General features: G+C 44.9%; 54 protein-coding genes. 28 read left to right on the forward strand and 26 right to left on the reverse strand.

Going from position 1 to position 45951, the window contains the following annotated elements; genetic code table 11:
- Nucleotides 1–297 precede the first annotated feature (297 nt).
- Together QUB39_RS25170 and argB are read right to left on the reverse strand one after the other, a co-directional pair.
- Nucleotides 298–540 (reverse strand): DUF4926 domain-containing protein, encoded by a 243-nt coding sequence (locus QUB39_RS25170; protein WP_333053451.1) that lies wholly within the window; start codon nt 538–540, stop codon nt 298–300.
- Between the two features lie 184 nt (nt 541–724).
- Nucleotides 725–1636, reverse strand: coding sequence for an acetylglutamate kinase (argB, locus tag QUB39_RS25175; RefSeq protein ID WP_333053450.1), 912 nt, complete (start codon nt 1634–1636; stop codon nt 725–727).
- 246 nt (nt 1637–1882) lie between these two features.
- Between argB and QUB39_RS25180 the strand changes: the two genes are divergently transcribed.
- A complete protein-coding gene (locus QUB39_RS25180) occupies nt 1883–2674 on the forward strand; it encodes an HAD family hydrolase (protein WP_333053449.1) in 792 nt (263 codons plus the stop codon).
- 196 nt (nt 2675–2870) lie between these two features.
- On the opposite strand, the gene mreD is transcribed toward QUB39_RS25180, so the two are convergent.
- The 3 genes from mreD to QUB39_RS25195 form a co-directional block, all read right to left on the reverse strand.
- Nucleotides 2871–3437, reverse strand: coding sequence for a rod shape-determining protein MreD (gene mreD / locus QUB39_RS25185; protein ID WP_333053448.1), 567 nt, complete (start codon nt 3435–3437; stop codon nt 2871–2873).
- Nucleotides 3434–4240: a rod shape-determining protein MreC gene (gene mreC / locus QUB39_RS25190; RefSeq protein WP_333053446.1), complete on the reverse strand. Its 807-nt coding sequence runs from the start codon at nt 4238–4240 to the stop codon at nt 3434–3436. The genes mreD and mreC overlap by 4 nt, the downstream gene beginning before the upstream one ends.
- An 87-nt stretch (nt 4241–4327) precedes the next feature.
- Nucleotides 4328–5335, reverse strand: coding sequence for a rod shape-determining protein (locus QUB39_RS25195; RefSeq protein ID WP_333053445.1), 1008 nt, complete (start codon nt 5333–5335; stop codon nt 4328–4330).
- A 330-nt stretch (nt 5336–5665) separates the two neighbouring features.
- Between QUB39_RS25195 and QUB39_RS25200 the strand changes: the two genes are divergently transcribed.
- The 3 genes from QUB39_RS25200 to QUB39_RS25210 all read left to right on the forward strand — a co-directional run bounded on the left by QUB39_RS25200 (nt 5666) and on the right by QUB39_RS25210 (nt 7138).
- Complete coding sequence (locus tag QUB39_RS25200) at nt 5666–6025, forward strand: single-stranded DNA-binding protein (RefSeq protein WP_190663675.1); 360 nt, start codon at nt 5666–5668, stop codon at nt 6023–6025.
- Nucleotides 6026–6072: 47 nt separating this feature from the next.
- Nucleotides 6073–6594, forward strand: coding sequence for a tetratricopeptide repeat protein (locus QUB39_RS25205; protein ID WP_333211668.1), 522 nt, complete (start codon nt 6073–6075; stop codon nt 6592–6594).
- A gap of 178 nt (nt 6595–6772) precedes the next feature.
- Nucleotides 6773–7138 (forward strand): hypothetical protein, encoded by a 366-nt coding sequence (locus QUB39_RS25210; RefSeq protein WP_333053442.1) that lies wholly within the window; start codon nt 6773–6775, stop codon nt 7136–7138.
- Here QUB39_RS25210 and tnpA read toward each other — a convergent pair.
- Nucleotides 7135–7533, reverse strand: a complete 399-nt coding sequence (tnpA, locus tag QUB39_RS25215; protein WP_333053441.1) for an IS200/IS605 family transposase — start codon at nt 7531–7533, stop codon at nt 7135–7137. The genes QUB39_RS25210 and tnpA overlap by 4 nt on opposite strands.
- Nucleotides 7534–7585: 52 nt before the next feature.
- Here tnpA and QUB39_RS25220 point away from each other — a divergent pair, with 52 nt between their 5' ends.
- The 8 genes from QUB39_RS25220 (at nt 7586) to QUB39_RS25255 (ending at nt 15151) form a co-directional block, all read left to right on the forward strand.
- Complete coding sequence (locus QUB39_RS25220) at nt 7586–8773, forward strand: transposase (protein WP_333053440.1); 1188 nt, start codon at nt 7586–7588, stop codon at nt 8771–8773.
- Nucleotides 8774–8848: 75 nt separating this feature from the next.
- Complete coding sequence (locus QUB39_RS25225) at nt 8849–9055, forward strand: hypothetical protein (RefSeq protein WP_333053439.1); 207 nt, start codon at nt 8849–8851, stop codon at nt 9053–9055.
- Nucleotides 9056–9059: 4 nt separating this feature from the next.
- Nucleotides 9060–9263 (forward strand): hypothetical protein, encoded by a 204-nt coding sequence (locus tag QUB39_RS25230; RefSeq protein ID WP_333053438.1) that lies wholly within the window; start codon nt 9060–9062, stop codon nt 9261–9263.
- 138 nt (nt 9264–9401) lie between these two features.
- Entirely contained in the window at nt 9402–10706 is a 1305-nt protein-coding gene (locus tag QUB39_RS25235) for a metallopeptidase TldD-related protein (RefSeq protein ID WP_333211672.1), read from the forward strand.
- A gap of 213 nt (nt 10707–10919) precedes the next feature.
- The gene (locus QUB39_RS25240) at nt 10920–11744 is read left to right on the forward strand and encodes a DUF3153 domain-containing protein (protein ID WP_333053436.1); all 825 of its coding nucleotides are present in this window, start codon (nt 10920–10922) and stop codon (nt 11742–11744) included.
- A gap of 199 nt (nt 11745–11943) precedes the next feature.
- Nucleotides 11944–12333: a LapA family protein gene (locus QUB39_RS25245; protein WP_333211675.1), complete on the forward strand. Its 390-nt coding sequence runs from the start codon at nt 11944–11946 to the stop codon at nt 12331–12333.
- 87 nt (nt 12334–12420) lie between these two features.
- Entirely contained in the window at nt 12421–13236 is an 816-nt protein-coding gene (locus QUB39_RS25250) for a segregation/condensation protein A (RefSeq protein WP_333053434.1), read from the forward strand.
- A 751-nt stretch (nt 13237–13987) separates the two neighbouring features.
- Nucleotides 13988–15151: an NDP-sugar synthase gene (locus QUB39_RS25255; RefSeq protein ID WP_333053433.1), complete on the forward strand. Its 1164-nt coding sequence runs from the start codon at nt 13988–13990 to the stop codon at nt 15149–15151.
- A 392-nt stretch (nt 15152–15543) separates the two neighbouring features.
- Here QUB39_RS25255 and speA read toward each other — a convergent pair whose 3' ends face one another.
- The 3 genes from speA to QUB39_RS25270 all read right to left on the reverse strand — a co-directional run bounded on the left by speA (nt 15544) and on the right by QUB39_RS25270 (nt 19768).
- Nucleotides 15544–17553, reverse strand: a complete 2010-nt coding sequence (speA, locus tag QUB39_RS25260; RefSeq protein ID WP_333053432.1) for a biosynthetic arginine decarboxylase — start codon at nt 17551–17553, stop codon at nt 15544–15546.
- A 310-nt stretch (nt 17554–17863) separates the two neighbouring features.
- Nucleotides 17864–19015 (reverse strand): helix-turn-helix domain-containing protein, encoded by a 1152-nt coding sequence (locus QUB39_RS25265; protein WP_333053431.1) that lies wholly within the window; start codon nt 19013–19015, stop codon nt 17864–17866.
- A gap of 162 nt (nt 19016–19177) precedes the next feature.
- Nucleotides 19178–19768, reverse strand: a complete 591-nt coding sequence (locus QUB39_RS25270; protein ID WP_333053430.1) for a DUF3611 family protein — start codon at nt 19766–19768, stop codon at nt 19178–19180.
- A gap of 167 nt (nt 19769–19935) precedes the next feature.
- Here QUB39_RS25270 and QUB39_RS25275 point away from each other — a divergent pair, with 167 nt between their 5' ends.
- From QUB39_RS25275 to QUB39_RS25285, 3 genes are all read left to right on the forward strand, one after another.
- Nucleotides 19936–20106, forward strand: coding sequence for a hypothetical protein (locus QUB39_RS25275; RefSeq protein ID WP_172186391.1), 171 nt, complete (start codon nt 19936–19938; stop codon nt 20104–20106).
- A 763-nt stretch (nt 20107–20869) separates the two neighbouring features.
- Nucleotides 20870–21163: a hypothetical protein gene (locus tag QUB39_RS25280; protein ID WP_333053429.1), complete on the forward strand. Its 294-nt coding sequence runs from the start codon at nt 20870–20872 to the stop codon at nt 21161–21163.
- A gap of 103 nt (nt 21164–21266) precedes the next feature.
- Nucleotides 21267–21695, forward strand: coding sequence for a heavy metal-responsive transcriptional regulator (locus QUB39_RS25285; protein ID WP_333053428.1), 429 nt, complete (start codon nt 21267–21269; stop codon nt 21693–21695).
- A 444-nt stretch (nt 21696–22139) separates the two neighbouring features.
- On the opposite strand, the gene QUB39_RS25290 is transcribed toward QUB39_RS25285, so the two are convergent.
- The 8 genes from QUB39_RS25290 to QUB39_RS25325 all read right to left on the reverse strand — a co-directional run bounded on the left by QUB39_RS25290 (nt 22140) and on the right by QUB39_RS25325 (nt 26721).
- Nucleotides 22140–23063 carry a fused MFS/spermidine synthase gene (locus tag QUB39_RS25290; RefSeq protein WP_333053427.1) on the reverse strand — a complete coding sequence of 308 codons (924 nt, stop codon included), beginning with the start codon at nt 23061–23063 and terminating at the stop codon, nt 22140–22142.
- Nucleotides 23064–24278: 1215 nt separating this feature from the next.
- Entirely contained in the window at nt 24279–24668 is a 390-nt protein-coding gene (locus QUB39_RS25295) for a type II toxin-antitoxin system VapC family toxin (protein ID WP_333211680.1), read from the reverse strand.
- Nucleotides 24665–25003: a hypothetical protein gene (locus tag QUB39_RS25300; protein WP_333053425.1), complete on the reverse strand. Its 339-nt coding sequence runs from the start codon at nt 25001–25003 to the stop codon at nt 24665–24667. The genes QUB39_RS25295 and QUB39_RS25300 overlap by 4 nt, the downstream gene beginning before the upstream one ends.
- 165 nt (nt 25004–25168) lie before the next feature.
- Nucleotides 25169–25537 (reverse strand): DUF5615 family PIN-like protein, encoded by a 369-nt coding sequence (locus tag QUB39_RS25305; RefSeq protein WP_333053424.1) that lies wholly within the window; start codon nt 25535–25537, stop codon nt 25169–25171.
- On the reverse strand, nt 25537–25761 hold the full coding sequence (locus tag QUB39_RS25310) for a DUF433 domain-containing protein (RefSeq protein WP_190742266.1): 225 nt from the start codon (nt 25759–25761) through the stop codon (nt 25537–25539). The genes QUB39_RS25305 and QUB39_RS25310 overlap by 1 nt, the downstream gene beginning before the upstream one ends.
- Nucleotides 25762–25935: 174 nt before the next feature.
- Nucleotides 25936–26322: a hypothetical protein gene (locus tag QUB39_RS25315; protein ID WP_333053423.1), complete on the reverse strand. Its 387-nt coding sequence runs from the start codon at nt 26320–26322 to the stop codon at nt 25936–25938.
- A gap of 10 nt (nt 26323–26332) precedes the next feature.
- The gene (locus QUB39_RS25320) at nt 26333–26509 is read right to left on the reverse strand and encodes a hypothetical protein (protein ID WP_190738037.1); all 177 of its coding nucleotides are present in this window, start codon (nt 26507–26509) and stop codon (nt 26333–26335) included.
- Complete coding sequence (locus QUB39_RS25325) at nt 26506–26721, reverse strand: hypothetical protein (protein ID WP_333053422.1); 216 nt, start codon at nt 26719–26721, stop codon at nt 26506–26508. The genes QUB39_RS25320 and QUB39_RS25325 overlap by 4 nt, the downstream gene beginning before the upstream one ends.
- Nucleotides 26722–26809: 88 nt before the next feature.
- Here QUB39_RS25325 and QUB39_RS25330 point away from each other — a divergent pair, with 88 nt between their 5' ends.
- The 4 genes from QUB39_RS25330 (at nt 26810) to QUB39_RS25345 (ending at nt 27709) form a co-directional block, all read left to right on the forward strand.
- Nucleotides 26810–26977 (forward strand): hypothetical protein, encoded by a 168-nt coding sequence (locus QUB39_RS25330; protein WP_333053421.1) that lies wholly within the window; start codon nt 26810–26812, stop codon nt 26975–26977.
- A 103-nt stretch (nt 26978–27080) separates the two neighbouring features.
- A complete protein-coding gene (locus QUB39_RS25335; RefSeq protein ID WP_333053420.1) occupies nt 27081–27338 on the forward strand; it encodes a hypothetical protein in 258 nt (85 codons plus the stop codon).
- On the forward strand, nt 27328–27555 hold the full coding sequence (locus QUB39_RS25340; protein ID WP_333144411.1) for a hypothetical protein: 228 nt from the start codon (nt 27328–27330) through the stop codon (nt 27553–27555). Before QUB39_RS25335 ends, QUB39_RS25340 begins: the two co-directional genes overlap by 11 nt.
- Before the next feature lie 28 nt (nt 27556–27583).
- A complete protein-coding gene (locus QUB39_RS25345) occupies nt 27584–27709 on the forward strand; it encodes a hypothetical protein (RefSeq protein ID WP_333211684.1) in 126 nt (41 codons plus the stop codon).
- Here QUB39_RS25345 and QUB39_RS25350 read toward each other — a convergent pair.
- Both QUB39_RS25350 and QUB39_RS25355 read right to left on the reverse strand, forming a co-directional pair.
- Nucleotides 27702–30086: a dynamin family protein gene (locus tag QUB39_RS25350; protein WP_333211686.1), complete on the reverse strand. Its 2385-nt coding sequence runs from the start codon at nt 30084–30086 to the stop codon at nt 27702–27704. The genes QUB39_RS25345 and QUB39_RS25350 overlap by 8 nt on opposite strands.
- Before the next feature lie 299 nt (nt 30087–30385).
- A complete protein-coding gene (locus tag QUB39_RS25355; protein WP_333053417.1) occupies nt 30386–30601 on the reverse strand; it encodes a hypothetical protein in 216 nt (71 codons plus the stop codon).
- Nucleotides 30602–30827: 226 nt separating this feature from the next.
- On the opposite strand from QUB39_RS25355, the gene QUB39_RS25360 reads away from it, so the two are divergent.
- Nucleotides 30828–31331: a DNA-binding response regulator gene (locus tag QUB39_RS25360; protein WP_333211688.1), complete on the forward strand. Its 504-nt coding sequence runs from the start codon at nt 30828–30830 to the stop codon at nt 31329–31331.
- Here QUB39_RS25360 and QUB39_RS25365 read toward each other — a convergent pair.
- Nucleotides 31328–31498: a hypothetical protein gene (locus tag QUB39_RS25365; RefSeq protein WP_333211690.1), complete on the reverse strand. Its 171-nt coding sequence runs from the start codon at nt 31496–31498 to the stop codon at nt 31328–31330. The two genes, QUB39_RS25360 and QUB39_RS25365, sit on opposite strands and share 4 nt — an antisense overlap.
- A 4-nt stretch (nt 31499–31502) precedes the next feature.
- On the opposite strand from QUB39_RS25365, the gene QUB39_RS25370 reads away from it, so the two are divergent.
- Nucleotides 31503–33290, forward strand: coding sequence for a cellulose-binding protein (locus QUB39_RS25370; protein ID WP_333211692.1), 1788 nt, complete (start codon nt 31503–31505; stop codon nt 33288–33290).
- A gap of 17 nt (nt 33291–33307) precedes the next feature.
- On the opposite strand, the gene QUB39_RS25375 is transcribed toward QUB39_RS25370, so the two are convergent.
- From QUB39_RS25375 to msrA, 4 genes are all read right to left on the reverse strand, one after another.
- The gene (locus QUB39_RS25375) at nt 33308–33889 is read right to left on the reverse strand and encodes a DUF948 domain-containing protein (RefSeq protein ID WP_333053413.1); all 582 of its coding nucleotides are present in this window, start codon (nt 33887–33889) and stop codon (nt 33308–33310) included.
- Between the two features lie 37 nt (nt 33890–33926).
- Nucleotides 33927–34268 carry a YtxH domain-containing protein gene (locus QUB39_RS25380; RefSeq protein ID WP_333053412.1) on the reverse strand — a complete coding sequence of 114 codons (342 nt, stop codon included), beginning with the start codon at nt 34266–34268 and terminating at the stop codon, nt 33927–33929.
- 121 nt (nt 34269–34389) lie between these two features.
- Nucleotides 34390–34713 (reverse strand): hypothetical protein, encoded by a 324-nt coding sequence (locus QUB39_RS25385; RefSeq protein ID WP_333053411.1) that lies wholly within the window; start codon nt 34711–34713, stop codon nt 34390–34392.
- A gap of 129 nt (nt 34714–34842) precedes the next feature.
- The gene (msrA, locus tag QUB39_RS25390) at nt 34843–35496 is read right to left on the reverse strand and encodes a peptide-methionine (S)-S-oxide reductase MsrA (protein WP_333053410.1); all 654 of its coding nucleotides are present in this window, start codon (nt 35494–35496) and stop codon (nt 34843–34845) included.
- 316 nt (nt 35497–35812) lie between these two features.
- Between msrA and QUB39_RS25395 the strand changes: the two genes are divergently transcribed.
- Both QUB39_RS25395 and QUB39_RS25400 read left to right on the forward strand, forming a co-directional pair.
- Entirely contained in the window at nt 35813–35950 is a 138-nt protein-coding gene (locus tag QUB39_RS25395; protein ID WP_333053409.1) for a hypothetical protein, read from the forward strand.
- 914 nt (nt 35951–36864) lie between these two features.
- Nucleotides 36865–37881: a hypothetical protein gene (locus tag QUB39_RS25400; protein WP_333053408.1), complete on the forward strand. Its 1017-nt coding sequence runs from the start codon at nt 36865–36867 to the stop codon at nt 37879–37881.
- 387 nt (nt 37882–38268) lie between these two features.
- Here the strand turns inward: QUB39_RS25400 and serS are convergent, their stop codons facing one another.
- A complete protein-coding gene (gene serS, locus QUB39_RS25405) occupies nt 38269–39549 on the reverse strand; it encodes a serine--tRNA ligase (RefSeq protein ID WP_333053407.1) in 1281 nt (426 codons plus the stop codon).
- Nucleotides 39550–40089: 540 nt separating this feature from the next.
- Here serS and QUB39_RS25410 point away from each other — a divergent pair.
- Both QUB39_RS25410 and QUB39_RS25415 read left to right on the forward strand, forming a co-directional pair.
- Complete coding sequence (locus QUB39_RS25410) at nt 40090–41265, forward strand: glycosyltransferase family 4 protein (RefSeq protein WP_333053406.1); 1176 nt, start codon at nt 40090–40092, stop codon at nt 41263–41265.
- Nucleotides 41266–41371: 106 nt separating this feature from the next.
- Entirely contained in the window at nt 41372–41752 is a 381-nt protein-coding gene (locus tag QUB39_RS25415) for a hypothetical protein (protein ID WP_333053405.1), read from the forward strand.
- A gap of 135 nt (nt 41753–41887) precedes the next feature.
- On the opposite strand, the gene QUB39_RS25420 is transcribed toward QUB39_RS25415, so the two are convergent.
- Nucleotides 41888–42136: a chlororespiratory reduction protein 7 gene (locus QUB39_RS25420; RefSeq protein WP_333211696.1), complete on the reverse strand. Its 249-nt coding sequence runs from the start codon at nt 42134–42136 to the stop codon at nt 41888–41890.
- Between the two features lie 298 nt (nt 42137–42434).
- On the opposite strand from QUB39_RS25420, the gene sir reads away from it, so the two are divergent.
- The 3 genes from sir (at nt 42435) to QUB39_RS25435 (ending at nt 45793) form a co-directional block, all read left to right on the forward strand.
- Nucleotides 42435–44426, forward strand: coding sequence for a sulfite reductase, ferredoxin dependent (sir, locus tag QUB39_RS25425; RefSeq protein ID WP_333053403.1), 1992 nt, complete (start codon nt 42435–42437; stop codon nt 44424–44426).
- A 240-nt stretch (nt 44427–44666) separates the two neighbouring features.
- Nucleotides 44667–45482 carry an RsmE family RNA methyltransferase gene (locus tag QUB39_RS25430; protein ID WP_333053402.1) on the forward strand — a complete coding sequence of 272 codons (816 nt, stop codon included), beginning with the start codon at nt 44667–44669 and terminating at the stop codon, nt 45480–45482.
- An 80-nt stretch (nt 45483–45562) separates the two neighbouring features.
- Complete coding sequence (locus QUB39_RS25435) at nt 45563–45793, forward strand: hypothetical protein (RefSeq protein ID WP_333053401.1); 231 nt, start codon at nt 45563–45565, stop codon at nt 45791–45793.
- Nucleotides 45794–45951 lie beyond the last annotated feature (158 nt).

Consider the following 45951-nt stretch of genomic DNA (forward strand, 5'->3'; position numbering starts at 1 on the left):
TTACTTAAATGGCTTAATTGGTAGACCGCCAAAAACTGCACAAGTATAAATACTTATTGCAAAAGTGACATGCTCCCCGACTTTTTCCCGTAGCAATGGCTAGTTTTTCTTGCAATTCTTCAATTATTTTTTGCAGCCCCATTACCAGTTATACCAGTTCAGCTTGGCTCAACTGCTCGATTTGGATTTTTTCTTTCTGTCTGGTGGCTGCGGGCTTTTTCATTCGTTTATTTTACCAGCTTTTGATACTTAAGTCTTTTTTGACCTGAATCCTTACCTTCTATTGTCCTCACATTACTAAGCAACTGCAAGTTCATATTGCAGAACAAAAATTTCATCAGCTTTCAACATAGCCATAGCATATTCACTCCCTTGACTATCAGCAAACTCCACTAAATACTGACATTCCTTTCCCGTATCATACACTTCAACAATAGTTCCCACAAGTCCAACTGGTAAACTAGAAATAGATGCGTATTCTGGTTCCACTAGCGCTAATCGCGTATTGGCAATCGGCTTGAGAATCGCAACAGAATCCAAAACTCTAAAGTGTTTGATCGTAGTTTAAGAAAAGCTGAAATCCAACAACGGTTAGAAGTAGTTGAAGTAATTTCCTAGAAGTACCTTCTCAAGGTTTTTAGGGGCAGGTTTAGTTAGGATATACGCGATCGCAGCGAGTTTACCCATTTCACGCACCCGCCCTCCCCACGCTAGGATTTACCCCTTACTTAGGCCTTAAGTTCGCGCTGCTAAACTCAGAAGCCACAATCATCGACCCAATCCCCGCATCGGTAAATATTTCTTGCAGCAAAGCATGAGGAATTCGACCATCAATAATGTGAGCACCCTTCACACCCTGAGCCAAACTCCGCACACAACAGTTAACTTTGGGAATCATGCCCCCAGACACAACTCCCGACTCAACCAACTGTCTCGCTTCCTGAATATCTAACTTAGCAATCAGACTCTCTGGTTTGTGATAATCCTCTAAAATGCCCGCAGTATCTGTCATCAAAATCAACTTTTCCGCTCCCAAACCAGCGGCAATTTCCCCAGCTACCGTGTCAGCATTAATGTTGTAAGATTGACCGTTTTCATCGGCGGCCACGCTCGACACCACCGGAATATATCCGCTGTTCACCAAAGATTCCAAAATCTGGATTTTCACGCCGCTGACTTCACCCACAAACCCAATTCCTTCCCGCCCATCTGGACGAGCTTGAATCAGGTTGGCATCCTTGCCGCACAATCCCACTGCTTTGCCGCCGGCTTGGTTGATTAACGAAACAATTTCCTTATTTACTTTACCCACCAAAACCATTTCTACAACTTCCATTGTCGCCGCATCAGTCACCCGCAAACCATCCTTAAATTGCGGCTCAATTCCTAATTTTTCGAGCCAAATATTAATTTCCGGGCCGCCGCCGTGAACCACAACCGGACGCATCCCCACGCAAGCTAGCAGCACAATATCCCGAACCACCTTGTCTTTGAGATTGCTATCTTTCATCGCCGCACCGCCATATTTGACAACTATGGTGCGACCGGCAAAGTGTTGAATGTAAGGCAGTGCTTCGGACAGCACCTCTACTCGATTAGTGTCCGAATTCCTAACAAAATCGCTTTGTTTGAGCATGGGTAAATTACAGAAGACTAAAAACTTAATTCTAAACTTTAATGGCTAAAGCACATATTAACAGCCACAAAAATCACTTTTTCTCTGAATTTTATCGACGCGCAGGCTCGATCGCCCTTATTGATCCCAATCTTCAAAAAATTCATAGGTTTTTTTAATAAAAGCATTAAAATTTATGTATTATAACTTATACATTTTTTGCTACAGTCAAGAAATGTATAACTCCCTAGATTTACTTAACGTTTTATGTTAACTGCTGTCGCCCAAGACTCGGAAAACCTTCAGTACAACCTACCATCAGAGGCTGACTCGTCCCCCCGGATGACGGTATTTTGCGATTTAGACGGGCCCATAGTCGATGTTTCCGATCGCTACTATGCCACCTATCAACAGGGATTGGCCGATACTCAAGCAGCTTATCTCGATCGGGGAATCAACCTCAACCTTCAAATCCTCAGCAAACAGCAATTTTGGCAAATGAAGCAAAACCGCGTGCCCGATGCTGAAATAGCCAAAAGTTCCGGCTTGTCGGGAGAAGAAATTAACGTTTTTTTAGGATGCGTCAGTCAAATTGTCAATCAGCCAGACTTGTTGCACTTAGATCGCATCCAGCCGGGAGTGCAATGGGCGATCGGACTTCTGCACTCCCGCGGCGTGCGGCTGATTTTAGTCACCCTGCGGCCGAGAAATCAAGCCGTTCAACTGTTACAAAATTACGGTTTAGCCAGACTGTTTACCAGCATTCGCGGAACTCAGATGGCGGATGCGGCCTATCACAACTATACAGCCTTAAAAACTGAATTGTTGGCTGAAGTGGCACAAGAATTTGAGTCATCGCTGGGTTCGGCTTGGATGATCGGAGATACAGAAGCAGACATCCTCGCAGGAAAAGCATTGGGAATACCTACAATTGCCGTTACCTGCGGAATTCGCAGCCGCTATCAACTGCAAAAGCACCAGCCTAATTTCATTCTCAGCGATTTGATTATTGCCGTTCATCACTTATTAGGTTCGGCGCAACAAGTAATAGTAGAATGACTACAGTTAACGAATGACTAATGACTGTTGACTGTTAACGGTTAACTGTTAACGAATGACTAATGACTGTTGACTGTTGACTGTTAACGAATGACTAATGACTGTTAACGAATGACTAATGACTAATGACTGATGACTAATGACTAATGACTGATGACTGATGACTGATGACTAATGACTAATGACTGATGACTGACTAAGATTTTTCTAAATTCCTGGTCATTTCCCACAAGCGATTGAGCGGAAAATAAATCACCGGAGCCCAAAGACTGCTAAGAATAGCAGAACACAAAGCCACTCGCTGGTGATAGCTCCAAATTTCCAGTAAAGCCCGATCGCCCATAGAAAAAAATTGCAGTCCCATCACCGTTTCCGCTACCACCGCCATCCCAAACACAATTAACGCGATCGGAATCGGATCTCTCTCAACAATATCTACCGGAATCGACCAGGTTTTCTGCAAAACAACTGTTAAGACTCCTACAACAACTAGACTGACAGCGTGGCTGGGATGAGGAGCCGTCATCGCATCTTGAAGGAACCCCAAAACCAAGCCCATGCTAGCGGCTCCCCAAACTGTACGTTTCCGCTTAATACTCCAAGCTACCAACCAAATTAACAGCCAGTTAGGCCCAATTCCCAACAATTCCATTCCCGGCATCCGAGTGGGCAATATCAGTATGCACAGCATCACAGATAGAAATGTAACTGCGAAGTTAAGAAATGGGCGCGATCGCGAAGACATCCGAGATAAAGCTTTCATTGTTGCTGTGCTCCCTCAGATGGTGCAGAAGATTGACTCTGCGAATCCTTCGGTTCGGCTTGCTTAGAGTGGGGGTAAACCACCGCCCACTCCAGAGCATTCATCGGTGCAGAAAACTCAACCACAGCCTCTGGAGCCGGAGTTTTATTCATATCCACCGAAACCACTTTTCCCACCGGCAAACCAGGAGGGAACAACTGACTGTAAGAAGAAGTTGAAACCACATCCCCAGGCTTGACATTGGGAACATTCTCAAAAAACTCCATCACCGCCTGATTTCCGCCTTTCCCGCGCATAAAACCCATGTGACGACTGCGGGTAATTCCCACACCCAATTGACTCGTAGCGTCGCTGACTAACAGCACCAAGCTAGTATTAGGAGTAACGCTGACTACTCTGCCTACTAAACCGCCGGGACTCATCACAGTAAAATCTGTTTTAATGCCATCATTACTGCCGCGCCCCAAGGTTACTTGCTGCCACCAGTGGTCGGCGCTGCGACCAACAATAGGAGCTACAATCCCTTTAGGTTTCTTAGCAGAAACGTAACCTAAAAGCTCTTTTAGCTTTTGATTTTGAGTCTCTGCTTCTAATAGTTGGGCTTGCAATTCTTGAGTTCGCGCCGAGATGAGTTCCTCTTGTCCAGAGCCGTTGGCGTGAAACGGACGAGTCACCCAATTGTAAACTTCAAATACTGCCGCACCTTGTGTTTGTCGAACTCCCCAAGCGGCAGTTACAGCTAAACCTAAAAGAGCTATTTGCAGCCGCAGATCCCACCACTTTCGGAATGTATTTTTTAGCATAATTTCACTAATCTAAAATTGTTAAGTCAGGATTTTAGATTTGAGATTGCAGCCGTATTTCTAAATCCACAATCCCAAATTTGTTAACTACATATTACGCGACGACTGCCCGCTGAAAACCCGTTCCAACTGTTTGTTTTCCAATACTCTACCAGTTCCCAAAACCACGCAGCACAGCGGATCGGCGGCCACGTGAGTGACAATTCCTGTTTCGTGACTGATCAGAGTATCTAAACCTTTCATCAGCGCGCCACCACCAGCCAGCATAATTCCCCTGTCAATAATATCTGCCGCTAATTCCGGCGGGGTGCGTTCCAATGTACGCTTGACAGCTTCCACAATTACTGAAAGCGGTTCCGACATACTTTCGCGAATTTCTGGGCCCTTGATAGTAACAGTTCGCGGCAAACCCGACAGTAAGTGCAAGCCCCGCACTTCCATCATTACATCGTCATCCTCTGGAGTTGGATATGCAGAACCAACCTGAATCTTAATTTCTTCAGCAGTGCGTTCGCCGATGACCAAATTGTGAACTTTTTTCATGTATTGGACGATCGCCTCATTGAGTTCGTCGCCGGCTACCCGCACAGACTCACTGATCACCGTACCTTGCAAACTCAAAACCGCAACTTCCGTAGTACCTCCGCCTATATCTATAATCATATTGCCAGTCGCCTCAGCAACAGGCAGTCCAGCCCCGATCGCCGCCGCGATGGGTTCATCAATTAACCGTACTTCTCTAGCACCAGCCTGAGTCGCCGCCTCAATGACAGCACGCCTCTCAACTCCCGTGACACCGCTGGGGATGCCAATAATTATCCGCGGCGAAACTAAGCTTCGGCCTTCGTGAACCCTGCGGATAAAAGTCTTGAGCATTAGTTCGGCCGTATCGAAGTCTGCAATTACCCCGTCGCGAAGCGGGCGCAGTGCTATGACATTCCCTGGCGTGCGGCCGAGCATTTTTTTAGCTTCTTCTCCAACAGCCAGCGGTATTTTTAACTCTTGGTCGATCGCCACTACAGAAGGTTCCTGCAGAACAATACCTTTGCCCGATACATAAACGAGCGTGTTAGCAGTACCGAGGTCGATACCCATATCTCTAGATAACGAAAATCGATTGAGAAGACCCACTGATTCGTACCCCCCCCAAAAACTAAAATACTATTGTGTGCAATAATGTTGTTACAAAAGTGTAACCGAGGTGGATTCTATTACGTTTTTCATCCTGAGTCTAGTCAGAAATGTACATTGTCGAGCTCAGGTTGAGCGCAGACTTGCCAATCATCCACCATCAATATGTTCTCCTAACTGGGTGTACAATCAGGATGAAGCCTCACAAGCGCTGTTCCAAGTTCAGTTTGGAGGCTAAGGCGCGTGTGGACTGTTTAACTACATCACCGATCGACCACATTCCCAAAAAAGTTTATGAGTCTTAATGTTGTAACTTTAGTAGGCCGCGTCGGCGGCGACCCGGACGTAAAGTATTTTGAGTCGGGTACAGTTAAGTGTAGTTTGACGCTGGCAGTGAACCGCAGAACTAAGAACAGCGATCAACCAGACTGGTTCAATCTGGAAATCTGGGGCAAAACAGCGCAGATTGCTGCTGACTACGTTCGCAAAGGCTCTCTAATTGGCGTAACAGGCTCTTTAAAGTTCGATCGCTGGCAAGACCGCAATACCGGTTCAAATCGCTCGAAGCCTGTAATTAAGGTAGACCATTTAGACTTGCTGGGTTCCAAACGCGACAACGAGTCGGGTATGTCGCAACACAACAGCGAATTCTAGCGTTTGGGGAATTTGGGAAGTAATATTTGTGAATTGGGTGGGTGCTCGTGACTTCAGAAAAGTTAGAAATTGTTCAAACTGAGTACCAAGCTGGGCAAGTAGCTTTTGAGAGTGGCCGGTATGCTCAAGCTGTGCAGAGTTTAGAAACAGCTACCGGTTTAGTCGATCGAAATTCCCGGTTGGGCGGCGAGGTGCAGATGTGGCTAGTGACAGCCTACGAAGCCTCTGGCAATACAGAAAGGGCGATCGAGCTTTGCCGCAAGCTCACCCGCCATCCCCGCCAAGAAACCCGCCAGCAAGCAAAGCGCTTGCTGTTCATTCTCGAAGCTCCCAAACTCACTATCCCTCCTGAATGGATGGTGAAAATCCCTGATTTGGCAGCTTTAGATGAAAATCAATCAATCAGTTTTCAATCCAATCCGAACGCTGATATCAAGTACGCTAAACCCAAGCCAGTCGTACCAGAGCCTGTAGATTTGAGTCAGGTTAATACGAAAGATAATAGGTTTATCTGGGTGGCGTTAATTGCGATCGGGCTAATTTTAGGCGGATTATTTCTTAGTTATTAATCATTTGTTTAATTTCATATGCGGTCGATTACCCAATATGGTAGGGGCGGGTTCACCAACAATACTCGCCAATAATTGACAATCTCAAAAACCCGCCCTGGTCGCTATATTATAGTCAATCGATCCGACATGATGATATCAAACCATTGCTTGCATAAGCCCTGAGAGAAGTTAAGCAATGCCTTTTAGCAATTATAAAAGTATCAGCGCGGTCGCCAAAGAATTCCAAATTAATTGCCTACGGGAGAATTTCATTGTCGAAACAGAATTTGCAGTCAGCGAAGTTTTTCGGAATGAATTAGAATTGATTTTCAATGAGGGAGTATTTGACAACTCGGAAATCGCCATTTGTGAAAATATCATTTATCCTGTATTAAAAGAAGTTTGGAAAAATTATCGCAGTAATTTTCTCCTCTGGAGTCACCAAACCTTAGTCTATAATGATAATCTGTCAGGAATTCCAGATTATATATTGGCGAAGCGCTCCCCCCTCGGCACAGTAGTTTTTGACCAAGAAACTGGGATACAAGCCCCGTCCTTTTAGGACGGCTTTTCTTGGTTTCTAATGTATTCCTTCAATACTTCTAGAGGTGCGCCACCTACGGAAACCGCAAAATAACTAGGACTCCATAAAGCTTCTTTGTGGGGTTTTTTGTATCCAGCCTGTCCGTAGCGACGACTAGAAACACCTTTGAGTGCATTAACTATTTGAGAAATAGATAATTTAGGCGGATACTCGATCAGCGCATGAACGTGATCGGCTTCCCCGTTGAACTCTAGCACTTGAAAGTTCATTTTTTGGGCTACATCTCGAAACGACTTTTCAATCAAATCAAGACTTTCGCTCGTGAATACAGACCGACGATATTTTGTTATACAGACCAAATATATTTTAAGTTCTGTAACAGAATGGCGTTCCCGACGGTAAACTGTTGTCATTGCTTGTCAACCAATATATAATTAAACCTACAGACCAACATTCAATATAACCATGAAGGCGAGATTCAAGTACAGATTTTATCCGACGACCGAACAAAAGCAGAGCTTGGCTCGGCTGTTTGGCTGCGTCCGGGTGGTTTGGAACGATAGTCTAGCCCTCTGCAAGCAGTCTGAAAAAAAGGCAAGTTCATCTGAGCTGCAAAAAATCATAATAACCCAAGCAAAAAACACCGAAGAAAGAGTTTGGCTGAGCGAAGTTTCTAATATCCCTCTACAGCAGTCTGTAGCGGATTTAGAAACAGCTTTCAAGAACTTCTTCGATTCCTGTAAAGGGAAGCGAAAGGGTCGTAAAGTGGGTTATCCTAAGTTCAAGAAAAGAACAAATAGCCAGTCTGCCAGATTTCGGATTGGAGGCTTTTCTTTTAAGAATGGCGGTGTGTATTTAGCCAAGATTGGTATTGTCAAGCCAATCTGGTCAAGAGAACTTCCATCTGAAGCTAGCTCAGTCACAGTAATCAAAGATTGTGCAAATCGTTATTTCCTAAGTTTTGTAGTAGAAGTTCAACCCGTTCACTCTGATGCCAAAAACCAAAGTATCGGAATTGATTTAGGAATAAAAACTTTTGCAGCAATGAGCAATGGAGAAAAAGCTGAAAGCCCTAGCTACCAAAAATTAGACCGGAAAATTCGCAAACTCCAGCGCCAATTAGCTCGTCAACCAAAAGACTCTAAAAGGAGAAACGTAACCCGAATTAAAATTGCTAAGTTGCACAATAAAATTGCCGATACCCGGAAAGATTTCCTGCACAAATTGTCAACTAAAGTAGTCAAGGAAAACCAAGTGATTATTTGGGAAGACCTCAATGTATCGGGAATGGTAAAAAACCGGAAACTTTCACGGGCAATTAGTCAGCAAGGATGGCGAGAATTTAGGACTCTCTGTGAGGCTAAATCTGAAAAGTTTGGTAGAGAGTTTCAAGTAATTAGTAGATGGGAACCTACTAGCCAAGTTTGTGCGGATTGTGGTTTTAAATGGGGCAAGATTGATTTGTCTATTCGTTCAGTGCTTTGTGTTAGTTGCGGTACTGAGCAGGATAGAGATCAAAACGCTTCGAGGAATATAGAGAAAGTCGGGATGGGGAATCGCCACGACTCTAAACGGACGCAGAGGGAGAGTGAGACTATTTCGGTAGCATCACCCGATGAAGCGTCAAGAATCACCGCTGCTTCAGCACGGTGAGTATTTCAAAAGCCCTATTTCATATTAGTTGAAGCCAAGAAAGAGAGCGCATTTGATGAAGGATGGGGGCAGTGTTTGGCAGAAATGATCGCCGTGCAGCGACTTAACAATGAACCGGAACAAACTATCTTTGGGATTGTTTCTAATGGGGCAATGTGGCAGTTTGGCAAGCTGAAATTAGAAATGTTTACTCAAAATAAATTTTTCTATACAATTCAGGACTTAGAGCGACTGTTTGCAGCAGTTAACTATGTTTTTAAACAGTGTGAATTACAATTATAGAGGAATGCTCTTCAGTTTTAGGCGCGGGTGTCGAGAAACCGGGTTTTTATGGAAATACTTCGCTGTAGTCGGCAGATTCACAAAAAACCCGGTTTCTAAGTTGAATTATTTACAGCAATCTTTGGAGATTTTACAGCATTTGCGATCGCCCGACGCGGAGACAGTGAGAGAAATTATTGCTATGGTTCAGCAGATGGCTGGGGATTGATGGATGCACTTCGACTAAAGAAACTGGGTTTTTCGCAGCTTTTCGGTGGTGTATCGATATTCTGGGAAAAAACCCGGTTTCTGGCAACACCCTAAATCGCTAAAATAAAGAAAAGACCAAACCAAAAAGGCGATTATTGTGAGCGATTCAACCATAGAACAGATATTAAAATTGGCATCTCAACGCGCGGATGCCGCTGAAGTATACTACCTGTCGAGTCAAGACACCCCCATCGAATTTGAAAACAATCGCCTCAAATCCCTGCAAACCAAAGCACTGCAAGGCGTAGCACTGCGGCTGATTTCGCACGGCAAAATCGGTTTTGCTAGTTCCACAGATTTAACGCGGATAAACGATTTAGTAGATGCAGCCATTCAAACAGCCGAAATCGGCGACCCCGCAGAATTTGAACTCGCCTCCGACTTCCACCTAAAAGGCCCGGAAACCACCTACACTCCGCCCACAACTCAAGAATTAGTCGAAAACGGCAAAAACCTGATCGAGCAAGTTCACGCCTACAATCCCGATATTATGGTAGATGTCGGCTTCCACGTCCGCAGCGGGCGCGTCAAAATTGCCACGACGCGAGACGTGTATGCCGAAAGAAGCAGCCAAATAGTCAGCGGGACGATCGCGGGAAATTTGGTAAAGGGAGAAGACTTTATGCAAGCATACAGTTACGATGTTGCGCGCGATCGTCCCCTAGACACCAACAGCATCCTCGAATCACTCCTCGAAAAATACCGCCTCGCTGAACATTCAGCCAGCATCACCAGCGGTTCCTACCCAGTATTATTTACCCCCAGAGCCGCCGCTAGCACCCTCGGTGGCCTCTTTGATACCATCCTTTCAGGCCAAGCAGTAGTTCAAAAAGCCTCTCCCCTAGCCGACAAAATCGGCGAAACCTTATTTGACGAACGCTTTACCTTTTTTGAAGACCCCACTTTAGGCCCTTCTGCTTGTCCCTTTGACGACGAAGGTACACCCACCACCCGCAAAGTCTTGATAGACAAAGGTACTGTCACCGGATTTTATTGGGATCGCAGGTGGGCCGCTCGCGCCGGTGTACAATCAACCGGCAACGGTTTTCGTGGCGGATTGTCTCGCCCCGGCCCTGATTTGACTAACTTTTGCATTTCCCCCGGAAATACCGCCACTCAAGACTTGATTGCTAGCATGGACGAAGGTCTAATAGTAGAACAGGTTTTAGGTGCCGGTCAGTCCAATCAGTTAGCTGGCGAATTTTCTGTCAATTTGGACTTAGGCTATAAAGTAGAAAAAGGCAAAATTGTGGGTCGCGTCAAGAATACAATGGTGGCAGGCAGCATTTTTGAAGCCTTTAAAAATTTGGCAGATTTAAGTAGCGAAGCCGAATGGGTAGGCGGTGCAGCCTATTTGCCAAGTATGCTGTTTCAACAGTTGGGTGTAGCTTCGAGGCAATAAGTTCAGTGCGGTTTTACTCGTTACCAGGCTCTGCCTGGTAATACAGATGATGAGGCTCTGCCTCGAATTTGGATGAAAGCTTGCGAGGCAAAGCGTCTGGACATGGGTTCCCAGGCAGAGCCTAGGAACCAGTTAAACAAACATAGAAACAGTGTCGGCAATTCAACGCTTTGCTAATTCATGCAAATAGGTAAAAATAGGGAAAAATATATAATGAAAGAGCAAAATGTCAAGGATGGAACTGGGAAGAAGAAAAAGCACTTTTTCTTTCTTTTACCTTTGGTTTTTTGCCTTTTAACTCTAGTGACTGGATGCGTTCAGTACGATGTCGGGGTCAACTTTGAGAGTCAAACTCGCGGCGAAATCGTGCAGCACATTAAACTAGGGGAAAGGTTGACGAGCTTCAGCAGCGAAACTGTTGCAGAATGGTTGAAAAGCGTAGAACGCCGGGTGAGGTTGCTGGACGGAAAAACTAAACGGGTTTCCCCCACAGAAGTTCTAGTGACGATTCCTTTCAATAATGGATCCGAGTTGCAAGACAAGTTCAACCAATTTTACAATCCGATCGCACCAACGACAAAATCTCTGGTTTCAAGTCGGCTAGAAACCGATTTGCCGAAGTTTGAATCTCACCTTAATGTCAAGCAGAATAATTTGTTATTGGTGCTGAGAAATCGGTTGAGTTTGGAATTGGATTTGCGCTCTCTTTCACTGCTTTCTTCTAATGGCAGTCTGCTGCTGAGTCCGGGGGGACTTTTGGAGCTAGACTTTAGCTTGAACACACCTTGGGGCGCCGAAAGTATTGAAACAGTCGCTGGTGCGCTGGTTCCCGAAAGCTATCAGCAAGGAAAACAGTTAGTTTGGAAGCTCAAACCCGGAGAAGTTAACTATTTGGAGGCGATATTCTGGATTCCCAGTCCCGTAGGAATTGGGGCGCTGATTATTGCCTTATTTGTGGCGGCGGGCATTGCTTTGAAATATCAAATATTGCCAGGGCTGGGAATCGGCAAGAAACCGCAAAACATCGGTCAAACCTAAAGAGGATATGTCCTAGAGGGGCGGCTTAACCAATCTCTTCAATCAACTCTCAGAGCTGCCATCAACCCGCCCCTCCCCGGATATTATGGTTAATTGACCCGATTAGATTTTATAAAAACACTGAGAATATATGCCTAAAAACAGTTGACAAATGGTAAATAATTTGCTTAACCTGAATTGAGAATTAGGAACAGAGAAAATGCGATCGCTAAATTTCTTCTTCATCTTTCTGATTTGCTTGGCTCTAGTATTATTCAGCATAGAAAATACACAGCCAGTCGTGATTCAAGTTATCGAAGGCGTCCAAGTTAAAGCTCCGCTGTGCGTAGAACTAATTGTAGCGATAGGATTAGGGGCAACACTAGCGTGGCTGTTCAGTCTGTGGTCGAGAATGCAGCGAACCCTCGCCTCGCGCCAACAACTCCGCCAAGTTCGCGAAAAAGAGCAGCGGATTCAGGAATTAGAACAAAATCTTGAACGCTATAAAGCCGAAGTAGAAGGCCAACAACCTTTGTTAGAAAGTGCAGAACCGATAAGTTTAGAAATAGCAGCCATTGAGGCCAAAGCTGCTGAAATGACCGCCAATTAATTTGATATGCTCTCTGGTTTTCTCCGAGGCAAAATCTAAAATCTAAAATCTAAAATCTAAAATCTAAAATCTAAAATCTAAAATCGAATGGCCGTTTCCCGAGACCAAGATGGTTTAGAAACGATTTCCGAGGGGATCGCAATTTTAATTGACCTCGCCGAACGGGGAGAAATTGATCCTTGGGACGTTAAGGTAATTGAAGTGTTCGATCGATGTCTGAGCAAGCTTACGAACGCCTGCGATACTGATCAGAGTAAGGATTTCTCCGATTTGTCCCACTCCGGCCAAGCGTTTTTGTACGCTTCAATGCTGGTTTTGCTCAAAGCAGAAAGTATCGTCCTCTCAGAACCCCCCGCGAATCCCGACGCCGACGAGCCTGCAGTAGAAGACGCAGAGCACTCAGGCGGGCGACACTTGCCGCAGCATTTAGAGCGGCAATTGCGCCGTCGGGGTGTAGCTCAACTACCGCAAAAACGCCCGGTGACTCTCCCAGAACTGATTGAGCAGTTGCAGCTAATGAAAGCAGCAATGGAGCAGCAGACAGTTACCCCCCGGCGCCGCCCTACCTCAAAAATGCGATCGCAAGCGGCCCAGGCTATCTTTGAGCTAGCTCACCAAGAAAATCTCGTAGAAACTGCTAGTGAACTCGAACGGTTTCTGGCTCAGCGGGGCGCGGAAATTGACGAGGGTTGGCTGGACTTGGACAACTTGCTAGAGCTCTGGCATCATAAGGATTTGCACTCCTCTGTCAACCCAGAACACCCGGTATCCACTGGGGAAGTTCACTTGCCAAATCATGACCGCGTAGGTATTTTTTGGGCGTTGTTGCTACTATCGGCTCAGTCTAAAGTAGAGTTGCTTCAAGAGGAGTTTTATCAAGACCTCAAAATCCGCGCGCTTTGAGCTTAGAGGGTATTAGGTTCTCGGGCGAAACTAATAACTATGCCACTGCGTCGGTTAAAATTCCAGGGAGAATCTCGCTCTATGGCATTCTGTTGCTGAGTCCCGAATGCGGAGAGTGGCAGTGCGAAGTTCTTGGTGATTCCCTATTCCTGGTTTCTTAAATCTAGGTAAATTGGGGATAAATGATTGATAGCCTGGTACGATGTCGCCTATAAACTGGTCAGGATTTTGCTGTGATCGATCGATTCGACGATCGCCACCGCTAGCATCTAATTGTTCAGTTGATATCAGTTAACAGAGGGTTGAGGAAGTTAAGAGTCAGGAACTCAGGGCTAAAGCCACTGAGCTTGTAAGAAATTGCAAGCTGTTCTGACCAGACCCCTCGAAAGAGGAGACGTTATTTAGGTCACGACACCGGAGAATGCGACGCTAGTTTTCCGCTCTGTCATCTGCAATTAAACAGTTTTAAAGTCACTGAAACAGTGTTGCAGGTCTAACAAGCTTTTATAACCAGGTCGAAGCGAACATTACCCCGAAAGGGAGGCTCCATAAGAGCAAACATTATGCGTACAGAGTTGCAAGGTTTGAGGCGCTAACTGTCCTGCCGAAAGTGCATTACAAAAGTACACTCCTGTCGAGCAACTCCAAGGCGGTAATGGATACAGAAAGATTAAAGGCGGTTGAAACCGCCCGTGTCGTTTCCCTCTCAGGTCTTTCATACCCTGAGTTTCCCACTTACCGAGTTTTTCTTATGAAAGCGATGATTCTGGCGGCCGGTAAAGGCACTCGCGTCCGTCCTATTACTCAGACAATACCCAAACCGATGATTCCGATCCTGCAAAAGCCAGTGATGGAGTTTTTGGTCGAATTGCTCCGCCAGCACGGATTTGACCAGATTATGGTCAATGTTTCCCACCTGGCAGACGTGATTGAAAACTACTTCCGCGACGGTCAAAAGTTTGGGGTACAAATTGCCTATTCTTTTGAAGGGCGAATTGAGGAGGGAGAACTGATTGGAGAGGCTCTCGGTTCGGCTGGTGGCATGAAACGAATTCAGGATTTCTCGCCGTTTTTTGACGATACTTTTGTGGTGCTGTGCGGCGACGCTTTGATTGACTTGGACTTGACTGCTGCTGTGAAGTGGCACCGGGAAAAAGGGGCGATCGCTACTATTGTTATGAAATCGGTTCCCCGCGAGGAGGTTCCCAGTTACGGAGTGGTGGTAACAGACGAGTCTGGCAAAATTAAAGATTTCCAAGAAAAACCTTCTGTAGAGGAAGCTCTGAGTACCGACATTAACACTGGTATTTATATTTTTGAACCGGAAATATTCAAATACATCCCTTCGGGCCAGGAATACGATATCGGTTCGCAGTTATTTCCCAAGCTAGTAGCAGAAGGCGCGCCTTTTTACGGGATTAGCATGGACTTTGAGTGGGTGGATATCGGCAAAGTTCCTGACTATTGGCGGGCAATTCAGAGCGTGCTGCTGGGACAAGTTAAAAATGTTTCGATTCCGGGAATTGAAGTGCGCCCCGGCATTTACGCTGGTTTGAATGTAGCTGTTAACTGGGATAAAGTTGATATTACTGGGCCTGTTTACATAGGGGGGATGACGATCATTGAGGATGGAGCAAAAATTGTCGGCCCGACAATGATTGGCCCAAATTGTTGGCTTTGCAGTGGCGCCACTGTGGAAAACAGCGTGATTTTTGAGTATTCCCGTTTGGGCCCGGAGGTGCGGTTGGTTGACAAACTGGTGTTCGGGCGCTACTGCGTTGATAAAACCGGGGCTGCGATCGATTTGCAAGCGGCGGCTCTCGATTGGCTGATTACTGACGCTCGCCAAGTTTTACCCACTCAACACGGAGAAGAGCGGCGCGCGATATCTGAAATTCTCGGTAATGGTGGATAATTGCTAATTGCTAATTGCTAATTGCTAATTGCTCAAGGTAAGGTGCGCCTAGCGCACCCTACTTTTACATTTACGATCTCAGCTTTCAATTCTGGTTATGTGCTTAGGTTGCACCTCACCTCTTCCACCATTCTCGCTTAACAGGCTTTCCGGCCTGTTCCACAAGAAAATCTACTGTTTGTGGAACAGGCCGGAAAGCCTGTTCATAAAAGGCTTCTTGACAGTGGTGCAACATCTCAGTTGCACCCTACATCTTGCACCATTCTCAATTAGCCGTAGGGGCGGGTTCGCCAACAGCCTTAAAGCTTGCAAATAGGTTCTATAAACCCGCCCGATCCCACGAAAAATCCTCTTATTGATATTGCTGCAAGATGTCAGTTGCACCCTACATTTTAAGACTGAAGATAAGTATATTGGCTGAGACTCCGCTCGTAATTTTGCAGCAAAAGTTGGGCCTCGGAAAGAGTAATTTTATTTTGCTGCAAAGCTTCTTCTGTCTGACGGCGGATGCTTTCAACCAAATTTTCTGAATCGTACTGTACGTAGCTGAGGACTTCTTTCATAGTGTCTCCTTTCACAACGTGTTCGATATGATAGCCAGAAGGTGTTAGCTGAATGTGAACTGCATTTGCATCGCCGAATAAGTTGTGAAGGTTGCCCATAATTTCTTGATAAGCACCTCCCAAAAAGAGCGCCAAATAGTAAGGTTCTCCAGGTTTGAGAGTATGCAGTTCCAAAACCGACTTCACATCTCGCAAATCGATGAATTGGTCGATTTTGCCGTCGCTGTCGCAGGTAAGATCGGCTAAAATACCGCGTTGAGTTGGTTCTTCGTCGAGTCGGTTAATTGGCATAATTGGGAACAATTGGTTAATTGCCCAACTGTCCGGTACTGACTGGAAAACAGATAAGTTGATGTAATAAATGGACGCCATCACCTTTTCTAAGTCTTCCAAATCGTCAGATACGTATTCATTTTGCCGCGCGATCGCCTGTATTTTATCGCAGCAAGCCCAGTACAACTGTTCGGTTTTCGCCCGTTCCGCAATTCCCAAATAGCCTAAGTTAAATAAACTGACTGCTTCTTCCTTGAATTGGATAGCATCGTGATAAACTTCTTGGTAATTTTCGGGACTGATAGATTGGTAAATTTCGTAGAGATTGCGCGGAATTTGGTGCGCGTTTTCGTCTACTGGTTCGGGTACTTCTCTGGGGACATCGCTAGTACCGAGTACGTCAAAAACTAACACTGATTGGTGAGAAGCGATCGCCCGCCCGCTTTCGCTAATGATAATTGGAACCGGGATTTTCCGCTCGTCGCAGGCATCTTTCACTCCCGCTACTACGTCGTTAGCGTAGTTTTGCATATTGTAGTTTTTGGAAGCGTGGAAGTTTGTTTTAGACCCGTCGTAGTCAACGCCGAGGCCACCGCCTACGTCCAAGTAGTTCATATTAGCTCCCAATTTAGCTAATTCTACATAAATGTGGCTGGCTTCTCGAATGGCGTCTTTGATAACGCTAATTGAGGAAATTTGAGAGCCGATGTGGAAGTGCAGTAACTGCAAACAACCGAGCATTCCCGCTTTTTCTAGTTCGCCGACTGCACGCATAATTTCAGGAATTGTCAAGCCAAATTTTGCCCGATCGCCCGTGGAACCTCCCCAGCGGCCAACCCCTTTGGTAGTGAGTTTTGCTCGCACTCCCAAAATCGGTTTAATGCCTAATGCAATGCTTGCGGCGATTGCGAGTTCTACTTCCTCTATTTGCTCCAGCACAATTACGGAAGTTTGCCCTAGTCGCTGCGCCAAAATAGCAGTTTCGATGTATTCGCGGTCTTTGTAACCGTTACAAATTAATAAAGCGCCTGGGTTTTTTAAGGTCGCCAAAGCTATCATTAATTCCGGTTTAGATCCGGCTTCGAGCCCGAAGTGATGGGGTTGACCGAAACGCACCAAATCTTCAATTAATTGTCGGTGCTGGTTGCATTTAACTGGAAAGACACCGCGATAGACATTTTTGTAGTTGTACCGAGCGATCGCTCTGGCAAAACACGAATTTAAGCGCTCGATCCGGTCTTCCAAAATATCAGAAAATCGAATCAGCAGGGGCAAAGCCAAATTTCGCTGTTTTAGGGATTCTACCAGTTCGCACAAGTCCAGGGAACCGCCGCGATCGCCCTTGGGAGACACTGTAACGTGACCGGCTGCATTGATCGAAAAATACGGTTCGCCCCAACCTTGAATTCGGTAGAGTTTCTCACTATCTTCTATTGTCCAAGATGCTTGTGGCAGTTGAGCCGCCGTTACCAAAGCAGTGTCTGGTGCCACCGAACTCGTGACTGTTGGCGAGTGAGTCGATAGCGGATCGAGATCGGAGAAAGCAGCGGTAGCTGGGGAACTCATCTTATCAGAAACCTCTTTGAGGAGTGGTCAAATAGATAGTTTATCGCACATATCGGGTTTCCTGATGTAGTTGAAAAATCACTTTGGGTACACGGGCTGGCGATTTTAGATTTTAGATTTTAGATTTTAGATTTTAGAATTGAGTCTACAGATAGATGAAAAGCGGGGATTGAACTACAATCTCAACCGTATTTGCTTTGCGGGACTTATTTCTTCAAACAAATATCCCTATGCAGGTGAACTCGGAAACCGGGTTTCCGAGTTCACCTGCGCCAAGAGAGTTGTCGGACGATCGCTCGCCCGACACACACTAACCAAAAATCACCTCCGGCGGCGCCATGTCAGCGCCCATAATCATTCCCCCGGTCTTAGACTTCTTCAAGCCCGGTTGAGGTGCTTTTTCTGGGGTCTTCTGAGCCGGTGCAACTGAGGCTGGCGGTGTCACCTGCGGTTGAGGTACTGCCTGTGCTCCTGGCACCACGGGTTGCTGCGACAGCCAACCCAAACCCCCTACAGCCCCAGCCATCAAAGCGGTGTAGCCGATGTACAAATGCACCGGACGCATTTGAAAGCCTTCGCCTGAGTCGGAATCGGAAACAGACACATACATACTGGGAATTGGAGTCGGAGCGGGTTTGGGCAAAGCATTCGCCATAGCGCTACCGTCTAGTCCCAAGGCGTCGCCAAGTCTGCGGATAAAACCTCTAACGTAAATGTCTTGGGGCAGTTTGTCGATTTCCCCATTTTCGATCGATTCGATGTGGTGCAGCGGCACGAGAGTTTGACTGTGGAGTTGGAGCAGGGATAGGGAGCGAATTTGCCGTCCCTTACGCAATTCTTTACCCAACTCCCGCAGGCACTCTTCTCGCTGTTGAACGGCTAAAGCTGCTTCTTCTTCCTTGGTGAGTTTTTTCGGCTTTTTGGGAAAACCGAACCCTGGGAAGAATTTTCCGGGGACGGTGACAGTTGCAGGTAGAGCCGACTCGACTTTAATTTCGTCTTGGGGCGCTTGTTTGCTGTCTTCAGAAGTGTTAGTTTCTCGATCGGAATTTTCTTCTGTGTCGGACTCGGTTTGGGGGGGCGCTTCCACCGTAGCGCTGCGCCAATAGAAGACAGGAGCAGTTACTGGTGGCTCCAATTCTTGAATTTCTGTCACCGTCTCAATAGCGGGACTTACAGCAGTAACACTCTCTTGGGCTACTTGCGCTTCAATTTTGTTCTGTTTGGGAAATCGATCGAATGCGAGCTTGACGGCTTCTCTGCTAACTGCTCTAATTAAAATTTCGGCAGCGGAGGCTGCTTCGCCCAACATTGTTTGCAGGCTAGCTAGAGCGTGGCTATAGGTGTCGCTACAGAGGAGTTCAGCTTCTATTTGACCTAGAACAGAACGAAAACTTTCTTGAGAAATTTCAATAGTTGGGTGATCTGTCACCCCAAAATAAGCCTCGGGTTTCAGTGCCATGATATTCATGTTGTCTTGGTAGAAGGTATCTGAGTACGTTCTTCGACAGGTTGGCAGTGATTCCGGATGTCGGTTGGGGGAGAGTGGGAGAGTGGGGCATCGGGCATCGGGCATCGGGCATCGGGCATTGGGCATCGGGCATCGGTTGCCCCTCCCCAATAACTATTGTTTGTGGATGCGATCGAGCAACCAAAGAGCCCCGAAAATCCCGACAAAATGGGCAACAGTGGCGTGAGTATTGGCGAGTACCACAAATATATCTAGAGGCTGAATAAATCGACCCACATCAACGGCGGCACCGAACAAGGCTTGCGGCTGAGCTAGAGATTTCGCTAAAAGCGTGCCGCTGATGGCTTCTGCGCCGATCAGCGTCAGGATCATTCCTGACAAGTTGCTCATCAGTGCCAGCCGCACCTCTTTGATGGTGTCTGCTTTTTTGGGGCGCGCTGCGTTACCGGGCGATCGCAGTTGTCTCGACAAACGGGTGAAGCGGAAAGAGCGATATACGCTGTAAGCGAGTACGGCTAGCCCGCAAATGGCAAAAAAAACGCCCCCGCCGGTGCCGGCACTGGTTGAACGCCCAGCGACGGTAGTGCTGGGGAGGGCGAAGGGGATGGCAAAGAGCAAAATGATCCCCGCTACAACCGCTAGCACTAACTGTACCCAGAAGCAAACCCAGCCTGTTGTACGAAGGGCAAAGGCTACTCGCTGTACGGCGACAGGAAGCTTATCGTTATCTAACTGATTAGTCATATTTTGAGCGGGTATAATTAATTGGCATTAGTTGGCAGCAGTTTTTTCTCTTCGGGGACGGTTGACGGCGGTTAACCCTCTTTATAATAGAAGTAGCAATGTTTAAGATTTGTAACTAACATTGGATTTCACATTTGAATAGCGTCGATCGCCAGGTACCCAAAGCAATGACACAACTCCAACCCACCGTCACTCCCAAACTGGAACAGCCAAAGTTTGGCTTCAACAGCTACGCGGAACGCCTTAACGGTCGAGCCGCGATGATCGGTTTTTCTCTAACTTTAATTATCGAGTATGTCACAGGCCAGGGCTTGCTGTCCTGGTTAGGTCTCAACTAATTTTAGCAACGGCGCGGTCAGCCTTACACTTTGTCTTGACTCGAACGGCAGCGGGTGTGGCTTCTGCTGACCGCGACAAATTCGGGAATTGATTAAAATATTAATTAGAAAGAAGCCCAGCGACTTCTCTGCCGAGAGAGTTCTGTTCCCGAATGCAATAGCTGGCTTTTGGAGGTATATATGGGGTGGAATTTTGATTTGACAAGCTTGGCAATTTTGCCTCGCTCCCGTACAATTCCCCACAGGCGAGAAGATTAATTTAGGTGAAGCTAGTCTTTGAGCTAGAAATCCCGATCGTTCCGCCAACTCTAAGTTTTAGAGATGGCTCTAATCGCTTAATGCTTTATTAAACTTGCCATCAAGCGAATTATGGCGACCATATTGACAGGCGCTCCGTTTTATGTAACATTCTCAGGATAATGCCGAAAACCAAGGCAAAAATTTTCTGGTTTGTAAACCACGGTCGATTTAAGACTGACCAGCCTATAACAAGGTCGAACGGGATACCACGATTCGTTAAATGGGTTGAAAATAATGGTTCAACAATGGCTAAAAGCTTCAAAAAGAATAGTTGTACTGACTAAAAAAATAGGGTGGGCTACACCCGAATTTACGCCTGTGGACAAGTAGGAGCCGACTCCCTTGGCAGAAGCAGGAATCAGACCCTCTAGAAAATACTTCTAGTTGAATGGTGAAACTGAGATAAGTTTAGCCAAGTTTTGTATAGCAGCTTGTAAATAAATATAGAACAGAGTAAAACCAAATGAATGCTTCATGGACGCGACTTTTGAGGTCAGCTTACCGTAAAGAGCCAATTACCAGCTTTGTTGTGACAGTGGGCGTTGTCGATGCAGCCATCGGCAGCATGGGTGCGAGTGGCTCTTTATTGGCTTTTGGGCTTGGCACCGCTGGGGTGGCGATGGCTCTCCGCTGGTGGCAATTTTACCGCTCTGCAGCCGAACAAACCGCACCTGCTCCCGAATACTATCTTCCTCCTCAGTCTTCTAGACCTCAGTTACCGGTGCTTAATGTGTCTAAAAAAAATCCTCCTTATTAAGATTACTGGGCAATGCTGACTGGGCGATGTGCCGATCGACTCCCTGGATCTGAGGCACCAAAAGATAGGGCAAGAAAGTCTTTCGATCTTGGATGCTTGGTTTATGAATATTTCTGTTGCCGAGAAACTGTACAAAATTGGCTCTGTAGCTGCCTGTAGCGGTTTGTCGGTCAAAACTGTTCGTTACTATGAGGAGATGGGCTTGCTGTCTCCTGCGGTGGAGCGATCGCCCGCGGGCTATCGCTTGTTTGGCGAAACCGTATTCAACAGGTTGGCGTTTATTAAACGATCTCAGACTCTGGGTTTGAGCCTTCAGGAAATTAAGGATATTTTAGAGGTTCGCGATCGGGGAGAGTTGCCTTGTTCTGAAGCGAAGCAGCATCTAACGGCTAAAGTAGAGGAAATTTCCGTGCAAATTGCAGCCTTAGAAACTTTGAAGAGGGAGTTGCAAGGCATTCTCAAGTGCTGGCAAGAGCAACCCTCGCAGGCGAGCATTACTAGCACGATTTGTCCGAACATTCAGCGGGATTGAGCAGCGGAAAGATACAAAAAAAGGGAAGGAATTATGGGTTTCCTTCCCTTGATGGTTTTGTTGGTGGTTTTGTGGGTGATTTTGTCGATCGTGTTGAGCTTTTAACTGTTTTCGCAGAGTTTGCTGTTGCTTTTTGAGTTGCCGAGCCCTGGCTGAGCCGCCTTTACCTTTGGAGTTTCTACCCTCGCTGCGAGGAGACTCCCAACTTTTTAGTCTCATGTTTTTCATTTTTTGCACTACTTCTATAATACACCGCCAGATTTTCACTGTCAAGTATTTTTTAGAGCGAAGTTTCGTAGTATCAACTGTTGAGTGATTGGGATTTGCTAAAGGCATAGCGATGGTGCGCCCCTAAACACTCTACAGCCCGATCGTGCCCCCATAAGCACCCTACAATTAGAGTTTTTTGTGGATTCCCTTAACAGCCCTAATTGTGTATATTTATCAGTCCAAATATCCGGCGGGTATTTCAGCATCTGTAAAAATTGGCAGCGTTTCCCAAATTTTCACCCATTCCGGAAATTGGGCTACTTTTTTTAGCTGGAGCGACATTTCTATTAAGGAAAATCCTAAATTGTGGAAATCTTGAATAAGTTCGGCTTTCAAGAAAATTTCATTTTTAGCTAAATCGGGAGCATTAGTCGCAATGACAACGCTGTTGCCGGTTTCTAAATTGCATATATAAACTTGTGCGAACACAGTTTGAATCGTTTTCACCGCTGCCGCATTAAACTCTTGTTTGTGGAACAGGTGGACAACTAGAACACCTGCGCTTGACAAGCGAGTTTTGCACAGTTGGTAAAATTCTTGTGTCACCAATTTATAGGGCATATAGCCGCTGCCAAAACCAGCATCCACGATAATTATATCGTTTTTTACTATGGAATCTTGTTGGGCTAGATATTCGCGTCCGTCTTGAATGACTACTTTGAGTCTGTCGTCGAATTGAATGCCAAAAAATTTTTGAGCTACTTCGACTATTTTTTGGTCAATATCTGTACATTCGACTATCGCGTTAGGGAAATAGTGGTGGAAAATTCTGGGGAGGGTGCCGCCACCAAATCCGATTACATAGATTTTTTTTGGGTTAGTTTTCCAGACTAATGCTAGCAGCACGGATCGGGAATAGGGAAAAATTAAATTTAGTGGATTGTTGAGGTCTAGGATAGATTGAGCTACATTTGTGATTAAGGTTTCTCTGTCTGCTAAGAGCAGTAGTAGCACTGAGTTTATTTTTTTTACGGCGATGCAGTTGTCGCCGGAGTTTTGTTGAAATAGGAAGCCGTCTGGCTGTTGCTGAAGCCAAGTGATTTGTTGGTTAATAGCTGCTAAGTTGCTGGTTTGTCGATCGCCTTTATAATCAGTCATACGATTTTAGATTTAAAATTTTAGATTGGGGGTAAACGCATCTTAACTTTAACCCAAAATATGCTACAGTTATATCCGACTAATTTTTTATGTACTTTATTGTAGTTCAAGATTGTGATCGAGGGCAAGAGGTTTTAGTAAAGCTGTAACTTGGCAACAAAAACAAACAAACAAATAAATTCATTGCCAAAAGTGTATATTTTAAATACCATTTTTTTTTAGTTTTTCCACATTGAACGACCTAAGAATAGAAAAAAGTAAAGAAGATTTCCTCAAAGATATTAGATCGATCGCGATTCTAGCTATCCAGACGCGGTGCCGACGGATGGGTGGCAAGAACAGCCTATGGTAACGCCAAATATGAATGGTTCAAAAGCTTTCTATAATTACCGGTATACCATCTCATGACCAAGAATTTCTTGATGGTACCCGCCACGTGATTTATCCGTGGAATCAATCCAAAATCTAAAATCTAAAATCCTCAAGCCCCCGAATTGATCTCGCGCAAGTCAATCCAAAATCTAAAATCTAAAATCTAAAATCGAATGACAGGTTTAGTCTCCTTATTTGCCCGAAGTGAACCGCAGCAGTTTCAAGAATATTTTTTGAGTTGGGTAAATGCGATAATCGGGGAATTAGAACTAAACGCGATCGCCCTTCATTGATGGCAAAACAATGAAACTATCTTATGACCGAAATGAGCAGCAAAAAGCCCTATATATATTCACTGCATGGTCTTCAACTCATCAATTAGTTTGAGGGCAAAAAAAAAGAGATAAAAAATTTAATGAGCTAGATGAGTATGAATCCGTAGAATGGCGGCTGAGTGTGTCGGAGTTAGTTTGAATAATTCATGTAGGGGCGATTCCCTACGGGATAGCTGCGCTTCATGCACTTTTTGACAATTGGGGATGTAAGGGCGATCGCCCTTTGGGAAAAAGAACAATTGCGCTACACTCAAAACATTATCCGACAAGACTGATGCACTCCGACTAAAGAAACCGGGTTTTTTACCGAATTTGCAGGCTACAACGAAGTATTTTGATAAAAAACCCGGTTTCTGGGCCTCATGGGTAAGTCCTATTAAATAGATGACAAGGGATGTCGGCCGCAATCAAAGCTTCGAGAGGGCGATCGAGCTTTGACGAGTCTTCGTAGATGCCGACAAACTGACTTACGCAAGCTAAAGATTCGTCTTAAGGCATTTTTTACCTGTCACTGAAGAGTCTGTACATCAGGATATGCCAGAATTTTTGCATCAGCAGTTAGTAAGGGACACCCGCAAATCCTCGCAGTTGCCACAATGATTTGATCTGCTGGATCGCGGTGAAAACCTGTGAGTTTAGTTGACTCGACAATGATGGGAATGGTGAGTTCGAGTAGCTGCACTCCGGGATAAGCCAAAGCTTGTTTTAACCACTCATCAACTATAACGGACAAAGTAAGTCTTCCCATTTCTACTAATTTAGCAACCTCCCAACAAGAAATGATGCTGATTCCTAAACCTTGAGATTGATATTGTTGTATCCTGTCCCGATGTTTCTGAGTTAGTCGTGTGTTATCGTCAACCCACCAAACCCATATATGAGTATCTAGTACAATCATTGTAACACTTCCCAATCTTCCAAGGAAACCGCAGGTTCAAACGGCTCATTATAGCCAATGACAGTGCCTCGCAAAGGATATAGAAAAGTATTTTTCATGGTTTCATTTACCAAATTTAGATAGCTAATGAATTCTCGATATCCATCCAATTCTGTTTGTTCTTCGGGAGTGAGATTTGATGCTTGTTGTTGAGCTGTTAAAGTTTGAATTCGTTCCTGGGTTTGAATAGAAGCGCTAAATATTAAGAGTCCGTTGACTAACTCAATGCGGACAGAACCTTCGCTGGGCAAGCTGTTGGGTAAGTGAGGCAGCTTGATGGGCAAATTAGCAATCATGGCATTAATTGACTGTATTTGATGTTGTTTTTTTAATTATACCGATCGCTCTGTTGAATTTGACAGTGGTTGCCATGCTGAAATTATAGGGCGATCGCACTTTCGGACAATAAGGGCGATCGCACTTTTGGTTATTTGGGGGAAAAGGGATCTCGCTATCAATTTTTACTCTCGAATGCGAATTCTGTAAACTTCTACCAGTAGTAATTTACCTCGATAATGCTCCTCACTATCGTGCAATGATAAGTATTCTGTTAGCCTTGCCATCAACTGAGGAATAATTTCAGGGTGATTTCTCAGTTGAATAGAAATGATTCCTTGATATGAACTTGGCGGATAAGTCACAATATCTGAGAAGTCTCCATTCAGAGAAACAAGTATGGCATTGAATTCCTGAGCTTTGGCAATGACAATAGTATCTGGAGATTCTATTGAGATGTAATCTCCCAATACAAAAACTTCATGTCCGGTATCACGAAGTATTTGAATAATAGACTTAGGAACGCATTGATCGATGAACAATCTTAAACTCATTAGGCAACTGTTTCAAAATCCGACAAATCGCGAGCATAATCAAGACAAGCAGCTATCTGTTCTTTGGTGATATCTGGAAACTCGTCGATGATTTGTTCTACAGTGTTATTTGATGCTAAATATCCTAAAATCAGGCCAACGGGAATTCTAGTCCCTTTGATTCTTGGTTTACCTCGCAGTACATCGGGGGTACTAACGATATGTTCTCTCCAGTTTACAGGCATAACTTGTCCTTTCTGAATCTGAGAAGTTATATTATCTAATCTGACAAGTTATATTTTAACTTAAGGAATGGCGATAGCCCTTTGGGATTTGACATGGGAAAGGCGATCGCACTTTCGGACAATAAGGGCGATCGTACTTTCGGAAAAAGAAACAATTGCGCTACACTCAAAGCATTATGAGACAGCTTTGAGGTATTGCGTTACAGGCTTCAAATCGATGTCATCGTTGTCAGTCAGTATTTTAAATAAATGACGCGGGATGCCGGCTGCAATCAAAATTTCCAAATCGCGATCGAGCTTTGAGAAGTCTTCATAGATGCCCACAAACTGACTTACGCAAGCTAAAGATGAATCTTTCGGGTCATTGACTCCCGTGTATTTGTACTGAATATCAAAACCTGCTTTTTCGCCAATTTCTTCGATATCCCAGTCTACAAGATTAAGATCGATCGCTTCAACGGCCAGGGCAATATGACCGGGCGGTATGGGGTCAAGAGGCTCGCAGCACCAACCCTCAGAATGGTTCCAGACACTTTGACCAACTGATTCTCGAATTTTCATGTATTTTCCCTCACTGAAAGTAGCAGCGAAACCAGGCTTTGCCTTCAGGGCGAACATCTGCAAGAGACCGTTCATATTCAGTTGCTAGCTGTTGGCATTTCTTTTTCGCTTCTTTTAGGTTATACGCTTGTACGGGTTCGTTGATGGGATTGCCAAGCTCTTCTTTTTCCCGTTCTGGATCTCTCACTTGTCCCCCTTTTTGCTGCTCTTGCTGGATGAGGGGACTTGCTGAGCCTGAAACCACATCTCGATCGCCTCTTCCAACCCTTCTCCTATATTTAGCTGCTTCAGAGTACACGCAGCTTTAAACTGAAGTCCTAGTTCTTTTCGGACATCTCCCGATAGCTGTATGTAATTTGGGTCGTGTCGCTTGGCTGGCACTTCCGTACTTTTTCCCATTTAGGCTTCCTCCAATTTTTATATTCTCACGATCGTACACCTGTTCTGCTTATATGTTATCATGTTAACAAGTTGAATATGTGCGCGAGTGAATAAAAAAAGGGCGATCGCACTTTGGGATTTGACATGGGAAAGGCGATCGCACTTTGGGTTATTTGGGAAAATAAGGTATATCGCACTTTCGGACAATAAGGGCGATCGAGCTTTGAGTAGTCTTCATAAATGCCGACAAACTGACTTACGCAAGTTAAAGTAAAATAAGATTAATTAAGCTTGACAATTTGCAATTGAAACTTAGGTTATATTAAAATGTTCTCAACAAGACCGCTTCTCCACCATACCGCACAGGAATCAGTGCCATGTCCATTTCTCAACCTGAAAAGCCACAGTATTTAAAACCGATTAATCCCCCGGATCTTCAAATGCGGGCGATCGCCTACAGTTTAGATACTTTAATTCCAGGGCTATACATTTGGCTGGGTGCTATCAAAATTAGGATTGGGGGTAGCGAGCCCGAAGAAAGCTATCCGGGGACTATTCACAGTCCCATTGGCATTGCTTTAGTATTCCCTGGCTACCGTATCTATAGCACTTACCAAGGTAGCTATGACCCTTGATAAGCATAAGCTTGACGGCATCATTCAAATTACTGCCAAAACTTTGCCTTCTACAGAATTTGAGTTACTTCTATTGACAGCAGGGTATGGTAAAATTGGTACGGCTCCGGCTCAAGGAAATCGCCTGAAAGTATGGTGGACTCATTCTACTTTTAGACGCATCGAAGCCATTTACAGTGCTGATGGAATAGTTGCTATTACTGCTTATCACGTTTAGAGTTGTAGTTCCAACTCAGAAGTTTTTATTGATTGATGAAAGAGCGATCGCACTTTCGGACAATAATGGCGATCGCCCTTTTGGTTATTTGGAGGAAAAGGGCGATCGCACTTTGGGAAAAAAGGGCGATCGTACTTTCTCTAACTTTACTTAACTGGCTTCCAACTATTGAGAGATTCCCGAATCGAACTTAATTGGCTGAGGTACTCAATAAGCTTGGCTTTTTGATACTCAAGACGAGCTAGAATTTCCGGCGCTTCTGCTTCTTTCGTTTCCCGTTCCTTCAAAACGCGATCGAAATCATTTTGAAACCTGTTGATATAATCATTGATTTGCCGTTCAGCACTTTTAAAATCAGTAGAAACTTGTTGCTCAATCACCCGCTCTAGGATCAACTGGCTTCCTGATACATTGTCATCAATTTTTTGCTTGATTTGTTCTACAGTTTGGCGCAAGTCAACTTGATAAATAGTACGTTGGTCTTGAACTTCTATTGTTTTTTCAATAGGAACGTCTACCGTGTAAGTTTTATCGCCCTTACATAAACTATTTGATTTTTTTGTCCTGCTTTTCTTTTGAACCTCAGTTATCTTTTCAGTCCTGGTAAATACTTCTACTTGACGTTGAATCCCTGCATCGATGCCTGAAAAATCAAAACTCGGAAACTGAATCGGGTTAATATTCAGTCTAACCTGTAAAGCATCGCCCAAATAATTAGACAACTCATCAGATATTTTTTGAATATCTTCTTGAATCTTCTCGGCTAACTGCTCTCGGATGCTAGTACCCTCTCGAACTAGCTGATCTTGAGTATCTATCCACCAACTTTCAATACTTGGCGCACAAACATCATTAATAGTTTTTAGGATTTTTTGAGCTTCAGTCTGAGTCTGACAACGGATAATGTATGGCTCGAACTTTTCAGGCTTATCATCTTGTTCAGAGACAGAACCATTGAAAGTGTCAGGAACAGTTTCACTCAGTTTATCCCATAGAGATGTGCTCAATTTGAATGCTTTGCCTAATCCCTGACCAAAAACAGGGATCAACCCTAATAGTGCTTCTCCAAATTCTCCCACTATTCCCAAAGCCTTTTTTTCAACTTTTGGCTGTTGTTGGGGAAGAAATTTATTTTTTTTTGGCTTTGGAGAGTTAGCGGAACGTGACTCGGCAATCTTATCTATCTCACTAGCTATCTTCTCTTTAGCTCCATCGGCAAATCTATTAATGCCTTCACTAAATCCTTGAATTAGTGTTTGCTTTTGTAGCTCCACGGCTGTTTTTACTAATTCAACTCGGCTCCTCGCATTTTCTGAGCGTTTCCTGTACTCTTCTACTTTTTGTTTGAGGGCTTCAATCCCCATTTCCCAACCTTTAATTTCTGTATTAAGAGTATCCTCAATCGCCTTAGCAGCTTTATCGATTTCTGCCACCACCTCACTCAATAAATTCCAGCCAGAATTTTGCGTAATCCTTTGAATGACTGTTTCTTGAATGTTCAGGATACCGCTATCTGCTAGTGCTTGCGGTGCAATTTTACGAGGTGCAGGAATAATCTGGTTTCCTTCCTCATCTTCCGTGGCATACCTAGCACTAAAGAATTTTTTAAAGTCTTTGGTTTCGCTTTCAGTGGCCTTTCCTTGCTGAATCAGCTTCGCTAAAAGTCCTTGTCGAGAACTAGCAGGGTAAATAACTGGATTGCAAAAGCCAAAGCCAACTAACTCTCGCTCTAAATCTTTAATGACATCAGCAATTTCTTTGTCTCTCTCTGTTTTTTGGTCAACTTTATTCAAAATAAAGTAAATTTTTCCCGTGTTCTCAGCTATAAAATCCTTACGATTTTCAACAACATCCTTAAACAAATCAGCAACTGCATTATCTTTGTAGGAAGCGTAGTTTAAAATAAACAGAATGGCATTGCAGGTTCGCAGTGCTTCTAGTGCTGTCTGCTTCAGTGCATTTATGTTGAAGTTTGCAGACTCCCACTCATTAGGGCCGGGAGTATCAACTAAGGTAAAGCCTGTGAGAGAAGATAATTGGCTAATTGCTTCAATCGGATGCTCTATCTCAAAGCGTGTAGTGTTATCGGGATTGCCTTGTTCTCTGATTTCACGGGTACGCTGCAGGAATTTTTGCTGAATTTCGCCAGCGTCACCCTTAACAAGAATGACTGGTTTTCTTTCTCCTTCCCGATACTCTAAAAGTTTAGGAGTTTCGCCTGGTTTAATGTGTCGGACATCTGTACGGCAGATAGTACAGGCGGCCGTTTCACTCGCCAGCACATCAGCACCGATGATAGAATTTAAGAAGGTGCTTTTGCCAGCTTTCATTGCTGCTATGACGGCTACTTGATATTTCTGATCTTGCAAAGCCTTTAAAGCTTTGTTAATTTCATCTTCAATGCTTTGTAGCCCTTGACTTTCATCTCCCTGAATGCGGAGTCCGTCTCGAAATTCTTTGAGATATTGTAAGAGGAAAGTGCCTGTACTGTCAATGCTGGTGTATGCTGCTTGAAATTCTTGAGAAGACATAAGTTAACACTTTTTAGTTGAGGGACGGGCTAAGTTAGAGCTAGAAATTCGCGGTTCAAATTGAAAGATATTTAGCGCTTACCCACCTATCCGCCAGGGGTTTAAACCCCTGGCTAACAGCGAAAGTCCTCTGAAGAGGACTGAAAATTTTGTACATTAGGTATTTAGTCCTCTTTAGAGGACTTTCGCTATCAGACGGGGGTTTTTAACCCCCGGCGGACTCGTGCAACAAGCGCTAAATATCAACAACCGACTTGAGTTATTAGCCTGGGATTTAAGTCCCTGGCGCGAGTCAATATTTAGTCGTCAGAAAGAGCCTTGCTAATCCCGTAAAATGCCAAACCTGCTAATGCACCTACGGCTATACCAACGGGGCCAGCAGCAGCACCAATACCAGCACCTCCGCCAACGGCACCAACTGCCGTCAAACCTGTAGCAGCTACCACACCAGCACCCACAGCACCACCCGCAGCAGCGGAACCTGCCGCTTTCGCTATTTCATCACCTTTAGCCATTGGAATACCTCAGTTTAAGGAACAAAAACTAACTTTTTGACTAATGAAAGTTAACTAAACAGGTAAAATTTGAAATATCACGATCGCGCCTCCCCGCTTAGCTAAGTATTTACACTTATATCTTTAGTATTAGTATAATACTACACTAGCTATCGATAGCAAGCAACTAACAAACGCTAGCAATTTCCGTTATGCTATCGTTAGCCACATCTCACCACACCCGACAATGGTACCAAAGGAAGATTTATTTGCCGAAGCCGCGAAACACTGGGACTTAGAAAGGCTGTACCAAGCTTTTGCAGAAGCTAAACGGCAAATCTCTCCCCGATCGCGCAGGGGACTAACAGAAACAGAAAAACTTTACCTCCGAGGATTGCTTTCCGGTTGCAGCCCCGCCGAAATCGCCCGCCAACTGTTTCAGAGTTCCAAAAGTGCAGAGGTTTATTTATGTAAAACTTTATACCAATATGTTAAAAAACTCGCCGATGTACCTAACGAACCTGTAGGAAATTGGCGCAATATTTGCGATCGGCTACAGGAAGCCGGATATAAAACTCTGTCTTCTCCTGAATTTAAAATAAATAATTCTGTACCTACAGAAGCATTAGTAAAAATAGTTGGTATAGGTGTGATTGAGAAAAATACAGTATCAATTGATATTAACATTCGACTAGAATTCCCCTCAACTTCAGAAACTGCAAAAACCGAACACTTGGATAAAGACGGTTAGATGGGCGATCGCACTTGGGGACAGAAAGGGATATCGCCCCTCCACACAGAGGCAAAAATGTTAATAATCTTATAGCCGATCGTTTTAGAAGGAACTTTTTGATAAAATATCAAAATTAAAACAGCTTCACCCGCTTCGATTTTACCTAAAACAATAAAATCAGTCAAATTTATGTCTCGATTAAGTATCAGATCGAACAAAAAAGCTCTGGGCTTTGTGCTGGGTTTATTAATTTTTGTCATTTTTATTCCCGGATGTTGGGCTTTAACAACTAATATTGCTCCCACAGCAGTACGGCAAGTAGATAACACAGTAGCTGTGCGGGCAGATGTACAAAATACATCAAATTCTCGCTCTTCTTTAGGAGTTGGGCTTCACGGTATTGCTGACTCGTCAACACAATTACCCTTTTTAGATGCTTTCAAATCTTCTAGACAATGGATAACTCAATGCGTCAGCGGACAACCAAACTGTCAAGGTGAATGGGATACAGAAGAGTATAATCTTTTAAACCTTGATGAAAATGGGTGGGTGAAGTCTCTCCCCTCGCCCGAAGATGCTCCTAAATATACTAGGGTAAGTACCCTATTACTTAGGGAAATCCCCAATCGCTATCCTTCAGGGCAATATATTGTTACTTATGAGGGTGAAGGTGCGATCGAATATAGGTTTGATGCCAAAAAAGATGAGGCTGCGTCGAAACCTGGGAGGGATATCATTAATGTCGATGCCACACAAGGCGGAGGCATAATGATTACAATTACTGCTACCGATCCCAATAAAACAGGGAACTATATCCGCAATATTAAAGTTGTTCACTCCCAAGATGAACAGCTTATTCAAAGCGGTGAAATATTTAATCCGCTGTTTATAGACAAGATTAAAAAATTTAGAGTTTTGCGTTTTATGGACTGGATGGAGACAAATGGTTCTGAACAAAAACAATGGTCAAACCGACCTAAACCAGAGAGTGTATCCTATTCTTACAGAGGCAGTGTTCCCATAGAAGTCATGGTGAATTTAGCTAATAAAGTTCAAGCAGAACCCTGGTTTAATATGCCGCATCAGGCTACGGATGAATATATGACTAACTTTGCTAAAATGGTAAAAGATAGTTTAGATCCAAAGCTGAAAGTTTATGTAGAGTATTCTAATGAGGTTTGGAATTGGTTATTTCCACAATCTCATTATGCTTTGGAACAAGGTAAAGCGAAGTGGGGAGATAAAGGCGATGCTTTTATGCAATGGTACGGAATGCGTACTGCTCAAATGTGCGATATCTGGAAAGGTGTTTTTGAGGATCAAAAGAATCGAGTTGTCTGCGTGTTAGGAACTCAAAGAGCCTGGAGAGATTTAGAAACTTATTCTTTAGAGTGTTCCTATTGGGTGGCTGAAGGCAATAAACCTTGTTATCAACACGGTATTGATGCCGTAGCCATAGCTGGATATTTTAGCGGCAACTTGGGCGGGAAAGAAAGTGTCAGCACAGTAGAGTCTTGGTTGAATGACGCAGATGGCGGATTTGGCAAAGCTTTTAAGCAATTAAGAGAGGGCGGGTTACTGCCGGGGTTCAAAGATAGTTTGCCCGATGTTGAGAATGACTTTAAGTATTTCTTAGATGTGGCTCAAAAAAAAGGTCTCAAGTTATTTGTTTACGAGGGCGGTCAACATATTGTAGGTATTGAAGGAGTTGAGAACAACGAAAAACTGACTGAGTTTTTTATGGCATTAAATAGGCGTCCTGAAATGTATGATATGTACACTCAATTACTGAATAGTTGGAAACAAGCTGGAGGCAGTCTTTTCATGCACTTTGTGGACGTTGGTGGATTTAGTAAGTGGGGAAGTTGGGGGGCTTTGGAATATGTGGAACAAAAGGGTTCGCCTAAGTATGATGCTTTGATGGATTTTATTGATAAGAATCCTTGCTGGTGGGATGGGTGTGCTGTGGAGGGATGATCGGGAATTGGGTGCAATCAAGAATCGTTCGATCGCACTTCCTCAAACTCTCCAGCATCCCCCGGCAAACCCGAACCCTCGCTACTCCTCAACCTGGGCGATTCCCCATTACTAGCACCGGCACCGTAAACCCCAGAATGCCTGCCCTCCAAACCCGAATCCCTCAGCGAAAGCGCACTTCTTTGACTCGGCGACAATCTATCTGTCGATCGGCGATTTGTCCCAGACATCGGTGGCTTGCGAGTTAAAGTTTTCCAAGCAGCCTTAATCCCAGTCACCACGCTGCGAGTAGTTACCTGCACATTTTGCGCCTGCTTTTTGGCGCTACCAATACTTCGATCGACCTGTTTGACAACCTCGCCCGCACTTTGTACTCCCTCGCTGACATCATCCGTCAACTCGCTAATTTCCAGCCCCGTCAAGCGAATCGCCTCCAAAGTCGGCGGAAATTCGCGAGAAAGCGTGTCAGCGAGCTTTTCCACGCTGCGGGCCGCCCTGGCCAGCGCTTGCACTGCAGGTATTAAAGTCACTAAAACAGCAGTCAGGCTAACTGCCACTAGCAAAATTGAAAGTCCTAGCCAAAATATAGGATCGCTCACTTGAATCTGGGATTGGGGGTTGAGAATTTCATGCCATTTAGCGGATGGGAGGGCGCGAGGAGGGACTCACTTCAGATTCAGCTTCCGACAGGGTTTGGCGTTCCCGCTGAGTCGCTTCCAAACCGGCCGCGATCGCCTCTTTGAGTCTAATCAAAGTTTCGTCCCAATTTCGGATGGCAGTTTCAGAAAGTCGATCGGCCTGCAACTGCACGCTAGTCGATAAATCTTCCGCCAACTCCGGCAAAGCATCGGCTGATTTTTTCAATATCTGCCGCGTCTCCTTGCCCGGTCGCGGTGCCATCAGCAAGCCAGTCACGGCCCCGATCGCAGAACCCACAAGCAAACCGCCAATAAATAATCCTGAACGTTTAGTTGACATTTTTATAACTTCTCTCCATACACCAATTTTAGGGGCGTTTGCCCGATCGCAGCCCTTTACAAAGGTAGAAATATTGTTGAAAATCCTAGGGAGTCAGCACAGGCGGCAATTTTAGGATAGCTTACCTCAAACGTCGATCGCGCCTGGACCAAAGCATCCGTCCCAAACCCAGCAATCCCAAAAGTTGCTGAACCTGTTGCAGTTGCAATTCTAGTTGTTGATAACGCCGTCGTAGTTGGCGAGTACCTTGCTGCCTTTTACCAAGGAAATCCGGCGACATACTGAGGACATTGCTGCTACAGCGTTCGATTGCTGCGATCCGAAGTTCCAAACGTGCGATCGTCCGCCTGATTTTCCCCACCTTCGCAGCGATATAAAAACAGACCAGAGATATCATTAAATTGATAATTACCACACCCGCCAGCATTATTTTACCTGCTTTCAACTAATCCCTTTTGCCATCTCAATAACCTTTCAGTCGTCTTCAGACGACTTAAGCTTTGAGGCAGGGGTTTAAACCCCTGCCCGACTGCCGGACTATTGTAACAGCCCCAAAATACCCCTTGTAAAAGTTTTAAGCCTGAGACATAGCAGGCAAACAAACCTTAGTACCGCCCAAACCGCAATAACCGTTCGGGTTTTTAGCAAGATACTGCTGATGATAGCTTTCTGCGTAATAAAACTCAGGAGCATCAATAATTTCAGTAGTAATTTTGCCGTAACCGGCCGCCGTCAAAGCCTGCTGGTAAGCATCTCGCGAAGCTTCAGCTAACTGCATTTGGCTAGCTGAATACGTGTAAATGCCCGATCGGTACTGAGTACCAGAATCATTACCCTGACGCATTCCTTGAGTAGGATTGTGACTTTCCCAAAAAACTTTAAGCAGCGTTTCGTAACTAATTACTTTCGGATCGAACACAACCAGAACTACTTCATTATGTCCCGTCATCCCGCTGCAAACTTCATTGTAAGTAGGATTCGGAGTAATCCCAGCCGCGTAGCCAACAGCCGTCGAAAAAACTCCATTTTGCTGCCAAAATTTGCGTTCCGCTCCCCAAAAACAGCCCAGGCCAAACAACGCAGTCTCCATGCCGTTTGGAAAGGGAGGTTTGAGCGGATTGCCGTTAACAAAGTGACTTGCCGGTACCGACATCGACTCTGCCCGTCCCGGTAATGCCTCTTGGGGAGAGGGCAGGCTCGACTTTTTGCCAAATCCAAATAGCACCATAAGTTTGTGAGGGGATCTCTGATAAACATCTTTACCTTACTTAATAATATCAGATGTATACTGAAAACAGTGGTCTGCTTAAAGGTAGAAGGTAAAAACCACAAGGCAGATTTTTTTACGGAAGGTTTTTGGTGATACTGCTCACTGTCCACGCAGTTTTAAATCACATGAGGAAGTGTTCTCTGTCACGAAAACATACCTTAAATATCACCTATTGTTGAGGTATAAATCACGCGGATTTTAGGCAAAATAGCCGATTATTAAAGGTATGGTGTTGTAGTAGTTATTCAATGCCATTTATAGGGAGTGTGTAGAGATGGGCGCTAAACCTTGCAGTCAACCTTTAAAATCTAATCCCTTTATTACTTACCGCGACCCAATTACAGGCAAGTGGATTGTGGTAAATCAGACTTTGCCCCAAGCAGCAGAACAAGCACAGCTAGCAGCAGCTTGAGTTTTCCTCTTAATTTTATACCTGAAAAATCAACTATAATTTCAGATTGCGTAGGGGCGGGTTTTACCAACCATCTATGTCGGAAACGAATAATCTGAAAAACCCGCCCTCCCAAGACGAACAATCCAAATGTACATTTTTTCGATGCGTTCACAGACAGCGTTGATGCAGATTATTCATTGTGTGGGGGCGGGTTTATCTAGATTGTTGGCAGTCATTAAATAGTCGTAAGGTGCTTAGGTTGCACCCTACATAAGCTGTGTTGCATCTAGATTGCCTATGGTATTAGAGAGGGAGAGGGTCCGATGGGGATCGGGGGAGAGGACTTGACGATTGTTCGATCGGGACTCGAAATATACAATTTAAATGCACAACAGCTTATAGCCATCCTAAATCATTTGTGAATTTCTTACTCCCTCCCCGCGATTTCGGGGAGGGTTGGGGTGGGGTAAAAAATTTACGACTCCTGCAAAGATTGCTATAAGTAGCACCATACTTTTAAACATTCCTCATCTCTTTTTGCAGTTCCAAATATCGATAGAGGCTCCAAGAACCCTATTGCAGGAACGACTTAATCTTGTTCTGCAACAAATCACACCTGAACTGTCGCAGTTCGCTATCTTATTACAATTTCATTCTTGAAGCTTTATTCTATGCAGCTTCATATTAAATTGGTATCAGCACTGTACATGACGTAAACCTCTAAAGTTGCTAATTTAGTCGGGTCATAAAATATCTAAAATTGATTGTGCTTTGTGATTTGTGAACTTGCAACGAGCAAGCAGCTATCTTGTAGAGTCGCCGGAAATCAGGCAAGTTGAGCAACAGCGGCAACAAATAACCTGAAGTGGGGTGAAGTTTTATGTAATTGAGCCAATATGTAACTAGAGTTCCTTCGCAGCTTCCCGACTGAAATGGATATTGCAAAACTAGATACTTGGTATTCTCCTTCTCAACGCCGCACGGCTGTTTCGCTGTTGATGAAACGAGTAGGCGTAACCCGCACTAGGGCTGAATGCTTTATCAGGCTTTGGGTTTACTTATCGGTGAAACAGCTTCAGGAAAGCCAGCCCCGTCTCAAACCACCGCTGACGAAACTGGAAGTACCCGCAACAGAAGTGCAGTGCACTCACCGGGAAGCCGCCGAACTATTTTACTGCGATTCCGATCGCGGGAGCGATCGCGCCGCCGGAATGATGTTAGATAAATTAGCAGCACTCGGATTAATCGCAAAACACTTTGATGGTAACGCTACGGCAATTAAAATTCAGTCAGTTTCAGAAATTTTAGAAACCGCCGAACCTCAAAAGCCTGTACAACTCCAATTAGATGATTTCAACCCTCGGTGCGACGCAATTATCGTTGCCAATTTATTAGCCACCAATTACAACTGGATGAACCGCAACACTAACACAGTTCCCCACAAAATTGCTAAAATACTCCGGCTTTTTGCCCATCAATACTCAAAGGGAATGCGAGTTTTGCGCCGCTCAGATAATCTAAATCCAGTCGGCTTTTACTTACTTTATCCCACAGCTAGCGAATCGGAAGTGAATTTTTTTAATGCTCCTAGTAAAGGGCTTCATTTAAGCTCTATTTCCGATATCGATCCTTTCAAAATGGCGTTACCAGGAGATCAAAATTGCCAGTCAGTATTTGTCCGCAGTTGGATGATCGATCCGCAGTATTTGTCAGAATACCGCATTGCTTTTCTCGAAGACTCACAAAAAGTTTTAGGCGAAATGCAAACAGATTTTCCCAATCTTTGCGACTTGTACACCCTGATGATCCACCCCATGTACGAAAAACAGTCCCTGGCTTTGGGATTTCAGAAGACTAGCAGCGATAGTCAGTTATCTGTTTATTGGATGTATCTAGCATTGGATAGATTTTTAGCGCTGGATATCAAGGAAGCGTTGCTAAAACTGTAAGAAGAAGGAAGAAGGAAGGCACAACACTGATTTTGACACGGATACACGGATGAATTGTCGAGCCTGAGACATCCTAGGGTGCGTCGCCATCAGTCATCTAATTGGGAACCTGAAAATCTCATAGCGACGCACCCTACTGATTTTGACACGGATACACAAATGAATTGTCGAGCCTGAGACATCCTAGGGTGCGTCGCCATCAGTCATCTAATTGGGAACCTGAAAATCTCATAGCGACGCACCATACAAGGGAGCTCGTTACCAACAATAATTCCCTAAAACCAACAATCTCATAGACGGCCGGACTCATATAATTCTGATGAAGCGCCGATTAGATATAATGGAGATTGGGAAGAAGTTGAGGATTTAACAGCACCACAAACCAGCCTACAAAACTTCCCGTCCCAAATAGGGTTGTAAGGCTTCCGGCACTTTTACCGTCCCGTCGGGCTGCTGGTAATTCTCCAAAATAGCCGCCATTGTCCGGCCCACAGCTAAACCCGAACCGTTCAGCGCGTGAACGAATTGAGTGCCTTTTTTACCCGCTTCTTTAAAGCGAATATTTGCCCGCCGCGCCTGAAAATCTGCGACGTTGGAACAACTGGAAATCTCGCGGTATTTGCCCGCAGATGGCAGCCACACCTCTAAATCGTAGGTTTTGGCGGCCGCGAAACCTAAGTCGCCGGTACATAGCGCGATCGCCCGATAAGGCAATTTCAGCGCCTGCAAAACTCCCTCAGCATCCTGCACTAACTTTTCGTGCTCTGCCTCGGAGGTACTCGGATGCACGAGTTTTACCAATTCAACTTTATTAAATTGGTGCAATCGAATTAATCCCCGCGTATCTTTGCCGTAACTGCCAGCTTCCCGGCGAAAACAAGGAGTGTAAGAACAGTGATAAATTGGCAACTGTTCTGCTGTCAAAATTTCACCTCTGTACAAATTGACAACCGGAACTTCGGAAGTAGGAATTAACCACAAATCATCTTGGTCGCACTTGAAACTTTCTTCAGCAAATTTGGGTAATTGACCCGTAGCTGTGAGAGATTCAGTGTTAACTAAAAGTGGGGGAATCACTTCTACATAACCAGCTTTTGTGTGGCGATCGAGCATGAATTGAATAATCGATCTTTCCAGGGCTGCCCCAGCTCCCATTAAGCTCACAAAGCGGGGCTGAGCAATTTTTACCGCCCGTTCAAAGTTGATAATTCCTAATTTTTCGCCGATTTCCCAGTGCGGTAAAATACCGGGATTTTGGGGTATATATTCGTCTCCCCAGCGCCGGATTTCGACGTTTTCCTCTTCATTTTTGCCGATCGGCGTTGAGGAACCAGGCAAGTTTGGCAGTGGCAGCAATAAAGCTTCTATTTGAGCTTTTATGTCTTTTTCCTGTGCTTGCAGTTCGTTCGACTCGGTGCCGACGGCGTTGCCTTCTGCCTGCAGTTCCTGAATTTCGGGAGATTCGAGGGGTAAACCCGATTTTCTTTTTTGACCGATGAGTTTGGCAATTTCGTTGCTGCGGGCTTGTAGTTGCGATCGCTTGCCTTCCAACTCCCGCTGCTGTTTGTCTAATTGCAAAATCGGCTCGATTTCATAGTTACCTCCGCGCAGGTTGAGGCTTTCTTGCACGGCTTGCGGGTTGTCTCGGATTAATTTGAGGTCTAGCACAGATTTATTCTAAATCTTAAATTTTATCGGACTTGCGCTCAGAAACCCGGTTTCTGGGAAAATATTGGCTTTGGCAAGGATAAATCTAGGAATCAACGGGGTTTCTGAGGATTCCTGCGCCTGTCCTATCTTAGATTAACAGGGACAATACGGTCTAAAGTACAAGCTTTGTTAATCATTTACAGCCTTGATTATAAGTTATTGTCATTAAATAATCGTCGTTGGTGTCACCCATCAGGGGTGACACCCCACAAATCATGCTATACTGAGCACATTAGTAGATGCACCCTGATAATTTTCTACCCCAGCCAGCGATGGCAGGGGTTTTTTGTTGTCGCACCGAAAAGAAAACCCCAGAAGGGGTTTGCTACCCGGATGTGGCGCGCGGGGATGGTTTCCCTCGATCCAATGCTGCGCCCGCATCCGAAAATTAGTCGATCGCGCGCGCACTACTTCGACAACAGGCTATATATAGGCTATGGTGCGCGAAGAATTCCCAGCATCATCGAAATCTGGCGGGAGTTTTAATTGGATCGAAAAATGCGATCGACAAATCACCTATTCTGTTTCCTAGAAATATTTGCCAGCGAAGGCGGCATTCAATCCTACGTTAAAGATATTCTCAAAGCTTACCAGTCAATAACCGCAGGGACAAACTCGCCCCCGCAAGCTGAAGTTTTGCTGTTGCGAGATTCCGAAGACTGCAACAATCCTTACAACTCAAAAAATCTGAAATTTTATTATCTCAAAACCGAGAATCTCTGGTTTGGTCGTCTTAATTTTGCTACAGTATTACTAACTCGATTGCTGCAAAAACGACCGCAGCGGGTTTTTTGCGGTCACATCAAACTCGCACCGCTAATTCAAACTTTATGCCCGCCACTGGGAATTCCCTACACAATTTTAACTTATGGCAAGGAAGTTTGGGAACCGCTTCCGCCTAAATATCAAACAGCAATGAGACAAGCTGACAGTATTTGGACTATTAGCAGGTACACGCGCGATTCCCTACGGGATAGCTTCGCCGCGCGTACTTGCGAAATTAACAATTTAAATCACGAAAAATTCCAAATAGTGCCTTGTACGGTAGATGAAAATATATTTACCACTGGGCGGAAGCCACAGGATTTATTAGAGCAGTACAATTTGGTTGGTGCTAAAATATTGATGACTGTAGCCAGATTGCGATCGACGGATATTTACAAAGGCGTCGATGTCACAATTCAAGCTTTGCCACAAATAGCAAAAACGTTTCCCAATGTGAAATACTTAGTTATTGGACGGGGAGACGATCGATCTAGATTAGCCAAACTCGCTGATGATTTGGGAGTTAGCGAAAGAGTAATATTTGCGGGTTTTGTAGCGACAGAAAAATTACCAGCATATTACCAGTTAGCCGATGCTTATGTAATGCCATCCCAGGAAGGGTTCGGTATAGTTTATTTGGAAGCGCTGGCTTGCGGAGTACCCGTGCTGGCGGGAGACGCGGACGGGTCGGCAGATCCGCTGCAAGATGGTAAACTGGGGTGGCGAGTTCCTCACCGAGATTCGGCAGCAGTAGCGGTTGCTTGTGTGGAAATGCTGCGAGGAGAGGATAAAAGGTGCGATCGCCATTGGTTGAGGGAACAAACCCTGGCAAGATTTAGTTTTGAATCCCTTTGTCAATCCTTACTAGGAATTTTTCAACCCTCTGACTCAGATCAGCTTATGCCGTAGAGAGCGGTTTCTGGGTGTACAATGGGAAAATTAACTCGATCGACCGCCTGAATTTCTGAGTAGGATAGAGTTATGCCTACCTGCAAAGACACCCAAGGAGACCACCGTGAACCAAGGCACCCCCAAAATATCTTTCAAGCTACCCCGTATTAGCAATTGGCTGATACTGCTGGGCATCGCGTATTTGTTGGTGTCTATTGGTTTGGGTTGGATAGTTAAATCAGTGTTGATTTTAGTAGCTTTTTTGTTGCTGACGCCTGTGGTTGCATTTTTCGCGCTTCAGTGGTGGCTGAAAAGCAATTTAATTGAGGACAAGTGTCCAGTTTGTCAATACGAATTTACAGCCTTAAATCAAACTCAGCTTCAGTGTGCCAACTGTGGCGAACCTCTGAAAATAGAGGAAGGTCATTTTAGTCGCTTGACACCGCCCGGTACGATCGATGTTACCGCAGTTGAAGTATCATCGGTTCAACAGTTAGAAGAATAGTTAGTTGTTATTGGTTATTGGTTATTTGTTACTTGTTACTTGTCAGTAGTTTTTGGTTGTTAGTTGTTAAGTTCTTAGTTGTTGGCTCTAATAACCAATAACCAATAACCAATAACTAACAACCAATTCCCAAAATTACTTTTCCAAGCGCACTGCATACCACTGCAAAAATTTTCCAGGCCCGACATCTAATTCACAATAAGTATCAATCAAATACTTGGCTTGATCTTCCACGCCAGATATTTTATTCACCTCCTGCGGCAAATCTTCGTGTTTCTCGGTTAAGACGGCTTTCAGCTTTTCTAACAGTTCCGCCGCCGTCAAAAACTGCTCTGGCTGGTTTGTTTCTAACACCACAAAAGTGTCTTCGTCATACAGTGACATAGTTTCAAAGGTTGAGGTTAATTATTTCTAAAGTTTCGTAAACTTAAGCGATCGAAAGTATAAACTCTTAATTACAATTTTTCAGCCCCGGCTCGATCGTGTTACAATTGAACAACATCAGAATTCCTAGCGGATTACCGTTATTAACTTACTTGTTAACTTACTTGTTAACCGAGTTGTCAACAGATCCGACACAGCATTTCTGAGGAGATTTGTCAAGTGCAAATTTGTCAAGTGTCAAATTGTCAAGAAATATTCGATCGGCTGTATCTAATTATAACTGGCACTATACATTCCCATGATCACATCTTCCACTTCAACCCCTGTTGCGCGCAAACCCTCTAAATCAGAAGGTCTGAAAGAACGCAGCAACTATTTACGAGAACCCGTTGCGACTGAACTGTTACAAGAAACTACCCACTTCACCGAAGAGGGGATTCAGATTCTCAAATTTCACGGCTCGTACCAGCAAGACAACCGCGACAATCGAGTTAAAGGACAAGAAAAAGACTATCAGTTCATGCTCCGCACCCGCAATCCCGGCGGGTTCACTCCGCCGCAATTATACCTAGCCCTAGACAAGCTATCTGAAGAATACGGCAACCACACGATCCGCGTTACAACGCGCCAAGGTTTCCAACTGCACGGCGTGTTGAAAAAAAATCTTAAAGTAGTGTTTTCCTCAATTATTAAAAATATGGGGTCAACCTTGGGAGCTTGCGGCGACTTGAACCGCAACGTCATGGCACCGCCAGCACCGTACAAAAATCGCCCAGAATACCAGTATGCGCTGCAATACGCCAACAATGTAGCCGATTTGCTGACACCGCAAACCGGTGCTTATTACGAAATTTGGTTGGACGGCGAAAAAGCTGTTTCAGCCGAGGAAGACCCCGCAGTCAAGGCCGCGAGACAGAAAAACGGCAACGGCACAATCTTTAGCGACGACAAAGAAGAACCGATTTACGGCAGCCATTATATGCCGCGCAAGTTCAAGTGTTCCGTTACCGTGCCGGGAGACAATTCAATTGACTTGTACTCTCAGGATTTGAGCTTGGTGGTAATTACCAATGAAGCTGGCGAGTTGCAAGGTTTTGACGTGTTTGCTGGCGGCGGTTTGGGCCGTACTCACAACAAAGAAGAGACTTTTGCGCGGGTTGCGGATGAGATTTGCTATGTGGCCAAGGACGATGTTTACGATTTGGTCAAGGCAATTGTAGCAACCCAGAGAGATTACGGCGATCGCACAGACAGACGGCACGCGCGGCTGAAATACCTGATTAACGACAAAGGCGTACAGTGGTTCCGCGAAAAAGTAGCCGAATATTTTGGCAAGCCGCTAGAAGCCTTTAAACCGCTGCCAGAGTGGAAGTATTTGGATTTCTTGGGCTGGCACGAACAAGGAGACGGCAAACTGTTTGTCGGCATTTCCGTGGATAATGGCCGGATCAAGGATGAAGGTTCATTTCAGCTAAAAACAGCTTTGCGGGAAATCGTGCAGAAGTACAACTTGCCGATACTGGCGACGCCACACCAAAACGTGCTGATTTACGATGTTTCGCCGGATGTTAAAGAAGAAATTCAGGGAATACTCCATCGATGCGGCATTCAGCGAGAAACTGATCTCGACCCCCTAGTGCGCTATGGGATGGCGTGTCCAGCAATGCCGACTTGCGGGTTAGCGATTACCGAGTCTGAGCGCGTGATTCCCAGCATTTTAGAGCGAATTCGGGCACTTTTGACCAAAGTTGGCTTGGCAGACGAGCATTTTGTGGTGCGGATGACTGGTTGCCCAAATGGATGCGCCCGTCCTTATATGGCAGAATTGGGGTTTGTCGGGAGTTCCCCGGAATCCTACCAGATTTGGCTGGGCGGTTCTCCCGACCAAACGCGGCTGGCAAAACCCATTGAGGAAAAGCTGCACGTCAAGGATTTTGAAGCTTTTCTGGAGCCGATTTTTGTTTATTTCAAGCAAAAACGGCAACTGAGCGAGAGTTTTGGCAATTTTTGCGATCGCGTCGGGTTAGAATCTATCCGTCAATTTGTAACCAACTACCAATCTGCTGACTCGATGACAACTGAGATAAATGAATTAGAAGTTACGTCTAGTAACGGCGATGAAAACGAGACTGCCACTGCTGGCGGCGGCAAAGTCCGCCGTCGAATTAGCGTCCGCGATGAAATCTACAACGAGCTCAAGGAAGAAGCAGCCCGTCAGGGCAAGCCGATCACGCAGCTAGCTACAGAAGCGATTTCCACTTATTTAAAGAAGATTAAGGAGGAAGGATAAGCCGATTTTCGATAGTATTCAATAGACTTCTGGCAAAAGTAATATAAAGGCAGAGCATTTGCAGAAAAAAACTTGAATTTGTAAAATAATTCCGGTTGTAGATGCTTTGCCTTTATAGTTTTTTGAACAATTGAAACTCCCCCTGCCTATCCCCTCTCATTCTCTCTTCCTCTGCGTTCTCTGCGTTCTCTGCGGTTAAATAAAAAAAATCTCTAATAGAAAACGAACAATCCCAATTCAATGCCTCAACTACAAAGATTAGCAGTTACAGCAGCTCAAATTTGCGATCGCCAAATCGACCTAACTAGAGAACAACAGCATTATTTAAATCGAGTGCTACGTTTGCAACCGGGCGATCGATTTATTGCAATGGACGGCCGGGGACACTGGTGGTTAGCAGTCTTAGAAGCCCAGGAAAGCGGGTTATTTGCCTCGATAGCAGAGGAGATTGCGGTGGACAGGGAGCTACCCGTGGCAGTAACTTTGATGGCTGCATTGCCCAAGGGAAACGCCTTTGACGAGGTTGTGAGACAGGGGACGGAGTTGGGTGTGGCAAGTATTGTGCCCGTAACGAGCGATCGAACTTTGCTCAAACCAAGCGATCAAAAAGTCGATCGGTGGAGAAGAATTGCTGCGGAGGCGGCGGAACAGTCGGAACGTCAACTTGTGCCGACTATTTTCGAGCCGATTTCGTTTGATTTTGCTGTGAAAAATTGCGGTCAAAAATATCGATTTATTTGTGTTGCTCGCGGGGAAAATCGGCATTTGTGGGATTGTTTGTTGGGTAATTTAGAACCCCCCCAGCCCCCCTTGGTAAGGGGGGAGCAAGAATTAGAACCCCATTTTGTAGGGGCGGTGTCCCCGTGCCCGCCCCCTGGGGGAGAATTATCGATAGTAATAGCAACGGGCCCGGAGGGTGGATGGACTGAGGGTGAGGTGGAAAGGGCGATCGAATTTGGTTTTGAAGCTGTTTCTTTGGGGAGTAGAATTCTGAGAGCGGTGACAGCTCCGATTGTGGCTTTGTCTTTAGTTGGCGCGGCCTTTGAGAAGTGCTAATATCCACCAAGCCGATCGGAGACTTGATGGGTTTGGCGATCGCAGTTAAAATGTAAATAGATAATTATCAGAGGAGTAATATGTTACAGTCAGTAGAGGGGATATACCGAAATGGCAAAATTGAGTTATTGGAAATGCCTGCCGACATAGAAGAAGCGCAAGTTATTGTTACTTTTATGCCAAAATTAGGGTTAGTAAACTTGCAATCTCGCGGTATCAACCAGGAAGAAGCAGCAGATTTACGGGTTCGGTTGAGTAGATTTGCTCCTGATTGGGAACTACCGGAGATGGATGCTTACGATGCCTTATAGTCGCGGTGATGTGGTTTTGGTTTTGTTTCCCAGCTCGGATTTGCGTACTGCGAAACGCCGTCCAGCTTTGATAGTTCAAGCTACAGCGGTTTTCGCTGTTATGAGGTACAATCAATAATAATGAAATATCATTATGTAATCAAAGCTAATGAAAGCAT

Source organism: Microcoleus sp. AT8-B5 (assembly GCF_036705565.1).
In the GTDB taxonomy this organism is placed as follows: domain Bacteria; phylum Cyanobacteriota; class Cyanobacteriia; order Cyanobacteriales; family Microcoleaceae; genus Microcoleus.

What these genes read in the sequence shown, in the direction of transcription:
- argB (WP_333053450.1), bottom strand. Translation starts at nt 1,636, where the DNA reads ATGCTCAAACAAAGCGATTTTGTTAGGAATTCGGACACTAATCGAGTA.
- QUB39_RS25180 (WP_333053449.1), top strand. Translation starts at nt 1,883, where the DNA reads ATGTTAACTGCTGTCGCCCAAGACTCGGAAAACCTTCAGTACAACCTA.
- mreD (WP_333053448.1), bottom strand. Translation starts at nt 3,437, where the DNA reads ATGAAAGCTTTATCTCGGATGTCTTCGCGATCGCGCCCATTTCTTAAC.
- mreC (WP_333053446.1), bottom strand. Translation starts at nt 4,240, where the DNA reads ATGCTAAAAAATACATTCCGAAAGTGGTGGGATCTGCGGCTGCAAATA.
- QUB39_RS25195 (WP_333053445.1), bottom strand. Translation starts at nt 5,335, where the DNA reads ATGGGTATCGACCTCGGTACTGCTAACACGCTCGTTTATGTATCGGGC.
- QUB39_RS25200 (WP_190663675.1), top strand. Translation starts at nt 5,666, where the DNA reads ATGAGTCTTAATGTTGTAACTTTAGTAGGCCGCGTCGGCGGCGACCCG.
- QUB39_RS25210 (WP_333053442.1), top strand. Translation starts at nt 6,773, where the DNA reads ATGCCTTTTAGCAATTATAAAAGTATCAGCGCGGTCGCCAAAGAATTC.
- tnpA (WP_333053441.1), bottom strand. Translation starts at nt 7,533, where the DNA reads ATGACAACAGTTTACCGTCGGGAACGCCATTCTGTTACAGAACTTAAA.
- QUB39_RS25220 (WP_333053440.1), top strand. Translation starts at nt 7,586, where the DNA reads ATGAAGGCGAGATTCAAGTACAGATTTTATCCGACGACCGAACAAAAG.
- QUB39_RS25230 (WP_333053438.1), top strand. Translation starts at nt 9,060, where the DNA reads ATGCTCTTCAGTTTTAGGCGCGGGTGTCGAGAAACCGGGTTTTTATGG.
- QUB39_RS25240 (WP_333053436.1), top strand. Translation starts at nt 10,920, where the DNA reads ATGAAAGAGCAAAATGTCAAGGATGGAACTGGGAAGAAGAAAAAGCAC.
- QUB39_RS25245 (WP_333211675.1), top strand. Translation starts at nt 11,944, where the DNA reads ATGCGATCGCTAAATTTCTTCTTCATCTTTCTGATTTGCTTGGCTCTA.
- QUB39_RS25250 (WP_333053434.1), top strand. Translation starts at nt 12,421, where the DNA reads ATGGCCGTTTCCCGAGACCAAGATGGTTTAGAAACGATTTCCGAGGGG.
- QUB39_RS25255 (WP_333053433.1), top strand. Translation starts at nt 13,988, where the DNA reads ATGAAAGCGATGATTCTGGCGGCCGGTAAAGGCACTCGCGTCCGTCCT.
- speA (WP_333053432.1), bottom strand. Translation starts at nt 17,553, where the DNA reads ATGAGTTCCCCAGCTACCGCTGCTTTCTCCGATCTCGATCCGCTATCG.
- QUB39_RS25265 (WP_333053431.1), bottom strand. Translation starts at nt 19,015, where the DNA reads ATGGCACTGAAACCCGAGGCTTATTTTGGGGTGACAGATCACCCAACT.
- QUB39_RS25270 (WP_333053430.1), bottom strand. Translation starts at nt 19,768, where the DNA reads ATGACTAATCAGTTAGATAACGATAAGCTTCCTGTCGCCGTACAGCGA.
- QUB39_RS25275 (WP_172186391.1), top strand. Translation starts at nt 19,936, where the DNA reads ATGACACAACTCCAACCCACCGTCACTCCCAAACTGGAACAGCCAAAG.
- QUB39_RS25280 (WP_333053429.1), top strand. Translation starts at nt 20,870, where the DNA reads ATGAATGCTTCATGGACGCGACTTTTGAGGTCAGCTTACCGTAAAGAG.
- QUB39_RS25285 (WP_333053428.1), top strand. Translation starts at nt 21,267, where the DNA reads ATGAATATTTCTGTTGCCGAGAAACTGTACAAAATTGGCTCTGTAGCT.
- QUB39_RS25290 (WP_333053427.1), bottom strand. Translation starts at nt 23,063, where the DNA reads ATGACTGATTATAAAGGCGATCGACAAACCAGCAACTTAGCAGCTATT.
- QUB39_RS25295 (WP_333211680.1), bottom strand. Translation starts at nt 24,668, where the DNA reads ATGATTGTACTAGATACTCATATATGGGTTTGGTGGGTTGACGATAAC.
- QUB39_RS25300 (WP_333053425.1), bottom strand. Translation starts at nt 25,003, where the DNA reads ATGATTGCTAATTTGCCCATCAAGCTGCCTCACTTACCCAACAGCTTG.
- QUB39_RS25305 (WP_333053424.1), bottom strand. Translation starts at nt 25,537, where the DNA reads ATGAGTTTAAGATTGTTCATCGATCAATGCGTTCCTAAGTCTATTATT.
- QUB39_RS25310 (WP_190742266.1), bottom strand. Translation starts at nt 25,761, where the DNA reads ATGCCTGTAAACTGGAGAGAACATATCGTTAGTACCCCCGATGTACTG.
- QUB39_RS25315 (WP_333053423.1), bottom strand. Translation starts at nt 26,322, where the DNA reads ATGAAAATTCGAGAATCAGTTGGTCAAAGTGTCTGGAACCATTCTGAG.
- QUB39_RS25325 (WP_333053422.1), bottom strand. Translation starts at nt 26,721, where the DNA reads ATGGGAAAAAGTACGGAAGTGCCAGCCAAGCGACACGACCCAAATTAC.
- QUB39_RS25335 (WP_333053420.1), top strand. Translation starts at nt 27,081, where the DNA reads ATGTCCATTTCTCAACCTGAAAAGCCACAGTATTTAAAACCGATTAAT.
- QUB39_RS25340 (WP_333144411.1), top strand. Translation starts at nt 27,328, where the DNA reads ATGACCCTTGATAAGCATAAGCTTGACGGCATCATTCAAATTACTGCC.
- QUB39_RS25350 (WP_333211686.1), bottom strand. Translation starts at nt 30,086, where the DNA reads ATGTCTTCTCAAGAATTTCAAGCAGCATACACCAGCATTGACAGTACA.
- QUB39_RS25355 (WP_333053417.1), bottom strand. Translation starts at nt 30,601, where the DNA reads ATGGCTAAAGGTGATGAAATAGCGAAAGCGGCAGGTTCCGCTGCTGCG.
- QUB39_RS25360 (WP_333211688.1), top strand. Translation starts at nt 30,828, where the DNA reads ATGGTACCAAAGGAAGATTTATTTGCCGAAGCCGCGAAACACTGGGAC.
- QUB39_RS25370 (WP_333211692.1), top strand. Translation starts at nt 31,503, where the DNA reads ATGTCTCGATTAAGTATCAGATCGAACAAAAAAGCTCTGGGCTTTGTG.
- QUB39_RS25380 (WP_333053412.1), bottom strand. Translation starts at nt 34,268, where the DNA reads ATGTCAACTAAACGTTCAGGATTATTTATTGGCGGTTTGCTTGTGGGT.
- msrA (WP_333053410.1), bottom strand. Translation starts at nt 35,496, where the DNA reads ATGGTGCTATTTGGATTTGGCAAAAAGTCGAGCCTGCCCTCTCCCCAA.
- QUB39_RS25395 (WP_333053409.1), top strand. Translation starts at nt 35,813, where the DNA reads ATGGGCGCTAAACCTTGCAGTCAACCTTTAAAATCTAATCCCTTTATT.
- QUB39_RS25400 (WP_333053408.1), top strand. Translation starts at nt 36,865, where the DNA reads ATGGATATTGCAAAACTAGATACTTGGTATTCTCCTTCTCAACGCCGC.
- QUB39_RS25410 (WP_333053406.1), top strand. Translation starts at nt 40,090, where the DNA reads ATGCGATCGACAAATCACCTATTCTGTTTCCTAGAAATATTTGCCAGC.
- QUB39_RS25420 (WP_333211696.1), bottom strand. Translation starts at nt 42,136, where the DNA reads ATGTCACTGTATGACGAAGACACTTTTGTGGTGTTAGAAACAAACCAG.
- sir (WP_333053403.1), top strand. Translation starts at nt 42,435, where the DNA reads ATGATCACATCTTCCACTTCAACCCCTGTTGCGCGCAAACCCTCTAAA.
- QUB39_RS25430 (WP_333053402.1), top strand. Translation starts at nt 44,667, where the DNA reads ATGCCTCAACTACAAAGATTAGCAGTTACAGCAGCTCAAATTTGCGAT.
- QUB39_RS25435 (WP_333053401.1), top strand. Translation starts at nt 45,563, where the DNA reads ATGTTACAGTCAGTAGAGGGGATATACCGAAATGGCAAAATTGAGTTA.